Source organism: Pseudomonas sp. GZD-209, assembly GCF_049310485.1.
Lineage (GTDB): Bacteria > Pseudomonadota > Gammaproteobacteria > Pseudomonadales > Pseudomonadaceae > Aquipseudomonas > Aquipseudomonas sichuanensis.
This window is the reverse complement of record NZ_JBMOWQ010000221.1, coordinates 1-43,468: the sequence shown is the minus strand read 5'-3', so window position 1 is coordinate 43,468 and position 43,468 is coordinate 1. Positions and strand designations below refer to the sequence as shown.

General features: G+C 63.8%; 41 protein-coding genes and 4 tRNA genes. 36 read left to right on the top strand and 9 right to left on the bottom strand.

What is annotated here, in order from left to right; genetic code table 11:
* Positions 1–84: 84 nt before the first annotated feature.
* The 3 genes from ACO6VM_RS22535 (at position 85) to ACO6VM_RS22525 (ending at position 2,552) form a co-directional block, all read left to right on the top strand.
* On the top strand, positions 85–708 hold the full coding sequence (locus ACO6VM_RS22535; protein ID WP_401057836.1) for a glutathione S-transferase: 624 nt from the start codon (positions 85–87) through the stop codon (positions 706–708).
* A 135-nt stretch (positions 709–843) separates the two neighbouring features.
* Complete coding sequence (locus tag ACO6VM_RS22530; protein WP_125463213.1) at positions 844–1,776, top strand: ABC transporter ATP-binding protein; 933 nt, start codon at positions 844–846, stop codon at positions 1,774–1,776.
* Positions 1,773–2,552, top strand: coding sequence for an ABC transporter permease (locus tag ACO6VM_RS22525; RefSeq protein WP_125463214.1), 780 nt, complete (start codon positions 1,773–1,775; stop codon positions 2,550–2,552). The genes ACO6VM_RS22530 and ACO6VM_RS22525 overlap by 4 nt, the downstream gene beginning before the upstream one ends.
* On the opposite strand, the gene ACO6VM_RS22520 is transcribed toward ACO6VM_RS22525, so the two are convergent.
* Positions 2,436–3,062 (bottom strand): DUF2062 domain-containing protein, encoded by a 627-nt coding sequence (locus ACO6VM_RS22520; protein ID WP_157966878.1) that lies wholly within the window; start codon positions 3,060–3,062, stop codon positions 2,436–2,438. The two genes, ACO6VM_RS22525 and ACO6VM_RS22520, sit on opposite strands and share 117 nt — an antisense overlap.
* A gap of 144 nt (positions 3,063–3,206) precedes the next feature.
* On the opposite strand from ACO6VM_RS22520, the gene ACO6VM_RS22515 reads away from it, so the two are divergent.
* The 8 genes from ACO6VM_RS22515 to murB all read left to right on the top strand — a co-directional run bounded on the left by ACO6VM_RS22515 (position 3,207) and on the right by murB (position 10,380).
* Positions 3,207–5,426: a DNA internalization-related competence protein ComEC/Rec2 gene (locus ACO6VM_RS22515; protein WP_401057839.1), complete on the top strand. Its 2,220-nt coding sequence runs from the start codon at positions 3,207–3,209 to the stop codon at positions 5,424–5,426.
* Between the two features lie 416 nt (positions 5,427–5,842).
* Positions 5,843–6,478, top strand: coding sequence for a MotA/TolQ/ExbB proton channel family protein (locus ACO6VM_RS22510; protein WP_390967753.1), 636 nt, complete (start codon positions 5,843–5,845; stop codon positions 6,476–6,478).
* Positions 6,475–6,909, top strand: a complete 435-nt coding sequence (locus ACO6VM_RS22505; protein WP_125463217.1) for an ExbD/TolR family protein — start codon at positions 6,475–6,477, stop codon at positions 6,907–6,909. The genes ACO6VM_RS22510 and ACO6VM_RS22505 overlap by 4 nt, the downstream gene beginning before the upstream one ends.
* On the top strand, positions 6,909–7,913 hold the full coding sequence (gene lpxK, locus ACO6VM_RS22500) for a tetraacyldisaccharide 4'-kinase (protein ID WP_401057842.1): 1,005 nt from the start codon (positions 6,909–6,911) through the stop codon (positions 7,911–7,913). The genes ACO6VM_RS22505 and lpxK overlap by 1 nt, the downstream gene beginning before the upstream one ends.
* Before the next feature lie 40 nt (positions 7,914–7,953).
* A complete protein-coding gene (locus ACO6VM_RS22495; RefSeq protein ID WP_125463219.1) occupies positions 7,954–8,139 on the top strand; it encodes a Trm112 family protein in 186 nt (61 codons plus the stop codon).
* On the top strand, positions 8,136–8,900 hold the full coding sequence (kdsB, locus tag ACO6VM_RS22490; RefSeq protein WP_422403568.1) for a 3-deoxy-manno-octulosonate cytidylyltransferase: 765 nt from the start codon (positions 8,136–8,138) through the stop codon (positions 8,898–8,900). Before ACO6VM_RS22495 ends, kdsB begins: the two co-directional genes overlap by 4 nt.
* A complete protein-coding gene (locus tag ACO6VM_RS22485) occupies positions 8,900–9,364 on the top strand; it encodes a low molecular weight protein-tyrosine-phosphatase (protein WP_401057846.1) in 465 nt (154 codons plus the stop codon). The genes kdsB and ACO6VM_RS22485 overlap by 1 nt, the downstream gene beginning before the upstream one ends.
* Complete coding sequence (murB, locus tag ACO6VM_RS22480) at positions 9,361–10,380, top strand: UDP-N-acetylmuramate dehydrogenase (protein ID WP_401057848.1); 1,020 nt, start codon at positions 9,361–9,363, stop codon at positions 10,378–10,380. Before ACO6VM_RS22485 ends, murB begins: the two co-directional genes overlap by 4 nt.
* 151 nt (positions 10,381–10,531) lie before the next feature.
* Here murB and rne read toward each other — a convergent pair whose 3' ends face one another.
* Entirely contained in the window at positions 10,532–13,762 is a 3,231-nt protein-coding gene (rne, locus tag ACO6VM_RS22475) for a ribonuclease E (RefSeq protein WP_422403567.1), read from the bottom strand.
* Between the two features lie 808 nt (positions 13,763–14,570).
* Between rne and rluC the strand changes: the two genes are divergently transcribed.
* The 3 genes from rluC to sppA are packed head-to-tail and all read left to right on the top strand — an operon-like array spanning position 14,571 to position 17,197.
* Complete coding sequence (rluC, locus tag ACO6VM_RS22470; RefSeq protein ID WP_390967757.1) at positions 14,571–15,527, top strand: 23S rRNA pseudouridine(955/2504/2580) synthase RluC; 957 nt, start codon at positions 14,571–14,573, stop codon at positions 15,525–15,527.
* Between the two features lie 3 nt (positions 15,528–15,530).
* On the top strand, positions 15,531–16,211 hold the full coding sequence (locus ACO6VM_RS22465; RefSeq protein ID WP_401057852.1) for an HAD family hydrolase: 681 nt from the start codon (positions 15,531–15,533) through the stop codon (positions 16,209–16,211).
* 2 nt (positions 16,212–16,213) lie between these two features.
* Positions 16,214–17,197 (top strand): signal peptide peptidase SppA, encoded by a 984-nt coding sequence (gene sppA, locus ACO6VM_RS22460; RefSeq protein ID WP_125857894.1) that lies wholly within the window; start codon positions 16,214–16,216, stop codon positions 17,195–17,197.
* 93 nt (positions 17,198–17,290) lie between these two features.
* Here the strand turns inward: sppA and ACO6VM_RS22455 are convergent, their stop codons facing one another.
* Positions 17,291–17,869 carry a Maf family protein gene (locus ACO6VM_RS22455; protein ID WP_401057854.1) on the bottom strand — a complete coding sequence of 193 codons (579 nt, stop codon included), beginning with the start codon at positions 17,867–17,869 and terminating at the stop codon, positions 17,291–17,293.
* Positions 17,870–17,964: 95 nt separating this feature from the next.
* Between ACO6VM_RS22455 and ACO6VM_RS22450 the strand changes: the two genes are divergently transcribed.
* The 12 genes from ACO6VM_RS22450 to ACO6VM_RS22395 all read left to right on the top strand — a co-directional run bounded on the left by ACO6VM_RS22450 (position 17,965) and on the right by ACO6VM_RS22395 (position 27,866).
* The gene (locus ACO6VM_RS22450) at positions 17,965–18,492 is read left to right on the top strand and encodes a YceD family protein (protein ID WP_401057856.1); all 528 of its coding nucleotides are present in this window, start codon (positions 17,965–17,967) and stop codon (positions 18,490–18,492) included.
* Between the two features lie 13 nt (positions 18,493–18,505).
* Positions 18,506–18,688 (top strand): 50S ribosomal protein L32, encoded by a 183-nt coding sequence (rpmF, locus tag ACO6VM_RS22445; protein ID WP_008096416.1) that lies wholly within the window; start codon positions 18,506–18,508, stop codon positions 18,686–18,688.
* A gap of 3 nt (positions 18,689–18,691) precedes the next feature.
* A complete protein-coding gene (gene plsX, locus ACO6VM_RS22440) occupies positions 18,692–19,702 on the top strand; it encodes a phosphate acyltransferase PlsX (protein WP_125463228.1) in 1,011 nt (336 codons plus the stop codon).
* Positions 19,703–19,888: 186 nt separating this feature from the next.
* On the top strand, positions 19,889–20,827 hold the full coding sequence (fabD, locus tag ACO6VM_RS22435) for an ACP S-malonyltransferase (RefSeq protein WP_401057858.1): 939 nt from the start codon (positions 19,889–19,891) through the stop codon (positions 20,825–20,827).
* 16 nt (positions 20,828–20,843) lie between these two features.
* Positions 20,844–21,584: a 3-oxoacyl-ACP reductase FabG gene (gene fabG, locus ACO6VM_RS22430; RefSeq protein WP_390967760.1), complete on the top strand. Its 741-nt coding sequence runs from the start codon at positions 20,844–20,846 to the stop codon at positions 21,582–21,584.
* 204 nt (positions 21,585–21,788) lie between these two features.
* Positions 21,789–22,025, top strand: coding sequence for an acyl carrier protein (gene acpP, locus ACO6VM_RS22425; RefSeq protein ID WP_010223225.1), 237 nt, complete (start codon positions 21,789–21,791; stop codon positions 22,023–22,025).
* A gap of 174 nt (positions 22,026–22,199) precedes the next feature.
* Positions 22,200–23,444, top strand: coding sequence for a beta-ketoacyl-ACP synthase II (gene fabF, locus ACO6VM_RS22420; RefSeq protein ID WP_110995679.1), 1,245 nt, complete (start codon positions 22,200–22,202; stop codon positions 23,442–23,444).
* Positions 23,444–24,259, top strand: a complete 816-nt coding sequence (pabC, locus tag ACO6VM_RS22415) for an aminodeoxychorismate lyase (protein ID WP_390967761.1) — start codon at positions 23,444–23,446, stop codon at positions 24,257–24,259. Before fabF ends, pabC begins: the two co-directional genes overlap by 1 nt.
* Before the next feature lie 3 nt (positions 24,260–24,262).
* A complete protein-coding gene (mltG, locus tag ACO6VM_RS22410) occupies positions 24,263–25,432 on the top strand; it encodes an endolytic transglycosylase MltG (protein ID WP_401057861.1) in 1,170 nt (389 codons plus the stop codon).
* Positions 25,433–25,441: 9 nt separating this feature from the next.
* On the top strand, positions 25,442–26,074 hold the full coding sequence (gene tmk, locus ACO6VM_RS22405; protein ID WP_125857902.1) for a dTMP kinase: 633 nt from the start codon (positions 25,442–25,444) through the stop codon (positions 26,072–26,074).
* Positions 26,067–27,053: a DNA polymerase III subunit delta' gene (locus tag ACO6VM_RS22400; RefSeq protein WP_401057863.1), complete on the top strand. Its 987-nt coding sequence runs from the start codon at positions 26,067–26,069 to the stop codon at positions 27,051–27,053. The genes tmk and ACO6VM_RS22400 overlap by 8 nt, the downstream gene beginning before the upstream one ends.
* A 30-nt stretch (positions 27,054–27,083) precedes the next feature.
* Positions 27,084–27,866 (top strand): TatD family hydrolase, encoded by a 783-nt coding sequence (locus ACO6VM_RS22395; protein ID WP_110995674.1) that lies wholly within the window; start codon positions 27,084–27,086, stop codon positions 27,864–27,866.
* Between the two features lie 238 nt (positions 27,867–28,104).
* Here ACO6VM_RS22395 and ACO6VM_RS22390 read toward each other — a convergent pair whose 3' ends face one another.
* A complete protein-coding gene (locus tag ACO6VM_RS22390) occupies positions 28,105–29,238 on the bottom strand; it encodes an aminotransferase class V-fold PLP-dependent enzyme (RefSeq protein ID WP_401057865.1) in 1,134 nt (377 codons plus the stop codon).
* 73 nt (positions 29,239–29,311) lie between these two features.
* Here ACO6VM_RS22390 and ACO6VM_RS22385 point away from each other — a divergent pair, with 73 nt between their 5' ends.
* The 5 genes from ACO6VM_RS22385 (at position 29,312) to ACO6VM_RS22365 (ending at position 32,813) form a co-directional block, all read left to right on the top strand.
* Positions 29,312–29,947 carry a TetR/AcrR family transcriptional regulator gene (locus ACO6VM_RS22385; RefSeq protein WP_110995672.1) on the top strand — a complete coding sequence of 212 codons (636 nt, stop codon included), beginning with the start codon at positions 29,312–29,314 and terminating at the stop codon, positions 29,945–29,947.
* Positions 29,948–30,076: 129 nt separating this feature from the next.
* Positions 30,077–31,045: a GTP 3',8-cyclase MoaA gene (locus ACO6VM_RS22380; protein WP_401057867.1), complete on the top strand. Its 969-nt coding sequence runs from the start codon at positions 30,077–30,079 to the stop codon at positions 31,043–31,045.
* Between the two features lie 66 nt (positions 31,046–31,111).
* Positions 31,112–31,717, top strand: coding sequence for a DUF4823 domain-containing protein (locus tag ACO6VM_RS22375; RefSeq protein WP_401057868.1), 606 nt, complete (start codon positions 31,112–31,114; stop codon positions 31,715–31,717).
* 11 nt (positions 31,718–31,728) lie between these two features.
* Complete coding sequence (locus ACO6VM_RS22370) at positions 31,729–32,289, top strand: DUF1285 domain-containing protein (protein WP_125857906.1); 561 nt, start codon at positions 31,729–31,731, stop codon at positions 32,287–32,289.
* Between the two features lie 98 nt (positions 32,290–32,387).
* The gene (locus ACO6VM_RS22365; protein ID WP_401057869.1) at positions 32,388–32,813 is read left to right on the top strand and encodes a cupin domain-containing protein; all 426 of its coding nucleotides are present in this window, start codon (positions 32,388–32,390) and stop codon (positions 32,811–32,813) included.
* A gap of 55 nt (positions 32,814–32,868) precedes the next feature.
* Here ACO6VM_RS22365 and ACO6VM_RS22360 read toward each other — a convergent pair.
* Together ACO6VM_RS22360 and ACO6VM_RS22355 are read right to left on the bottom strand one after the other, a co-directional pair.
* Positions 32,869–32,944 (bottom strand) — tRNA-Asn (locus ACO6VM_RS22360).
* Positions 32,945–33,005: 61 nt separating this feature from the next.
* On the bottom strand, positions 33,006–34,202 hold the full coding sequence (locus tag ACO6VM_RS22355) for an amino acid aminotransferase (protein ID WP_401057871.1): 1,197 nt from the start codon (positions 34,200–34,202) through the stop codon (positions 33,006–33,008).
* Between the two features lie 289 nt (positions 34,203–34,491).
* On the opposite strand from ACO6VM_RS22355, the gene uvrB reads away from it, so the two are divergent.
* On the top strand, positions 34,492–36,507 hold the full coding sequence (gene uvrB, locus ACO6VM_RS22350) for an excinuclease ABC subunit UvrB (RefSeq protein WP_401057873.1): 2,016 nt from the start codon (positions 34,492–34,494) through the stop codon (positions 36,505–36,507).
* A 689-nt stretch (positions 36,508–37,196) separates the two neighbouring features.
* Here uvrB and ACO6VM_RS22345 read toward each other — a convergent pair.
* The 3 genes from ACO6VM_RS22345 to ACO6VM_RS22335 all read right to left on the bottom strand — a co-directional run bounded on the left by ACO6VM_RS22345 (position 37,197) and on the right by ACO6VM_RS22335 (position 41,201).
* Positions 37,197–37,892 carry an outer membrane protein gene (locus ACO6VM_RS22345; protein WP_401057875.1) on the bottom strand — a complete coding sequence of 232 codons (696 nt, stop codon included), beginning with the start codon at positions 37,890–37,892 and terminating at the stop codon, positions 37,197–37,199.
* Between the two features lie 713 nt (positions 37,893–38,605).
* On the bottom strand, positions 38,606–40,096 hold the full coding sequence (locus ACO6VM_RS22340; protein WP_322360288.1) for an MDR family MFS transporter: 1,491 nt from the start codon (positions 40,094–40,096) through the stop codon (positions 38,606–38,608).
* 49 nt (positions 40,097–40,145) lie between these two features.
* Positions 40,146–41,201 carry an HlyD family secretion protein gene (locus ACO6VM_RS22335; protein ID WP_401057877.1) on the bottom strand — a complete coding sequence of 352 codons (1,056 nt, stop codon included), beginning with the start codon at positions 41,199–41,201 and terminating at the stop codon, positions 40,146–40,148.
* 143 nt (positions 41,202–41,344) lie between these two features.
* On the opposite strand from ACO6VM_RS22335, the gene gltX reads away from it, so the two are divergent.
* From gltX to ACO6VM_RS22315, 4 genes are all read left to right on the top strand, one after another.
* Positions 41,345–42,826 carry a glutamate--tRNA ligase gene (gene gltX / locus ACO6VM_RS22330; protein WP_125857910.1) on the top strand — a complete coding sequence of 494 codons (1,482 nt, stop codon included), beginning with the start codon at positions 41,345–41,347 and terminating at the stop codon, positions 42,824–42,826.
* A gap of 279 nt (positions 42,827–43,105) precedes the next feature.
* Positions 43,106–43,181, top strand: a tRNA-Ala gene (locus ACO6VM_RS22325).
* A 71-nt stretch (positions 43,182–43,252) separates the two neighbouring features.
* Positions 43,253–43,328: transfer RNA gene (locus ACO6VM_RS22320), tRNA-Glu, on the top strand.
* Positions 43,329–43,381: 53 nt separating this feature from the next.
* A tRNA-Ala gene (locus ACO6VM_RS22315) sits at positions 43,382–43,457 on the top strand.
* The last annotated feature ends 11 nt before the right edge of the window (positions 43,458–43,468 follow it).

Sequence of the window (43,468 nt, the reverse complement as noted above, 5' to 3'; positions counted from 1 at the left end):
CCCCGCGATAGGGCCCTCACACCCCCACACAACGCCCAAGCCTGGAGTAGACTGTCCCCCTCCCGCATTCATAAGGACATCGCCATGCTGAAGATCTGGGGCCGCAAGAATTCGAGCAATGTGCGCAAGGCGCTGTGGATCGCCCACGAACTGGGCCTGAACTTTGAATCCATCGACGCTGGCGGCGCCTTCGGCGTGGTCAACGAACCGCACTACCGGGCCCTCAACCCCAACGGCCTGGTACCAATGCTCGAAGACGGCGACCTGGTGCTGTGGGAGTCCAACGCCATCGTCCGCTACTTGTGCGCCGAGTACGGCGAGGAGCAGGGCTGGTACCTCGATGACCCACGCCAGCGAGCCCTGGCGGACAAGTGGATGGACTGGACCACCTCGTCCTTCGCCACCCCGTTCCGCCCGCTGTTCTGGGGCCTGCTGCGCACCCCCGAAGATCAGCGCGACTGGGTGGCGATCAACGCCGCGCACAAGCAGTGCGCCCAGTTGCTGGCCATCGCCGACGAAACCCTGGCCAAACAGCCCTACCTGTCCGGTGAGCAGATCGGCATGGGCGACATCCCCCTGGGCAGCTTCATCTACGCCTGGTTCGAAATGCCCATCGAACGCCCGGCCATGTACCACCTCGAAGCCTGGTACGAGCGCCTGAAACAGCGCCCGGCCTACCAGGCGGCGGTGATGACCGCCCTGACGTGACGCCACTTCGATAGTCATTATCAATAGATGTGACTGTACTTGTGCGGCCGGCCCTTGCACCATGGCCGCACTCACTGCGCCAGTGACTTTGCCTGGCGTGTCCTGAACCATTCTTTATCCGGTACGTGACCCGCTATGAGTTCCGCCCTGTCCATCCGACAGCTGACCAAGACCTACGGCAACGGCTTCCAGGCCCTCAAGGGCATCGACCTGGACGTCGCCGAAGGCGACTTCTTCGCCTTGCTGGGCCCCAACGGCGCCGGCAAGTCCACCACCATCGGCATCCTCTCCACCCTGGTGAACAAGACCAGTGGCACGGTCAACGTGTTCGGCCACGACCTGGACCGCGAGCCGGCTGCGCTCAAGCGCTGCCTGGGCGTGGTGCCCCAGGAGTTCAACTTCAACCAGTTCGAGAAGACCTTCGACATCGTCGTCACGCAAGCGGGCTACTACGGCATCCCGCCGAAGCTGGCCAAGGAGCGTGCCGAGCAGTATCTGACCCAACTGGGGCTGTGGGACAAGCGTGACGTGCAGTCACGCTCGCTGTCCGGGGGCATGAAGCGCCGCCTGATGATTGCCCGGGCGCTGATCCACGAACCGCGCCTGCTGATCCTCGACGAGCCGACCGCGGGGGTGGACATCGAGCTGCGCCGTTCGATGTGGAGCTTCCTCACCGAGCTCAACCAGAAGGGCATCACCATCATCCTCACCACCCACTACCTCGAAGAGGCCGAGCAGCTGTGCCGCAACATCGGCATCATCGACCACGGCACCATCGTCGAGAACACCAGCATGCGCCAGCTGCTGGGCAAGCTGCATGTCGAGACCTTCGTGCTCGACCTCAAGCACGACCTGCCCGCTGCGCCTGAGCTGCAGGGCTACCCGTGCCGGCTGATCACCCCGCACACCCTGGAAGTGCAGGTGGAGAAGGAGATCGGCATCACCGCGCTGTTCGGCCAGCTGGCGCTGAAGAACATCGAGGTGCAGAGCCTGCGCAACAAGACCAACCGACTCGAGGAGTTGTTCGTGTCCCTGGTGGAAAAAAATCTGTCGAAGGTGGCCGTATGAGTGTGGAGCTGCGCACCAACTGGGTGGCCCTGAACACCATCGTCTACCGCGAAGTGCGGCGCTTCTTGCGCATCTGGCCGCAGACCCTGCTGCCGCCGGCGATCACCATGGTGTTGTACTTCGTGATCTTCGGTAACCTGATTGGCCGGCAGATCGGCGACATGGGTGGCTTCACCTACATGGAGTACATCGTGCCGGGGCTGATCATGATGTCGGTGATCACCAACTCGTACGGCAACGTGGTGTCGAGCTTCTTCGGCAGCAAGTTCCAGCGCTCCATCGAAGAGCTGATGGTGTCGCCGGTGTCGCCGCACATCATCCTGGTCGGCTACGTATTGGGCGGTGTGCTGCGTGGCTTGGCGGTGGGGGTGATCGTCACGATCCTGTCGCTGTTCTTCACCCACTTGCAGGTGCATCACCTGGGCGTGACCGTGGTGGTGGTGTTGCTGACCGCGACCATCTTCTCGCTGCTGGGCTTCGTCAACGCGGTGTTCGCGCGCAATTTCGATGATATCTCGATCATCCCGACCTTCGTGTTGACGCCGCTGACCTACCTGGGCGGGGTGTTCTACTCGATCACCCTGCTGCCGCCGTTCTGGCAGACCGTGTCGTTGGCCAACCCGGTGCTGCACATGGTCAACTCGTTCCGCTACGGCATCCTAGGGGTGTCGGACATCAGCATTGGCACCGCGATCACCTTCATGCTGGTGGCTACCGCGCTGCTCTACCTGCTGTGCATCCGCCTGCTGGTCAGCGGCCGCGGCATGCGGGCGTAGGCAGCGGCACTGGCGCCGGCGCCATTGCCGGCCCACCCACCAGCGCCAGTAGAACTGGGTGGTGAAGTAGGCGAGCACGCCAAGCACCACCCCGCACACCACCGAGCCCAGCAGGAAGGGTTGCCAGAGCGTTGCCAGCTGGTCGGTGACCCAGTCGACGGTGATCTCTTCGGGCAGCGTGCGCGGCGGTACCTGCATCAGCCAGGCGCCGGTCATGTAGGTGACGAAGAACACCGGTGGCATGGTCAGCGGGTTGGTCAGCCACACCAGGCTCACCGCGATGGGCAGGTTGCCGCGTACCGGGATCGCCAGGGCGGCGGCCAGCAGCATCTGCATGGGGATGGGGATCAACGCCGCGAACAGCCCGACGCCCATGGCCCGCGCCACCGAGTGACGGTTGAGGTGCCAGAGGTTGGGGTCGTGGAGCAGCTTGCCGAAAAAGCGTAACGACTTGTGCTCCCTGATGCTGGTCGGGTCCGGCATGTAGCGTTTGAACAGACGGCGCGGCATGTGGGCTCCCGGCGGGGTTGAAGGGCGTCAGTATGCCTTGATTGAATCGCAGCCTCGTTCAGAGTTTGTGACAATTGTTTAGCAAGATTTCCCTCTTGATCAGCTAAGCCTCAGGGGCGTTTTTCGCTTCTGGAGCTCTATCTCATGCGCACAGGGATGCTTGCGCTCGTGCTCGGGCTGTTGAGCCTGCGCTTTCTGCCTGCTCTGCCACCGGTCGGGTGGTTGCTTGCACTGCTATTGCTGGGGCTGGCCTGCCTGCGTACGCGGGGCTGGCCGCTTGGCTGTTACCTGTTGGGGCTGTGCTGGGCGTGCTGGTCGGCGCAGCAGGCACTGGATGATCGGCTGGCCGTGGCACTGGACGGGCGCACCTTGTGGCTGGAGGGGCGGGTGGTCGGCCTGCCGGCGCGCACCGAGCACGGTGTGCGCTTCGAGCTGGAGCAGGCCAGTTCGCGTCGGGCCGAGTTGTCGCAGCGGTTACAACTGAGCTGGTTCGATGGCCCGGAGTTGCGCGCCGGGGAGCGCTGGCGGCTGGCGGTCAACTTGCGGCGCCCGCATGGGTTGCTCAACCCCCATGGCCCGGACCGCGAGGCTACCTTGCTGGCGCGCCGGATCGGCGCGACCGGCACGGTCAAGGCGGGTGAGCGGCTGGGCGCTCCCGCCCACGACTGGCGCGACGGCATCCGCCAACGCTTGCTGGCGGTGGATGCCCATGGGCGTGAAGCGGCCCTGGCGGCGCTGGTGCTGGGCGATGGCGCGGGGCTGGCGCGCCAGGACTGGCAGGCGCTGCAAGCCACCGGCACGGTCCATCTGCTGGTGATCTCCGGGCAGCATATCGGGCTGCTGGCCGGGTTGGTCTATGGCGGGGTGGCCGGGCTGGCCCGCTTGGGCGTGTGGCCGCGACGCCTGCCTTGGTTGCCCTGGGCCTGCGGTCTGGCCATGGGGGCGGCGCTGCTGTATGGCTGGCTGGCGGGTTTTGGCGTGCCGGTACAGCGTGCCTGCCTGATGCTGGCGGTGGTGCTGCTGTGGCGCCTGCGCTTTCGCCAGTTGGGCGTGGGGCTGCCCTTGTTGCTGGCGCTGCTGGGGGTGTTGCTGGTCGAGCCGCTGGCCAGCCTGCTGCCGGGCTTCTGGCTATCGTTCGCCGCCGTGGCGGTGCTGGCGCTGTGTTTTTCCGCCCGGCTGGGCGCCTGGCGGCCTTGGCAGGCCTGGACGCGGGCGCAATGGGTGATCGCCGTGGGCCTGCTGCCGGTGCTGCTGGCGCTGGGCCTGCCGATCAGCCTTACGGCGCCGCTGGCCAACCTGCTGGCGGTGCCGTGGCTGAGCCTGGCTGTGCTGCCCTTGGCCTTGCTCGGTACCGCGCTGTTGCCGCTGCCCTGGTTGGGGGAGGGGCTGTTGTGGCTGGCGGGCGCTTCGCTGCACGGCCTGTTTGGCTGGCTTGCCCTGGTGGCAGGGCTTGTGCCGGCGTGGATCGCCGAGCCACTGCCGCTGTGGGCTGGGCTGCTGGTGGGACTTGGTGCGTTGCTGGTGCTGTTGCCTCGGGGCGTGCCCTTGCGTGTGCCGGGTGCGGTCCTGATGCTGGCCCTGTGGGCGCCACGTGAGCAGGTGCCGCATGGCCAGGTCGAAGTCTGGCAGCTGGACGTTGGCCAAGGGCTGGCGGTGTTGCTGCGCACTCGCCAGCACAGCCTGTTGTATGACGCCGGCCCCGCGATGGGGGCAAGCGACCTGGGCGAAAGCGTGGTGCTGCCGACCTTGCGCAAGCTCGGGGTGCGGCAGCTGGACCTGATGCTGATCAGCCATGCCCATGCCGACCATGCCGGGGGCGCCGTAGCCGTTCATCGTGGGCTGCCGGTGAAACGGGTGCTGGCCGGTGAAGCGACGGCGTTGGCGGCAGGCTTGCACGGCCAGCCCTGCAAGAGTGGCGAGCGCTGGCAGTGGGATGGTGTCGACTTTGAACTCTGGCATTGGCCGGCCGGGCCCAACAGCAACGAGCGGTCCTGTGTGCTGCGGGTCGAGGCCAATGGCGAGCGGCTGCTGCTGGCAGGCGACATGGAGGCCGGGGCCGAGCGGGCCTGGCTGGCTGCGACGGAGGATCCGCGTATCGACTGGCTGCAGTCGCCGCACCATGGCAGCCGCACGTCGTCCAGCGAGGCGCTCATCAGGGCCATGGCCCCGCGCGGGGTGTTGATATCGCGTGGGCGGCACAATGGGTTCGGGCATCCTCATCCGCAGGTGATCGAGCGCTATCGGCGGCAGGGTATGAGCATTCATGACACGGCCTTGGAGGGCGCACTGCGGTTGCTGTTAGGGGACCATGGTGGGGTGGAGGGCGCGCGGGGGCGGCGGCGGTTCTGGCGCGATCAGGAATGAATATTTGCTGGATGTTTGGAGTGCATGCCTTGGGTGTTGTGGTGGGGCACAAATCGAGCGCCGCCCGCGCGGCGCATCGCGGGGCAAGCCCGCTCCCACATCTGTTTCGGGCCAATGAGTCCTGTGAAAGTACCGCTGCCCGCCTTGGCGCATGTCTTGAGTCATGTGAAGCAGCGTTAGCGACCACGCCAGAACCGCGCCGTGCCAACAAGGCGGACCAGGTTATGGCACAGAAGAGACTGGCCCGAAACAAATGTGGGAGCGGGCTTGCCCCGCGATGCGCCGCGCGGGCGGCGCTCGATTTGCGCCACCCCGCAACTCCCAAGTCGAACCCTACGATTTCCCTGACCTCCGGCAGATGAGCCCCCCGCGTGCGTATGGTAGAGTGGCGGCCTTTTTCCGAGGGGATGCTTACTGTGTGGGAATTGGTCAAGTCCGGTGGCTGGATGATGGTGCCGATCATCCTGAGTTCCATCGTTGCCATGGCAATCGTCGTCGAGCGCCTGTGGACCCTGCGCGCCAGCCGTGTCACCCCGCCGCACCTGCTGGGCCAGGTGTGGATGTGGATCAAGGACAAGCAACTCACCAGTGACAAGCTCAAGGCCCTGCGCGCCGACTCGCCGCTGGGCGAGATCCTCGCCGCCGGCCTGGCCAACTCGCGCCATGGCCGCGAGATCATGAAAGAGTGCATCGAGGAAGCCGCTTCGCGGGTCATCCACGAGCTGGAACGCTATATCAGCACCCTCGGCACCATTGCCGCCATGGCCCCGTTGCTCGGCCTGCTGGGCACGGTGCTGGGCATGATCGACATCTTCAGCGCCTTCATGGGCTCGCAGATGACCGCCAACGCCGCAGTACTCGCCGGGGGTATTTCCAAGGCGCTGGTGACCACGGCCGCCGGCCTGATGGTCGGTATCCCGGCGGTGTTCTTCCACCGTTTCCTGCTGCGCCGCATCGATGAGCTGGTGGTGGGCATGGAGCAGGAAGCGATCAAACTGGTGGAGGTGTTGCAGGGCGACCGTGAAGTGGAAGTGGCCGGAGGCAAGGCGTGAAGTTCCGGCGCAACCGTCAGCGCGAGAACGTCGACATCAACCTGGCGTCGTTGATCGACGTGGTGTTCGTGCTGCTGCTGTTCTTCGTGGTCACCACCACCTTCACCCGTGAGACGCAACTGCGCGTCGAACTACCCGAGGCCGCCAGTGCCGAGCAGGCGCCGGCCGACCAGGGCAAACTGGTGGAAATCTCCATCAGCGCCGAGGGTGTGTATTCGGTGAACAATCACCTGCTGCCCAAGAGCGACCTGGACACCCTGACCGAGGCGATCGAGAAGGAATCCGGCGGTGACATCACCCTGCCGCTGGCGATCAGCGCCGACGGCAAGACCCCGCACCAGGCTGTGATCACCGCAATGGATGCGGCCGGCAAGCTCGGCTTCAGCAAGTTGCGCATGACCACCGTCGAGGCTGCGCAGGGTAAACCCTGATGGCCTTCGCCGATCGCCTGCTCGCCGCCTGGTACAACGGTCATCCAGCCCTGGCCCTGCTACGCCCGCTGGAGGCGCTGTACCGCCGGGTGGTGATGCGCAAGCGCGCGCGCTTCCTCAGTGGTGAGAGCGCCAGCTACCGGGCTCCGGTGCCAGTGATAGTAGTGGGCAACATTACCGTTGGCGGCACCGGCAAGACCCCGATGATCCTCTGGCTGATCGAGCACTGCCGAAAGCGTGGGCTCAAGGTGGGCGTGGTCAGCCGTGGTTATGGCGCCAAGCCGCCTGAATACCCCTGGCGCGTCGCCGCCGAGCAGAGCGCCGAACAGGCCGGCGACGAGCCGTTGCTGATCGTCCAGCGTACCGGCGTGCCGCTGATGATCGACCCCGACCGTTCCCGCGCCGTGCAGGCGCTGCTGGCCAGCGATGCGCCCGACCTGATCCTCTGCGATGACGGTATGCAGCACTATCGCCTGGCCCGTGACCTGGAGCTGGTGCTGATCGACGCCGCCCGTGGCCTGGGCAACCGCCGCTGCCTGCCCGCCGGGCCGCTGCGCGAGCCGGCCGAGCGCCTGCACGAGGCCGACGCGGTGTTGTTCAATGGCGCCGCGGCCGACCGTGACCAAGGCTTCGCGTTTCGCCTGCAACCCACCGCGCTGATCAACCTGCGCAGCGGCGAGCGCCGTGACCTTGACTTGTTTCCTGCGGGCCAGGCGCTGCATGCCGTGGCCGGCATCGGCAACCCGCAACGTTTCTTCAATACCCTGCAGGGGCTAAACTGGCAGCCGCTGCCGCACCCGTTCGCCGACCATGCGCCGTACAGCCGTGAGCTGCTGTCGTTCAGCCCGCCGCTGCCGCTGGTGATGACCGAGAAGGATGCGGTGAAGTGCCGGCCCTTCGCCGCCGACGACTGGTGGTACCTGGCGGTCGATGCGCTGCCTTCGGCGGCCTTTGCCGCCTGGTTCGACGCACAGCTGGACCGCCTGCTGCCCGGTCGCCCCTGAGCCTTTTTCATTTTCCGGCCACTGGCCTCAAGGAAACCCCATGGACACCAAACTGCTCGATATCCTGGCTTGCCCGATCACCAAGGGCCCGCTCAAGCTCAGCGCCGACAAGACCGAGCTGATCAGCAAGGGCGCGGGCCTGGCCTACCCGATCCGCGACGGCATCCCGGTGATGCTGGAAACCGAAGCGCGCACCCTGACCGATGAAGAGCGCCTGGACAAATGAGCCTGGATTTCACCGTGGTGATCCCCGCCCGGCTGCGCTCCACGCGCCTGCCGGGCAAGCCGCTGCTGGCGATTGCCGGCAAGCCGATGGTCCAGCATGTGTGGGAGCAGGCGCGCAAGAGTGGCGCCAAGCGCGTGGTCATCGCCACCGACGATGCCAGCATCGTCGAGGCCTGCCAGGCGTTCGGCGCCGAGGTGCTGCTGACCCGCGCCGACCATGAGTCGGGCACCGATCGCCTGGCCGAAGTTGCCGCCCAGCTCGGGCTGGCGGCCGATGCCATCGTGGTCAACGTGCAAGGTGACGAGCCGCTGATCCCGCCGGTGATCATCGACCAGGTGGCGGCCAACCTCGCCGCGCACCCCGAAGCTGGCATCGCGACGCTGGCCGAGCCGATCCACGAGCCGGAAACCCTGTTCAACCCCAACGCGGTCAAGGTTGCCAGCGACAAGAACGGCCTGGCGCTGACCTTCAGCCGTGCACCTTTGCCCTGGGCCCGCGATGCCTTTGCCAAGGCGCGTGACGTGCTGCCCGAGGGTGTGCCGTACCGTCGCCATATCGGCATGTATGCCTACCGCGTCGGTTTCCTCCAGGACTTCGTCGGCTGGGGCCCATGCTGGCTCGAGCAGACCGAGGCGTTGGAGCAGCTGCGCGCGCTGTGGCATGGCGTGCGTATTCACGTGGCCGATGCCATCGAAGCCCCGGCCGTGGGCGTCGACACCCCTGAAGACCTGGAGCGCGTGCGGCGCTTGCTGGAGGCCTGATGCGCGTTCTGTTCGTCTGCCTCGGCAATATCTGCCGTTCGCCCACTGCCGAAGGCGTATTGCGCCACCAGCTGGAGGCCGCAGGCCTGGCTGACCAGGTGCAGGTGGCGTCTGCCGGCACCGGTGACTGGCATGTGGGCAAGGCCCCCGACAGCCGTACCTGCAAGGCCGCGCTGGCGCGTGGCTACGACCTGTCGCGCCAGCGCGCTCAGCAGGTCAAGGCGGCGCATTTCGCTGAATACGACCTGATCCTGGCCATGGACAACAGCAACCTGGCCAACCTCAAGGCGCTGCGCCCGCACAACGCCAAGGGCGAGCTGGACCTGTTCCTGCGCCGCTACGGCGCGGCGCTGGATGAAGTGCCCGACCCCTATTACGGCGGTGCCGAAGGTTTCGAGCAGGTCCTGGACCTGATCGAGGCGGCCTGCCGCGAGCTGGTAGTGGAAATCAAGGGGCGGTTATGACGGTGGCGTGGCAGCAACAGGTATCGCTCAAGCCCTACAACACCTTCGGCATCGATGTGCGTGCGCGTTACTTCACCCAGGCCCATGACGATGACGAAGCCCGTCAGGCCCTGGCCGAGGCCGCCGAGCGGCAGGTGCCGGTGCTGGTGATCGGCGGTGGCAGCAACCTGCTGCTGACCCGCGACATCGACGCCTTGGTGCTGCACATGGCCAGCCGTGGCCGGCGCCTGCTCAGCGATGACGGCGAGCGGGTGGTGGTGGAGGCCGAGGCCGGTGAGCCCTGGCATCCCTTCGTGCAGTGGACCCTGGCTCAAGGCCTGAGCGGGCTGGAGAATCTCAGCCTGATCCCTGGCACCGTGGGGGCCGCGCCGATGCAGAACGTCGGTGCCTATGGGGTCGAGATCAAGGACGTGTTCGCCGGCCTGACCGCGCTCGACCGAGAGACCGGCGAGCTGCGCGATTTCACGCTGCAGGAGTGCGCGTTCGGCTACCGGGACAGCCTGTTCAAGCGCAACCCCGGGCGTTGGTTGATCCTGCGCGTACGTTTTGCCCTGGACCGGACGTTGCGGGCGCACCTGGATTACGGCCCGGTGCGTCAGCGTTTGACCGAGCAGGGCGTCGGGCAGCCGACTGCCCAGGCCATCAGTGATGCGATCTGCAGCATTCGCCAGGAGAAGCTGCCGGACCCGGCCGAGCTGGGCAATGCCGGGAGCTTCTTCAAGAACCCGGTGGTGACGGTGGAGCTGGCAGACAAGATTCGTAGCGCTTACCCGACCGTGGTGGCTTATCCGCAGGCCGGTGGCCAGGTGAAACTGGCGGCGGGTTGGTTGATCGAGCAGGCGGGGTGGAAGGGCCACCGTGATGGCGACGCCGGCGTACACCGCTTGCAGTCGTTGGTATTGGTGAACTATGGCCAGGCGAGCGGGGCGCAGATGTATGCGCTGGCGCAGAGGATCCAGGCGGATATCCTTGAACGGTTCGGCGTGGAGTTGGAGATGGAGCCGAACCTGTACTGACGCAATCGCGGGGCAAGCCCGCTCCCACGGGCGGCGGTGCGCCGCTGCGACTTGCCCCGCGATCACCGGCGAAGCCGGTGCCAAGTTTTCCCGGCAATGAAAAAGCCCCGCCAGTTCGCACTGGCGGGGCTTTTTCATTCAGCGACCGGAATCAACCGTGATGAGGCTTGTGCTCGTCTTCGGTGGTTTCCAGGGCTGGAGCGGCCTGGGCGGCAGCCAGGGCAGCAGCGGCTGCTTCGGCTTCGCGCTTGCGGCGGCGTACTTCACGCGGGTCGTTCGGCGCGCGGCCGTTCGCCAGCATGACAGGGGCCGGCTCGACAACAGCTTCGACTTCGGCAGGTGCCTGCTCGGCAACCACTGGAGCCGGTTCGGCAGCTGGTGCTTCGACCACTTCAGCTTGTGCTTCAACAGCCTGGGCCTCGACGGCCGGAGCCGCTTCGAAGGCAACCGGAGCCTGAACTTCAGCCGCTTCGGCGACCGGCGCTGGTTCGATCTCGGCGGCTGCCACTGCTGGAGCCTCCACGACCGGTTCAGCTTCGATCACGACAGCCACCTGCTCGGCAACCGCTTCTTCGATCACTGGCTGTGGTGCCAACTCAACAGCAGGCTCGAAGCTCGGCTCGGCGGCAACTACGGGCTCGCTGACCGGCTGCTCGACCACTGGAGCGATCGCGATGGCCTCGGCTTGCTCGGCAACCTGGACCACTTCGCTGTTTTCAGCCTGGGCTTCGGCGACAACGGCGCTGGCGCGTTCGGCCTGCTCGTTGGCCTGGGCTTCGGCGTCGGCGCTGATGTTGCTGGTGGCGACGGCGGCGGTGACAGCGATGCCGGCGGCCAGTTCGGCACCCAGGGCGGTGGCCTGGTGCTGTTGTGGCTGCTGCTCTTCGCCGGCTTCGTCGTCGCCGCCTTCGATCAGCTCGCCATCGGCATTGCGCTGACGTTCACGGCGGTTGCTGCGACGGCGCTGGCCGCGGGAGCGACGGCGCGGACGCTCGCCATCGGCGCCTTCCTGCTCGTCCTGCAGCAGCTCTTCGTTCGGCAGTTGCTCCTCGTTCAGCTCGGCAGCCTGTTCGGCAACCTGCTCGTCAGGGCGCGGCTGGCGCTCTTCACGCGGCGGACGTGGTTGGCGCTCTTCGCGTGGTGCACGTTCTTCACGTGGTGCGCGTTCTTCACGCGGTGCACGCTCTTCACGTGGTGCGCGTTCTTCACGCGGAGCACGCTCTTCACGTGGTGCACGTTCTTCGCGTGGAGCGCGCTCTTCACGGGCTACGCGTTCTTCACGCGGTGCACGCTCTTCACGCGGCTGGCGCTCATCGCGGGCAGCCGGTGCGGCGTCCAGCGGGTCGCGCAGTTCGCGTACACGTTCTTCACGGTTGCCACGGCGGTCATCACGCGGCTGGCGTGGTGCGCGTTCTTCACGCGGCGCACGCTCTTCACGTGGGGCGCGCTCCTCGCGAGGGGCACGCTCTTCGCGTGGCTGGCGCTCTTCACGCGGGGCACGCTCGGCGCGTTCCTCACGCGGCTTGCGCTCCTCGTCGCGACGGCCATTGCGGTTGCGGCTCTGCTGGCGACCGTTGCGGCGCTCCTCGTTGCGCGGCGTGCGCTCGGCGGCCGGCTTCTCGGTGGTGGCGACCGGGGCGGCGACAGGCTCTTCCTTGCCGGCAAACAGGCTGACCAGCGACTTCACCAGGCCTTTGAACAGGCTTGGCTCTGGCACGCTAGGGGCGGCTGCGGCTACCGGTGCTGCGGCAGGCTGTGCTTCTTCTGTGCTCGGTACGGGAGCGTTGGCGCGGGCCGGAGCAGTCTTGACCGCGGCTTCCTGGCGAACCAGGGTGCGGGTGGCGGTCGGCTGCGGCGCTTCTTCGGTTTCGGTGGCTGCGATCTCGTAGCTGGACTGGTTGTTCAGCACTTCCGGGTTGTCGTCGCGCAGGCGCTGGACTTCGAAGTGCGGCGTTTCCAGGTGATCGTTCGGCAGGATGATGATGCGCGCGCGAGTGCGCAGTTCGATCTTGGTGATCGAGTTGCGTTTCTCGTTGAGCAGGAAGGCAGCGACCGGGATCGGGACCTGGGCACGTACCTCGGCGGTACGGTCTTTCAGCGCTTCTTCTTCGATCAGGCGCAGGATGGCCAGCGACAGCGACTCGACGTCACGGATGATGCCGGTGCCGGAGCAGCGTGGGCAGACGATGCCGCTGCTTTCACCCAGCGATGGGCGCAGACGCTGACGGGACATTTCCAGCAGGCCGAAACGCGAGATGCGGCCAACCTGCACGCGGGCGCGGTCGGCCTCCAGGCATTCACGCACGCGCTCTTCGACGGCGCGCTGGTTCTTGGCCGGGGTCATGTCGATGAAGTCGATGACGATCAGGCCGCCGATGTCACGCAGGCGCAGCTGGCGGGCGATTTCTTCGGCCGCTTCCAGGTTGGTCTGCAGGGCGGTTTCTTCGATGTCGCTGCCTTTGGTGGCGCGCGCCGAGTTGATGTCGATGGACACCAGGGCTTCGGTCGGGTCGATGACGATCGAGCCGCCGGACGGCAGGTCGACAACGCGCTGGAAGGCGGTTTCGATCTGGCTTTCGATCTGGAAGCGGTTGAACAGCGGGACGCTGTCTTCGTACAGCTTGACCTTGCTGGCGTACTGCGGCATCACCTGGCGGATAAAGGTCAGGGCTTCTTCCTGGGCGTCGATGCTGTCGATCAGCACTTCGCCGATGTCCTGGCGCAGGTAGTCGCGGATCGCGCGGATGATGACGTTGCTTTCCTGGTAGATCAGGAACGGCGCGGTGCGGTCCAGCGAGGCTTCCTTGATGGCGGTCCACAGCTGCAGCAGGTAGTCGAGGTCCCACTGCATTTCTTCGCTGCTGCGGCCAAGGCCGGCGGTGCGCACGATCAGGCCCATGTCGCCTGGAACGGTCAGGCCGTTGAGGGCTTCACGCAGTTCGTTGCGCTCTTCGCCTTCGATGCGGCGGGAGATGCCGCCGGCACGCGGGTTGTTTGGCATCAGCACCAGGTAACGGCCAGCCAGGCTGATGAAGGTGGTCAGGGCGGCGCCTTTGTTGCCGCGCTCTTCCTTCTCGACCTGGACGATGACTTCCTGGCCTTCGCTCAGTACTTCCTTGATGTTGACCCGGCCTTCGGGGGTCTTCTTGAAGTATTCGCGGGAAATTTCCTTGAGTGGCAGGAAGCCGTGACGTTCGGAACCGAAGTCTACGAAGGCGGCTTCGAGGCTTGGCTCGATGCGGGTGATCTTGCCTTTGTAGATGTTGGCCTTTTTCTGCTCGCGCGCGCCGGACTCGATGTCCAGGTCGTAGAGGCGTTGGCCGTCTACCAGGGCTACACGCAACTCTTCGGGTTGAGTTGCGTTAATCAGCATTCTTTTCATGTTGTACCGTCGGTTTCCGGGCTGCCGGAAACGGCGTTCGGCACACACGACGTATCGGGGTCGGTGCCAAGGTGCGCAAAGGGTGGCGGGCCACCCCCGTGTCGAGCAACGTTCGGCACCAGCCGGTTGCCCAGCCTGCCGTTGTCGCGACGACGCGTCCTGTTCGCTGTGGTGTCAACGAGCCCCTTAGGTGTTCGAATCGACGTTCATCGATAGCCGAATCAGCCAGACAGGCCTCGTGCACTCATGACAGGAGGAGGAATCAACCGTCAGCCGTGGACGCCGCTAGAGCGTCTGTTCAGGACCTTATCCGCTCATCGCCCGTTCAGTGGGGCGGTGGCCGGACGCGGTGCTACACGGTCCGAGGGCTGTGCATCTCCACCCTGCACGTATCCCTGATAATTCGGGTGCTGCCGCGCGCTGAATCCGCAACGGGTTGCATTTTTCGTCAGCGCGGGTACCGCGCTGGCGCCATTTATGTCCAAGGCAGGTATTTCCGAAGCATTCGCCGGGCGTTACGTGGAAGCGACTGGCGGGCAGAGGTGCGGCGAAAAAGGTTCGGTAAGCAGGTGGAACACCGCGCTTGTCGTTTTTCTTCGGTCTTCTCTACACAGCGCTGGTGGCGATTCCAGGCATTTGTTTAAACTGGCGAAAACCCCGTAGGACGGCCTCGCGTCCTGGAGAATTGCGAAGGTCAGGAACCGGCGTAGAGCCTGGTATCACTGGCCTGCCGCTTTTGGCGGCGTTCGCGACTATAGCAGTTATGATTAAGTGCTTCAATTCCATAAAAAATTGTTATGATCCCGCCATGACGACCAATACCCCTCCGACTTCCGGCGTACAGCTGATCGAAGTCGCGCCGGAGCTTGCCGGCCAACGCATCGACAATTTCCTCATCACGGCCCTCAAGGGCGTGCCCAAAACCTTGGTCTACCGCATCCTGCGCAAGGGTGAGGTGCGGGTCAACAAAGGGCGGATCAAACCGGAATACAAGCTGCAGGCTGGCGATATCGTCCGCGTGCCGCCTGTGCGCCTGCCTGAACGCGACGAGCCAGCGCCTGTGGCCCAGGGGCTGCTGCAGCGCCTGGAAGCCGCCATCGTCTATGAAGACAAGGCGCTGATCGTGATGAACAAGCCATCCGGCATTGCCGTGCATGGCGGCAGTGGTTTGAGTTTCGGGGTGATCGAGGCGCTGCGTCAGTTGCGCCCTGATGCCAAGGAACTGGAGCTGGTGCATCGCCTGGATCGCGACACTTCCGGCCTGCTGATGATCGCCAAGAAGCGCAGCATGCTGCGCCACCTGCATGCCGCCCTGCGCGGCGATGGCGTGGACAAGCGCTACATGGCGCTGGTGCGCGGCCATTGGCCGACCGCGAAGAAGCAGGTCAACGCGCCGTTGCTCAAGAGCAACCTGCGCTCGGGCGAGCGCATGGTCGAGGTGAATGACGAAGGCAAGGAGGCGTTGACGATGTTCCGCGTGCTGCGCCGTTTCGGCGAGTTCGCCACCATCGTCGAGGCCCGGCCGATTACCGGCCGCACCCACCAGATTCGTGTGCACGCCCTGCATGCCGGGCACATGATCGCCGGTGACAGCAAATACGGTGATGAAGATTTCAGCCGCGAGATTCGCGAGCTGGGCGGCAAGCGCCTGTTCCTGCATGCCTATCAGCTCACGGTGCCGCTGCCTGACGGCGGCGAGCTCAAGCTCGAGGCGCCGGTGGATGAAGTGTGGGCCAAGACCGTGGAGCGCCTGAGCGCGACCTGACCTATGAACAAGCGTTACGAGTTGCTGATCTTCGACTGGGACGGCACCTTGGCCGACTCCATCGGGCGTATCGTCGAGGCCATGAATGTGGCGGCCGGCCGTGCCGGTGAGGCGCCAAGCAGCGATGAGGCCATCAAAGGCATCATCGGCCTGGCATTGGATGAGGCGATCGCCACGCTGTACCCGCACCTGGATACCGTGCAGGTGCAAGCTTTCCGTCAGCATTACGCCGATGTCTACACGGCGCTGGATCAGCAGCCTTCGCCGCTGTTCGAGGGGGTGGTCGAATCCCTCGAGGCTTTCCGTGCCGAGGGCTATCGCCTGGCGGTGGCCACCGGCAAGGCGCGTCGCGGGCTGGATCGGGTGCTCAAGGCCAATGGCTGGGAAGGCTACTTCGATATCACTCGCGGCGCCGACGAGACCCGTGGCAAGCCGCACCCGTTGATGCTCGAAGAAATCCTCGCCCATTGCCGGGTCGAACCCGGGCGGGCGCTGATGGTCGGCGATTCGGCATTCGACCTGCAGATGGCCAGCAATGCAGGCATGCACTCGGTGGCGGTCGGCTATGGCGCGATGCCGCTGCAGGCCTTGGCCGAGTTCGGGCCGCAAGTGTGCATCGAGCATTTCTCTCAATTGCGCGAATGGCTGGCGAGTGGCGCGCAACTCAATTTCCAGGGTAGGTGAGCATGGCTGACGAGTGGAAAGCACCCGAGTCTGAAGACAACGAAGAGCGCAAGAGCTGGAAGCTGCTGGAAAAGACGCTGCTGGCAGGCGTCCAGGAGCAGCGTCGGGCGCGGCGTTGGGGCATCTTTTTCAAGTTGCTGACCTTCGTCTACCTGTTCGGCATGCTGGTCCTGTTCACGCCGCTGATGGACGTGGACAAGGCTGCGTCACGCAGTGCCAGCCACACGGCGCTGGTCGAAGTGCGCGGGGTGATCGCCGATCAGGAGCCGGCTGGCGCCGACAATATCGTCAAGAGCTTGCGTGAAGCATTCAAGGACTCGAAAACCAAGGGTGTGGTGCTGCGTATCAACAGTCCGGGCGGCAGCCCGGTGCAGTCGGGCTATATCTATGACGAAATTCGCCGCCTGCGCGCCGAATACCCAGCCATCAAGCTGTATGCGGTGATTACCGATCTGGGTGCCTCCGGCGCTTATTACATCGCCAGTGCCGCCGATGAGATCTATGCCGACAAGGCCAGTCTGGTCGGCTCTATTGGCGTGACGGCCGCCGGTTATGGCTTCGTCGGCACCATGGACAAGCTGGGCGTCGAGCGTCGCACCTACACCGCGGGTGAGCACAAGGCCTTCCTCGACCCGTTCTCGCCGCAGAAGCCGGAAGAGACCGCGTTCTGGCAGGGGGTGCTGGATACCACGCATCGCCAGTTCATCGCCATGGTCAAGCAGGGAAGGGGCGAGCGCCTGAAGGACAAGGATCATCCTGAGTTGTTCAGTGGTTTGATCTGGTCTGGCGAGCAGGCCAAGGAGCTGGGCCTGGTGGATGGCCTGGGCAGTGCCAGCTATGTGGCTCGCGAGATCATCGGTGAGAAGGAGCTGGTGGATTTCACCGTGCAGGAGTCGCCGTTCGATCGTTTCTCCAAGCGTATCGGTGCCAGTGTGGCCGAGCGGCTGGCCATGTACATGGGCTTCCAGGGGCCTTCGTTGCGTTGATCTGAAATCGGCGTGACATTCATCGCGGGGCAAGCCCGCTCCCACAGGTCGCATATCGATCTCGTGGGAGCGGGCTTGCTCCGCGATGCGTTCTCAAGGCACCTGCACGCCTTCCTTGTGCAGCATGTCCACCAAGCGAATCAGCGGCAGCCCGATCAGGCTCGTGGCATCGCAGCCATGGGTGCTCTGGAACAGGCTCACCCCCAGCCCCTCCGCTTTGAAGCTGCCTGCGCAATCCAGCGGCTGCTCGGCCTGCACGTAACGCTCCACACGCTCCCGATCCAGTTCGCGCATGGTCACCGTGAATGGCACGCAATCGACCTGGCACTGGCCGCTGGCGCTGTTGAGCAGTGCCAGGCCGGTGAGGAAGGTGACCTGCTGGCCGCTCGCTTCCAGCAGTTGCTCGCAGGCGCGCTCGAAGGTGTGAGGTTTGCCGAGGATCTGCTCGCCGAGCACCGCTACCTGGTCAGAGCCGATGATCAGGTGCCCCGGATAGCGGCCTGCGAGCGCTTCGGCTTTTTGCCGGGCCAGGCGGCGAACCAGTTCGACGGCGGGCTCATCGGCCAGCCGCTGCTCGTCTAGATCGGGGCTTGCCCAGCTGAAGGGCAGGCGCAGGCGGGCGAGCAGTTCACGCCGGTAGGGGGAGCTCGAAGCCAGTAACAGAGGAAGCATGATAGACTCCTGGTCAATTGCCTCGAATTCTAACATGCGAGATGTGCCGAATTTCCTTTGACAGGGAGGGGGTGCATCCCTAGAATGCTGCGCCTATGTTGAATGACCCGATTCCACCTCACGTTGACCCGCGCAAATTAGCCGATCGAGGCGTAACCCTTAGTGGTTCGCTGCAACTCGCTGATTTGGAAAGACTCTGCGACCCGCTTTCCGACACTGTCGGTATGGTGCAGGCGAAGTTCGATTTTGAACGAGACGAACAGAAAGTTGTGGTTATCCACAGCGAGCTGGATGTCGAAGTCAAAATGGTTTGCCAGCGTTGTCTTGAGCTGGTCACCCTTCCAATCCACAGCGAATCTACTTACGCCGTGGTGAAGGAGGGTGCGAATACCCAGTCGTTGCCGAAAGGCTATGACGTGCTGGAACTGGGCGAAGATCCTTTGGATCTGCAGGCCCTGGTCGAGGAAGAGCTGCTGCTTGCCCTGCCGATCGTGCCTGCTCATCATCCGGAAGAATGCCAGCAGCCGGCGGGCGCAGATGAGCCCGAACCGAGCAAGGACGAGGTATCGCGGTCCAACCCGTTCAGTGTATTGGCGCAGTTAAAGCGTGACCCAAACGTTTAGGAGTTAATCAATTATGGCTGTTCAGCAGAACAAAAAATCCCGCTCTGCCCGTGACATGCGCCGTTCGCACGACGCCCTGTCGGAAAACGCCCTGTCGGTAGAGAAGAGCACCGGTGAAGTACACCTGCGTCACCACGTTTCGCCAGAAGGCGTATACCGTGGTCGCAAAGTGATCGACAAGGGCGCTGACGAGTAATCCTTGTCCGCTCAGATCATCGCGATCGACGCAATGGGCGGGGACTTCGGTCCCCGCAGCATTGTCCAGGCTAGCCTAGCCTGCCTTTCGGCTACTCCCTCGCTGCACCTGACCCTCGTCGGTCAACCCTCCCTTCTTGAAGAGCTTGTCAGCGGCCAATCGGCTGCGGATCGCGCGCGCCTGCAAATTGTTGCGGCCAGTGAAGTGGTGGGCATGGACGAGCGGCCGTCGCAGGCGTTGCGCGGCAAGCCCGACTCGTCGATGCGCATCGCCCTCGAACTGGTGCGAGACGGCAAGGCCCAGGCCTGCGTCAGTGCCGGCAATACCGGCGCGCTCATGGCGTTGTCGCGTTTCGTGCTCAAGACCTTGCCCGGTATCGATCGCCCGGCGATGGTGGCGGCGATCCCGACCCAGGCAGGCTACTGCCAGTTGCTCGACCTGGGCGCCAATGTCGACTGCAGTGCCGAAAACCTCTACCAGTTTGCGGTGATGGGTTCGGTGGCTGCCCAGGCGCTTGGGGTTCATCGCCCGCGGGTGGCGCTGCTCAATATCGGCACCGAAGACATCAAGGGCAATCAGCAGGTCAAGCTGGCCGCCAGCTTGTTGCAGAACGCACGTGGCCTGAACTACATCGGTTTTGTCGAGGGTGACGGGCTGTACCGCGGCGAGGCGGACGTAGTGGTGTGCGACGGTTTTGTCGGCAACATCCTGCTCAAGTCCAGCGAAGGCCTGGCGACCATGATCGCCGCGCGCATCGAAGCGTTGTTCCGTGGCGGTGTGCTGGCGCGGGCTGCCGGGGCCATGGCCATGCCACTGCTCAAGCGCCTGCAGGCCGACCTGGCGCCGGCGCGACACAATGGCGCAAGCTTCCTCGGGCTCCAGGGTATCGTCATCAAGAGCCATGGTTCGGCAGGCGTGCAGGGTTTCCAGAGCGCCATCCAGCGTGCGCTGATCGAGATCCAGGAAAACCTGCCGCAGCGCCTGCACGGGCGCCTCGAAGACCTGTTGCCCTGAATGTCGTGGGGCGGGCTTGCCCTGCGATGAGGCGGGTGCTGGAAAAACAAAGACTTTGGGCATATCGCCCATGAAGTGCTTAAATGTGACCGCTTGGTCCGCCGTTCCATCCAAGCTTTCAGATTTCGCGCTCGGCCTGTGGCCCGGCGCACCCTATCCGACGACAAGATCATAAGGGCTTGTTCAATGTCTGCATCCCTCGCATTCGTCTTTCCCGGTCAAGGTTCCCAGTCGCTGGGCATGCTCGCCGAGCTCGGCGCTGAAAAGCCGGTAATCGTCGAAACCTTCAAGGAAGCTTCCGAGGCTCTGGGCTACGACCTGTGGAAACTGGTCCAGGAAGGTCCGGAAGAACAACTCAATCAAACCGACAAGACGCAGCCGGCCATCCTGACCGCCTCCATCGCCCTGTGGCGCCTGTGGCTGGATGAGGGTGGTGCACACCCGGCATTCGTTTCGGGTCACAGCCTGGGTGAGTACAGTGCCCTGGTCGCTGCCGGCAGCCTGTCGCTCAAGGACGCCGTTCGCCTGGTCGAGCGCCGTGGCCAGCTGATGCAGGAAGCCGTGCCGGCCGGCCATGGTGCCATGGCTGCCATCCTGGGCCTGGACGATGCTGTTGTGGTCGAGCTCTGCGCCAAGGCCGCTGAAGATGAAGTGGTCAGTGCGGTGAACTTCAACTCGCCTGGCCAGGTGGTGATTGCCGGTAACAAGGCTGCGGTCGATCGCGCCATGGCACTGTGCAAAGAGGCCGGCGCCAAGCGTGCCCTGCCGCTGGCGGTCAGCGTGCCGTCGCACTGTGCGCTGATGAAGCCCGCTGCCGAGCGCTTCGCCGAATTCGTCAACGCCATCGAGTGGAAGGCCCCGCAGATTCCGGTGGTGCAGAACGTCACCGCCGCCATCGCCGCCGACCTCGATGCGCTCAAGCAGGATCTGCTGGCACAGCTGTACCAGCCTGTGCGCTGGGTCGAATGCGTGCAGGCCCTGGCCGAGCGCGGCGCGGTGAACCTGGTCGAGTGCGGCCCGGGCAAGGTGCTGGCTGGCCTGAACAAGCGTTGCGCCGACGGCGTGACCACTTACAACCTCAATACCCCTGACGCCGTCGCCGCCACCCGTGCGGCGCTGGCCTGAATCTGGAGACGCTTGCATGAGCCTGCAAGGTAAAGTTGCACTGGTTACCGGCGCCAGCCGTGGCATTGGCCAGGCCATCGCCCTTGAGCTTGGCCGCCAGGGCGCCATCGTCATCGGCACCGCCACTTCGGCCTCCGGTGCCGAGCGCATCGCCGCCACGCTCAAAGAGCACGGCGTCGCCGGTACCGGCATGGAATTGAACGTGACCAGCGCAGAGTCCGTGAATGCGGTGCTGAGCGCCATCGGTGAGCAGTTCGGCGCCCCAACCATCCTGGTCAACAACGCTGGCATCACCCGCGACAACCTCATGCTGCGCATGAAGGATGACGAGTGGTTCGATGTAATCGACACCAACCTCAACAGCCTCTACCGTCTGTCCAAGGGCGTGCTGCGCGGCATGACCAAGGCCCGCTGGGGTCGTATCATCAGCATCGGCTCGGTCGTCGGTGCCATGGGTAACGCAGGGCAGGCCAACTACGCGGCCGCCAAGGCTGGCCTGGAAGGCTTCAGCCGCGCGCTGGCCCGTGAAGTGGGTTCGCGTGGCATCACCGTCAACTCGGTCACCCCGGGCTTCATCGACACCGACATGACTCGTGAGCTGCCGGAAGCGCAGCGCGAAGCCCTGCAGAAAGAAATTCCGCTGGGCCGCCTGGGCCAGGCCGACGAAATCGCCAAAGTGGTTTCGTTCCTGGCCTCCGATGGCGCCGCCTATGTCACTGGCGCCACCGTGCCGGTGAACGGCGGGATGTACATGTAAAAACCGCAATGCGATGTGACGGATTGCTTCAAAAAAGAGTCATACTCCGAGCTTAAAATCCGTTATAAAGCTGCAACCAGATTCCGGGCAGGGGGTTGGGCGACTTAGCTGAAGACGTGTTCCGCTTGAAAAGCAGGCGTCTTTCTATAAACTTGGTCACCGGCCAGCTGCCTGACATATGTCCATTAGGAGTGAAAACTAGGTATGAGCACCATCGAAGAACGCGTCAAGAAAATCGTCGCCGAGCAACTGGGCGTCAAGGAAGAAGAAGTCAAAAACGAATCTTCCTTCGTTGAAGACCTGGGTGCCGACTCGCTTGACACCGTTGAGCTGGTGATGGCTCTGGAAGAGGAATTCGAGACCGAAATCCCTGACGAAGAAGCCGAGAAGATCACTACCGTTCAAGCTGCCATCGACTACGTCAACAGCCACCAGGCCTAAGACGCTGTAGTCGACGCTTCTTGTCGGGGAAAACCGCACTGCCTTCGCCGGCGTGCGGTTTTTTCTTTGCGAGGCACCAGCGTCGTGTTGCGAGCCTTTAGAGCTTGTTGCCATTTCATTCCATTGCCTTGAATGCAATGGCAAGAAACTCTGTTATTGGAAAAGGAGAGTACTGTGTCGCGTAGACGCGTCGTGGTCACTGGTATGGGTATGCTGTCGCCACTGGGTACTGATGTACCGAGCACCTGGCAGGGCATTCTGGCTGGCCGCAGTGGCATTGGTCCGATCGAACACACGGATCTGTCTGCCTACTCCACCCGTTTTGGCGGCTCGGTGAAGGGCTTCGAGGTCGAGCAGTACCTGTCGGCCAAGGAAGCTCGCAAACTCGACCTGTTCATTCAATACGGCCTGGCAGCCGGTTTCCAGGCGGTACGCAATGCCGGTTTGGAAGTCACCGACGCCAACCGTGAGCGCATTGGCGTGGCCATGGGCTCGGGGATCGGCGGCCTGACCAACATCGAAGAAACCAGCCGGACCCTGCACGAGCAGGGCCCGCGCCGCATTTCGCCGTTCTTCGTGCCGGGCTCGATCATCAACATGATCTCGGGCTTCCTGTCGATCCACCTGGGCCTGCAGGGGCCGAACTACGCGATCGCCACCGCCTGCACCACGGGTACCCATTGCATCGGCATGGCCGCGCGCAATATCGCCTACGGTGAAGCGGACGTGATGATTGCCGGCGGTGCCGAAATGGCCGCCTGTGGCCTGGGCATGGGTGGCTTCGGGGCCTCGCGCGCGCTGTCGACCCGCAACGATGAACCGACCCGCGCCAGCCGTCCGTGGGACAAGGGCCGTGATGGTTTCGTGCTGTCCGACGGTGCCGGTGCCCTGGTGCTCGAAGAGCTGGAGCACGCCAAGGCGCGTGGCGCGACCATTTATGCCGAGCTGGTCGGTTTTGGCATGAGCGGCGACGCCTACCACATGACCTCGCCACCCGACTCGGGTGAAGGTGCTGCGCGCTGCATGGCCAACGCCCTGCGCGATGCCGGTATCGAGCCGCAAGCGGTCAGCTACATCAATGCCCACGGCACTTCGACCCCAGCTGGCGATATCGCCGAAGTGGCGGCGATCAAGCGCGTGTTCGGCGAGCATGCCTACAAGCTGGCAGTCAGCTCGACCAAGTCGATGACCGGCCACCTGCTGGGTGCCGCTGGCGCGGTGGAAGCGATCTTCAGCGTGCTGGCGATCAACAGCCAGATGGCGCCGCCGACCATCAACCTGGACGAGCCGGACGAAGGTTGCGACCTGGACTTCGTACCGCACCAGGCGCGCAGCATGCCTATCGACGTGGTGCTGTCCAACTCGTTCGGCTTCGGCGGGACCAACGGTTCGCTGGTGTTCCGCCGGTTCGCCGACTGATGCACTGCTGGATCGATGGCCAGGACGCGACTGCGGTCAATTTGCAGAATCGCGGCCTGGCCTACGGTGATGGTCTGTTCGAGACCATTGCCGTGCGTGGCGGCAAGCCCAGCCTGCTAACCCGGCATCTCGACCGCCTGGCACTGGGTTGCCAGCGCCTGGCGATCGACGTTGATCTGGTGCTGGTTCGCAATGAGCTGTTGCAATTCGCTCAGTTGCTGGGGGAGGGCGTCGCCAAGCTGATCCTGACCCGCGGCGACAGCCAGCGCGGTTATGCCCCGGCGCCCGGCGCCCAGGCGCGGCGTATTCTTCAGGGCAGCCCCTTGCCCGTCTATCCTGCACAACACGCCGAGCTGGGGGTGCGCCTGTTCCCCTGTCAGACACGGCTGGCGGAACAACCGCTGCTGGCCGGACTCAAACACCTCAACCGCCTGGAGCAGGTGCTGGCCCGTGCCGAATGGCAGGACAGTGCGTATGCCGAAGGCTTGATGCGCGACAGCCAAGGGCGAGTGATCGAAGGGGTGTACAGCAACCTGTTTCTGGTGCGTGGCGAGGTGCTGCTGACCGCCGACCTGAGCCGTTGTGGCGTGGCTGGCGTGATGCGTGGCGCATTGCTCGAGCAGGCGTCGTTGTCGGGTCTTGCCGTCGAGGTGCGTGACCTGACACTGGAGGACCTGCAGCAGGCCGACGAAGTGTTTGTCTGCAACAGTGTCTACGGTATCTGGCCCGTACGTGAATTCGCTGCACTGAACTGGCCGGCAGGCCCGCTCACCCTTAAACTGCAGGCCGTTGCCCGTACGTTACTGGATACCTGATTCGTGAGACGCAAATTCCTGCTGCTGCTGGAAATGGGTTTGATCCTCGCCGGCCTGGCATTGGGCTGGGCTGCCTGGAAGGTCAACTCGGTTCTGGAGCAGCCCCTGCAAGTGGCGCAGGAGCGCCTGCTCGATGTGCCCGGCGGCACCACGCCCAATCGCATGTTCTACCGCATGGAAGGCGAGGGGCTGCTCGACGATGCGCTCTGGCTGCGCCTTTACTGGCGCTTCAACATGGCCGGCACCCCGCTGCATACCGGTGAATACCGCCTGACCCCCGGCATGACCGTGGGGCAGTTGTTCGATGCCTGGCAGCGCGGCGATGTGGTGCAGTACAACCTCACCCTGGTCGAGGGCTGGACCTTCCGCCAGGTGCGTGCCGCAGTGGCCAGGCACGACAAGATCAAGCACACCCTCGACGACCTGAGCGACGCGCAGGTGATGGACAAGCTCGGTCACACCGGCGTGTTCCCCGAGGGCCGTTTCTTCCCTGATACCTACCGCTTCGTGCGCGGTATGAGCGACGTCGAACTGTTGCAGCAGGCCTACATGCGCCTGGACGAAGTGCTGGCCAAGGAGTGGGCCGAGCGCAGCACCGGCTTGCCGTATCGCGACCCTTACCAGGCGTTGATCATGGCCTCGCTGGTGGAGAAGGAGACAGGCATTCCGCAGGAGCGTAACCAGATCGCCGGTGTGTTCGTGCGCCGGCTGCGCCTGGGGATGATGCTGCAGACCGACCCGACCGTGATCTACGGCATGGGCGAGCGCTACAACGGCAAGATCACCCGGGCCGACCTGCGTGAACCGACGCCCTACAACACCTACACCATCAGTGGCCTGCCGCCGACGCCGATCGCCATGGTCGGCCGCGAGGCGATCCATGCCGCGCTCAACCCCAGCGATGGCAGCAGCCTGTATTTCGTCGCCCGTGGCGATGGCAGCCATGTGTTCTCCGATGACCTGGACGACCACAACAGCGCTGTGCGTGAGTTCCAGCTCAAGCGGCGGGCAGACTATCGCTCCAGCCCGGCACCTGCGGCGCAGCCGGGAGCAGGCGAGCAGCCGGCGCCCGACCAGGAGGCCCCTGCCGAGGCAGCTCCGCCTGAGAGTGACGCTGGCGCGCCTACCGATGAATCCGTGCCGGCCGAGGCGCCGGTACCCGAAAAACAGTAAGGAACACCCGTGAGCGGTTTGTTTATCACCCTGGAAGGCCCCGAAGGCGCGGGCAAGAGCACCAACCGCGACTACCTGGCGGCGCGCCTGCGTGAGCAGGGTGTCGATGTGGTGATGACCCGCGAGCCCGGTGGCACGCCACTGGCCGAGCGCATCCGCGAGCTGCTGTTGGCCCCCAGCGACGAGCCCATGGCGGCCGATACCGAGTTGCTGCTGATGTTCGCTGCCCGTGCCCAGCACCTGGCAGAAGTGATCCGCCCGGCCCTGGCGCGTGGCGCCGTGGTGCTCTGCGATCGCTTCACCGATGCTACTTACGCCTATCAGGGTGGCGGCCGTGGCTTGTCGGTGGAGCGCATCGCCATCCTCGAATCCTTCGTCCAGGGCGAACTGCGCCCGGACCTGACCCTGGTCTTCGACCTGCCCGTCGAGGTCGGCCTGGCCCGTGCTGCGGCCCGTGGCCGGCTGGACCGCTTCGAGCAGGAGGGCCAGGCCTTCTTCGAGGCGGTGCGCCAGGCCTACCTGCAACGCGCCGCCCAGCAGCCGCAACGCTACAGCCTGCTGGATGCCGCTCAGCCGCTGGATGCGGTGCAACGGGCGATCGATGCGCTGCTGCCGGGCCTTGTGGAGCGTTGCCGTGGCTGAAGCCTACCCCTGGCAACAGGCGCTCTGGCAGCAACTGGCCGGGCGCAGTCAGCATGCCCACGCCTACCTGCTGCATGGGCCCCAGGGGATCGGCAAGCGTGCCCTGGCCGAGCGGCTCATGGCGCGGCTGCTGTGCCAGGCGCCCCAGGGGCTGGATGCCTGCGGGCAGTGCAAGGCGTGCCTGCTGCTCAAGGCCGGCAGCCATCCGGACAACTTCGTGCTGGAGCCAGAAGAAGCCGACAAGCCGATCAAGGTCGACCAGGTTCGCGAACTGGTGTCGTTCATCGTGCAGACGGCCCAGCAGGGCGGGCGCAAGGTGGTGCTGATCGAGCCGGTGGAGGCGATGAACATCAACGCCTCCAATGCCTTGCTCAAGAGCCTTGAGGAGCCTTCCGGCGATACCGTGCTGCTGTTGGTCAGCCACCAGCCCAGCCGCTTGCTGCCCACCATCAAGAGCCGTTGCCAGCAGGTCACCTGCCCGCAGCCGAGCCTGGCCCAGAGCCGTGCGTGGCTGGCTGATGCCCTTGCCGACAGCGCCGAAGACGAGCGCGAGGAGCTGCTGACACTGGCCGCCGGCTCGCCGCTGATGGCCGTCAGCCTGCAGGCGAAGGGCGTGCGCGAGCAGCGCGCGCTGGTCACCGAGGGTGTGAAGAAGCTGCTCAAGCAGCAGCAGTCGCCCAGCCAACTGGCCGAAGCCTGGAACAACGTGCCGTTACTGTTGTTGTTCGACTGGTTCTGCGACTGGTCGCACCTGATCCTGCGCTATCAGCTGACCCAGGACGAGGACGGGCTAGGCCTGGCCGACATGCGCAAGGTGCTGCAGTACCTGGCGCAGAAGAGCCGTCAGGCCAAGGTGCTGGAGGTCCAGGCGTGGATCCTCGAGCAGCGCCAGAAAGTGCTGGGCAAGGCCAACCTCAACCGTGTGCTGCTGCTCGAAGCCTTGCTCGCCCATTGGGTGCAGCTGCCGGGCATGCGCTGATCTCCATCGTTCATTCATGTGTGTGTTCCCATGCTCGTAGATTCCCATTGCCACCTCGACCGTCTTGACCTCAGCGCCCATCAGGGTTCCCTCGATGCTGCCCTGCAGGCCGCGCGTGAGCGCGGCGTCGGGCATTTCCTGTGCATCGGCGTCAGCGCCGAGAACGCCGGCGCGGTCAAGGCGCTCAGCGAGCAGTACGCCGACGTCGATTGCTCGGTGGGGGTGCATCCGCTGGACCTGGCACCGGGTGAAACCCCGGCCCTGGAGTGGCTGCTGCGCGAGCTGGCCCATCCGCATGTGGTGGCCATCGGCGAGACCGGCCTGGATTACCACTACGAGCCCGAAGCCGCCGAGCTGCAGCAGGCCTCCTTCCGCCTGCACCTGGAAGCCTCGCGGCAGACCGGCAAGCCGGTGATCGTGCATACCCGTGCGGCCCGCGAAGACACCCTGGCCCTGCTGCGTGAAGCCAACCTGCCCCAGGCCGGGGTGCTGCACTGCTTCACCGAAGATTGGCCGATGGCCAAGGCTGCGCTGGACCTGGGTTATTACATTTCGTTGTCCGGCATCGTGACTTTCCGCAACGCCGATGCCTTGCGCGAGGTGGCCCGGCAGGTGCCGGTCGATCGGCTGCTGGTGGAGACCGACTCGCCGTACCTGGCGCCGATCCCGCACCGCGGCAAGCCGAACCTGCCGCAGTACGTGCGGGAAGTGGCCGAATATGTCGCCTCGCTGCGCGGGGCCAGCTATGAGCAGCTGGCCGAGCAGACCACCGCCAACTTCAAGCGCCTGTTCCCGCTGGCACGGGTGGCCTGATCCGCAGTTCGTCGCTGGCGCCCGGGCAAAAAAAACCCGGGTTCTGGGGGGGGAATCCGGGTTAAGACCATTAGGAGTAAAACAAAGGTACGCGGTCCCTGGGCACCTTTATCGGCGCGCCACTTGGGGGGGATGCGCCGCGCCAACACTTCAAGTATTGGCCAGGATTGGCGCCCTGCCAGCGCTTGCTGATCGTTTTTTAAACAGATTTGGAATACGTCGGCGGTCCCTTGGGCGATCAATGCATGGCGATTTGCCTGACCAGCCGCAGTGCTTCGTCGATCAGGTGCTCATCGGTATAGAAGTGTGGGGAAAAACGCACGCCGGGCCCGCGCAGGGCGCAGATGACCTGCTGCTTGCTTAGCGCTCGATAAATCTCGGCATTGGCGCGGCCAGCCACAGTGAAATTGACGATGCCTGCGCGGCGCCTTGGGTCTGCCGGGCTGTGCAGCTGCACACCCGGGATCGCCGCCAGCCCCTGGTGCAGTTGCTCGACGCGATGCCCGAGTTGCTCAGCAACCACATGCATGCCGACATCTTCCAGCAATGACAGGCTGGCCTCCAGCGCACAGGCGCCGAGCATGTTCGGGCTGCCCGGCTCGAAACGTCGTGCACTGCGTGCCGGTTGCCAGCTGCGGCGCTCGAAATCGCCCAGCTGTTCGAGCATGTGCCAGCCGTAGGCGTGCAGTTTCAGCTGCCTGCGCAGGGCGCTGCGGCAGTAGAACACCCCCAGGCCCTCGGGGCCGAGCATCCACTTGTGGCCGTCGGCCATGGCGAAATCGCACTGGTAGTGCTGCACGTCGAAGGGCAGGGCGCCAATCTGCTGGATGGCATCGACGCAGAACAGCACGCCCCGTTCGCGACAGCCCTGGCCCAGGCGGGCAAGGTCCAGGCGCAGGCCGCTGGCGAACTGCACGGCACTGACCGCCAGCAGCCGGGCGCGTGGGCCGCAGGCCTTAAGCAGTGCGGCCTCTGGGTCATCCCCGGCCAGGCTGGTCTCGATCACGTCGACGCCTTGATCGGCCAGTGCCTGCCAGACCACGCGATTGGAAGGGAACTCTTCGTCGCTGATGATCACCTGGTCGCCGCGTTGCCAGTCGAGGCCGAAGGCCACCAATGACAAGGCTTGCGAGGTATTGCCCAGCAAGGCGATGTCGCCTGTGGACGGCGCGTTGAGCAGGCGCGCCAGGCGTTCGCGCAGGCGCCGCTCGGTGGCCAGCCAGGCCGGGTAGTCGCTGGCGCCGCGCTGCAGGTTGTCACGGGCGAAGCGCGCCACGGCATCAGTGGCCCGGCGCGGCCACGGAGCGATGGCCGCGTGGTTCAGGTAGCACAGGCCCGGAGCCTGCTCGAACTCATCAAGAAACACAGACATGCTTGGAAGATCCGTGCAATTTACCGCCAGTTAGGCATAATAATCCGCTTCGATTGTCATCCTAGTCCTACCTATGCACAAAGAACCTCGTAAGGTCCGTGAATTTCGCCGCCGCGAGCAGGAAATCCTCGATACGGCGCTCAAGCTGTTTCTCGAACAGGGTGAAGACAGCGTCACCGTCGAGATGATCGCCGACGCCGTCGGCATCGGCAAAGGCACGATCTACAAGCACTTCAAGTCCAAGGCGGAGATCTACCTGCGCCTGATGCTCGACTATGAGCGTGACCTGAACGAGCTGCTGCATTCCGCTGACGTCGACCGTGACAAAGAGGCGCTGTCGCGCGCCTACTTCGAGTTCCGCATGCGCGACCCGCAGCGCTACCGGCTGTTCGACCGCCTGGAAGAAAAGGTGGTCAAGGGCAACCAGGTGCCGGAAATGGTCGAGCAGTTGCACAGCATCCGTGCCTCCAACTTCGACCGCCTGACGCAACTGATCAAGGGCCGCATCAGCGAAGGCAAGCTCGAGGACGTGCCGCCGTACTTCCACTATTGCGCGGCGTGGGCGCTGGTCCACGGTGCGGTGGCGCTGTATCACTCGCCATTCTGGAGCAACGTGCTGGAAGATCAGGAAGGCTTCTTCCAGTTCCTCATGGACATCGGCGTGCGCATGGGCAACAAGCGCAAGCGCGACCCAGAAACCGCGAACTGAAGCGGCTCGGGCGGTGCTTGCCGGCTTTTGGTGAGCATCGTGTGATTCAGCCTTCGACAGGAAGACTTGCAAAAACCTGATTTATGAGTCAGGTTTTGCCGGTCCGATTCTTCCATGCCGGAGTCACCCATGATCGTCGATCGTCAAGGCAGGCGCTTTCGCAACCTGCGCGTCAGCCTGACTGCTGCCTGCAACTACGCCTGCACCTACTGCGTGCCCGATGGCAAGCGCCTGGTGGCGGCGCAGGACGAGCTGGGGGCCGAGGCGCTGGGACGTGGCGTGGCCTATCTGGTCGAGGCCGCAGGTGTCGAGCGCTTGCGCATCACTGGCGGCGAGCCGCTGATCAGCCCGCGGCTCGAGGGCTTCCTGACGGCGGTGGCCGGGCTCGGGCTGGAGGACATCAGCCTCACCACCAATGGCCAACTGCTTGCCCGCAAACTGCCGTTGCTGCGTGCTGCCGGCATCCGCAGGCTGAATGTCTCGCTCGATACCCTCGACCCCCTGGCGTTTCGCCGCATCGCCCGTGGTGGCGATCTGGCCAGCGTGCTCGACGGCATGGCCCAGGCCAGCGCTGCCGGCATGGCGATCAAGGTCAACATGGTGCCCATGCGTGGGCAAAACCTCGATCAGGTACTGCCGCTGCTCGACTACTGTCTGCAGAGGGGTTACGAACTGCGCTTCATCGAGCTGATGCGCATGGGCCACCTGGCCCGAGACAGCAATGCCTTCGGGCAGCAGTTCGTGGGGCTGGAGCAATTGCTTGCGCTGATCGGCGAAGCCCATGAGTTCGAGCAGGCGCAGCGCCCGGTGGATGCTACCGCGCTGCGTTATCGCATACCCGGCAAAGGGCACTTCGGGGTAATCGCCAACGAGAGCGTACCGTTTTGCCGCGCCTGCTCGCGACTGCGCTTGTCATCCACCGGCTGGTTGCATGGTTGCCTCTCTTCAGGCAACCGTCACTTTGTCGGCGACCTGCTGGACAAGCCGCGCCACCAGGCGCTGCCGGCGTTGCAGCGGTTGCTGGTGAAGGCGCTGGCGGACAAGCAGGACCTGGCGTTCTCCGGCGATGTGATGGTGATGAAGGTGATCGGCGGCTGACTCTGGCGCAAAAGCTGCATCTGGCGGCTATTCGCCGGTTTTTCGTCACCGGCCTCTGGAGGAAAGATGCGTAGCCTGGTCTTGCTGCTGGCGCTGATGGCGTTGGGCGGCTGCATGAAAGTCAGCGACATGGGGGAAGAGGTCCGTGACCAGATGAGCGACGTGGGCCTGCTGGACCACAGCAACACCACCCGTACCCTGTCCATCCGCCTGCAGCCTGATTCGTTCATCTTCATTGGCCAGGGCGCGTTCATCCCGCCGGGCAAAGGGCCGCAGCCGCTGCAGAACGTGGTGGCAGAGGAAGCGTTCAAGAGCTTCATCGAGTACTTCCCGCTGGTGCGCCGAGCCCAAGGCCCGCTGGGCCTGGAGGATGCGATTGCCGAAGCGCGTTCAGTCGGTGCCGATTACGTGCTCTATACCCGGTTCGCGCGTACCGACGACCGTATCGGCAACAGCGACAACTGGTATGACGAACAGGCGCTCGATCGCCTGGGGCTGGACAGCGGCGTCGTACAGATGATGCTGATCGAGACCAGCACCCGCTACCTGATCGACACCGCGCGCATCAAGAGCCGTGGCGGTTTGTTGACGTTCTATGACAACAGCCCGCAGGATTTGCTTGCCGCGCCTATGCGCGAGTACGCTCGTAGCCTCCTGGGCATGAGCAAGTAAGCGAGCGTGATATGACCGACACCGGCAAAGCCAACGATCTCCTGGCGCAGATCCCTGCACACAAGGGGCTGCCACCGGTGCATCTGTGGAACCCGGATTTCTGCGGCGACATCGACATGCGCATCGCCCGTGACGGCACCTGGTACTACCTGGGTACGCCGATCGGGCGCAAACCGATGGTCCGGCTGTTTTCCACCATCATCCGCCGCGATGGCGACGACTACTTCCTGGTCACGCCGGTGGAAAAAGTCGGTATTCGCGTTGATGACGCGCCCTTCGTTGCGGTGCTGCTGGATGTGCAGGGGAGTGGCGAGCAGCAGGTGCTGCGCTTCACCAGCAACGTCGACGATCAGGTCGAGGCTGGCCCAGCCAACCCACTGCGGGTAGTGATCGACCCTATCACCCAGGAGCCTGCGCCCTATGTGCTCATGCGTGGCAACCTCGAGGCGCTGATTCACCGCAACGTGTTCTACCAGTTGGTGGAGTTGGCGGTGCCGCAGACCATCGAGGGTGAGCAGTGGCTCGGGGTTTGGAGCCATGGCCAGTTCTACCCGATCGGGCGCGACGCCTGAGCGAAGATCGGCCTCCCGCTTTTTCCGCGGATTGGCCGTTTCCCCTGTATCGGGCGGGGCATAACCTGAGGGCCACAGCCAATCAGGAGATCCCCTTCATGAGCATTCCCCGTCTTTCCCTCAGTGTGTTTGTCGCCCTCGGCGTTTTGGGCGCCAACGCGCCTGCCTGGGCGCATGGCGACGCGCAGCATCCCGACCAGGTGAAGATTCTCCAGGAGCAGTTGCCCAGCAATGCCCCGGGCAAGAAAGCGGTGATGCTCACCGTCAGCTACGCACCGGGCCAGGCATCGCCCGCCCATCAGCACCCAGGCGCGGTCATGGCTTATGTATTGGAAGGTGCGGTCGTCTCGAAGCTCAACGACGAGCCGCAGAAAACCTACAAGGCCGGCGAGTTCTGGTACGAAGCGCCCGGCACCGTGCACAGCGTATCGAGCAACGCCAGCAAGACCGCGCCGGCCAAGCTGCTGGTGTGGAGCCTGGTGGATGAGGGCAAGCCGGTGACCGAGCCGCTGGCCAAACCCTGAAACACAGGCAATAAAAAACCTCCAGTGCTTGCGCAACTGGAGGTTTTTCGCTGTTTGGCTCCGCGACCTGGACTCGAACCAGGGACCCAATGATTAACAGTCATTTGCTCTACCGACTGAGCTATCGCGGAATCTCGGCGTATCTTACCGGCTGCCAGGGGGAAGTCAAGCTTCCCCTTGGCAATCAAGGGGTTACAGCACTTCTACGATGGCCTTGGTGACCACGTGGATGTTGCTCTGGTTCAGGGCTGCGACAGCGATGCGGCCGGTGTCCAGGGCATAGATGCCGAACTCGTTCTTCAGGCGTGCCACTTGCTCCACGGTCAGGCCGGAGTAGGAGAACATGCCAGCCTGGCGACCAACGAAGCTGAAGTCGCGCTTGGCACCGTACTCGGCCAGCAACTCGACCATCTGCTTGCGCATGCCATGGATGCGGGTGCGCATCTCGGCCAGTTCGGCTTCCCACATCTGGCACAGCTCAGGGCTGTTCAGCACGGTGGCGACGATGGTCGCGCCGTGGGTCGGCGGGTTGGAGTAGGTGGTGCGGATCACGCGTTTGACCTGCGACAGCACGCGAGTGCTTTCGTCTTTCGAGGCGGTGACGATCGACAGCGCGCCGACGCGCTCGCCGTACAGCGAGAACGACTTGGAGAACGAGCTGGACACGAAGAACTCCAGGCCCGACTCGGCGAACAGGCGCACGGCGAAGGCGTCTTCGGCGATGCCGTCACCAAAGCCCTGGTAGGCCATGTCGAGGAACGGCACATGGCCTTTGGCCTTGACCACTTCCAGCACGTTCTTCCAGTCGTCCAGCGACAGGTCGACGCCGGTCGGGTTGTGGCAGCAGGCGTGCAGCACGATGATCGAGCCGGAGGGCAGGTTGTTCAGGTCTTCGAGCATGCCGGCACGGTTGACGTCGTGGCTGGCGGCGTCGTAGTAACGGTAGTTCTGTACCGGGAAGCCTGCGGTTTCGAACAGTGCGCGGTGGTTTTCCCAGCTCGGGTCGCTGATGGCAACCACGGCGCCCGGCGCCAGGCGCTTGAGGAAGTCGGCACCGATCTTGAGCGCGCCGGTACCGCCGACAGCTTGCACGGTCACTACACGGCCGTCGGCCAGCAGTGGCGATTGGGCGCCGAAAATCAGCTTTTGCACGGCCTGGTCGTACTGCGCGATGCCATCGATCGGCAGGTAGCCGCGGGAGGCGTGCTGGGCGGCACGCTGGGTCTCGGCTTCGATCACTGCGCGCAGCAGTGGAATGCGGCCTTCCTCATTGCAGTAGACGCCTACGCCCAGGTTGACCTTGTCGGTACGTGGGTCGGCGTTGAATGCTTCGTTGAGGCCCAGGATGGGGTCGCGGGGTGCCAGCTCGACAGCGGAAAACAGGCTCATTGTTACCTTGGCTCGGATAGGAGAGTGATAGGGGTTGCCACGCTCCAGCCGAATGCACTGAAGCGGTGCACAAACGGGGAGTCAGTATAGTGATACCGCCCGGTCACTGCGACAGTCTGGCGCAGCTTTTCCGGCTGTTTGCGCAAATATTTTTCGACCATTGGTCGAATTGCCTGGTCCATTGCCGTGGGGGCTGCCGGGCCAGGCTTGAAAGCCGCGCCCGGAGGGCGCATTTGCGTATAGACTACTGGCTAAATTTACAGTTGCCGCGACATTCACGAGGTCCGTCATGTCCGAGTTCCAGCTCGTCACCCGATTCCAGCCGGCCGGCGACCAGCCCGAGGCCATCCGCCAGATGGTCGAAGGCATCGAAGCCGGGCTTTCGCACCAGACGCTGCTGGGCGTGACCGGCTCGGGCAAGACCTTCAGCATCGCCAACGTCATCCAGCAGGTGCAGCGCCCGACCTTGGTGCTGGCGCCGAACAAGACCCTCGCAGCGCAGCTTTACGGCGAGTTCAAGGCGTTCTTCCCGAACAACGCGGTCGAGTACTTCGTCTCCTACTACGACTACTACCAGCCCGAAGCCTACGTGCCGTCGTCGGACACCTTCATCGAGAAGGACGCCTCGATCAACGACCATATCGAGCAGATGCGCCTGTCGGCGACCAAGGCGCTGCTGGAGCGGCGCGACGCGATCATCGTCACCACCGTGTCGTGCATCTATGGCTTGGGCAGCCCCGAGGCGTACCTGAAGATGGTCCTGCACGTCGACCGTGGCGACCAGCTCGACCAGCGTGCGTTGCTGCGCCGTCTGACCGAGCTGCAGTACACCCGCAACGAGATGGACTTCGCCCGCGCCACCTTCCGCGTGCGCGGCGATGTGATCGACGTGTTCCCGGCCGAATCGGACCTGGAGGCCATCCGCATCGAACTGTTCGATGACGAGGTGGAGAACATCGCCGCCTTCGACCCGCTGACCGGCGAGGTGATTCGCAAGCTGCCGCGTTTCACCTTCTACCCCAAGTCGCACTACGTCACGCCGCGCGAAACGCTGCTCGAAGCGGTGGAGGGCATCAAGGAAGAGCTCAAGGAGCGCCTGGAGTACCTGCACAAGCACAACAAGCTGGTCGAGGCCCAGCGCCTGGAGCAGCGCACCCGCTTCGACCTGGAGATGATCCTCGAACTGGGCTACTGCAACGGCATCGAAAACTACTCGCGCTACCTTTCCGGGCGCCCGGCCGGCGCGCCGCCACCCACGCTGTACGACTACCTGCCGGCGGATGCACTGCTGGTGATCGACGAATCCCACGTTTCCGTGCCTCAGGTCGGCGCCATGTACAAAGGCGACCGCTCGCGCAAGGAAACGCTGGTGGAGTACGGCTTCCGCATGCCATCGGCATTGGACAACCGCCCCATGCGCTTCGACGAGTGGGAGTCGGTCAGCCCGCAGACCATCTTCGTGTCCGCAACGCCCGGCCCTTACGAAGCCGAGCACGCCGGGCGCGTGGTCGAGCAGGTGGTGCGCCCCACCGGCCTGGTCGACCCGCAGGTCGAAGTGCGCCCCGCGCTTACCCAGGTCGACGACCTGCTGTCGGAAATCGGCAAGCGCGTAGCCCTGGGCGAGCGGGTGCTGGCCACCACCCTGACCAAGCGCATGGCCGAAGACCTCACCGACTACCTGGCCGATCACGATGTGCGGGTGCGCTACCTGCACTCGGACATCGACACCGTCGAGCGGGTGGAGATCATCCGCGACCTGCGCCTGGGCACCTTCGATGTATTGGTGGGCATCAACCTGCTGCGCGAAGGCCTGGACATGCCGGAAGTGTCGCTGGTGGCCATCCTCGATGCCGACAAGGAAGGCTTCCTGCGTTCCGAGCGCTCGCTGATCCAGACCATTGGCCGTGCGGCGCGCAACCTCAACGGCAAGGCAATCCTTTACGCCGACAACATCACCGGCTCCATGCAGCGCGCCATCGACGAGACCGAGCGGCGCCGGGACAAGCAGGTGGCGTTCAACGCCGCCAACGGCATCGTGCCCAAGGGTGTGGTCAAGGACATCACCGACATTATGGAAGGTGCCACCGTGCCCGGTGCGCGCAGCAAGAAGCGCAAGGGCATGGCCAAGGCGGCGGAGGAGGCCGGGCGTTACGAAGTCGAGTTGCAGACCCCGGCCGAGATCACCAAGCGCATCAAGCAGTTGGAAGAGAAGATGTTCCAGTTCGCCCGCGACCTGGAGTTCGAGGCCGCCGCGCAATTGCGCGACGAGATCGGCAAGCTGCGCGAGCGCCTGATCGCCAGTTGAAGGCCAGGGTTTGTATGAAAAGGCGCCGAGCGGCGATCAGGCAAGGCGAAAACAGGCGAGGAACGGTCGGAGTCGCGCTCGACTTTACGGGTTGTAAATGAGCATTCCGAGCCTGTTTTCAACGCAGCATGATCGTCGCGCAGGCACTTTTCGTACAAAGCCTAGTGTCGGCACGCTCTCTGTAGGATCGGCCTTGTGTCGCGAAAGGGCTGCGTAGCGCTGGATGACGACAAGTAGACCGGCCAAACGGCCGGTTACTACAACATGCTGACCACACGCCTCACAAATCTGGCCGCGAGGTTGATGCGAGAAATACGCGAACAAACATCGCCCTTAAAGCTGAGTTCGAAAGGTGAGTTCGTCGGACGCTTACCGTAAAGGAACGACGCTAATTGGTCATCGGACACCTCTCTATGGCGAGCATTCTCGCCTAAATGGGTGTCAAGTTTTATTCGACCACTACAAGCATTCCTGGCTGGTAAGCGCTGTGTAAAAGGGTAGCGGTTCCACGCAACTAGGCTCTGTACGAAAAGTTTTGTGGGAGCGGGCTTGCCCCGCGATGGAGTGCGAAGCGCTTCTGTGCCCGATATCAAATACGCCGTGAATTCGGGCTTTGCTGCCGCGTTGCGGCAGATCGCGGGGCAAGCCCGCTACCACAACGATGGATAACCATACTTTTCGTACAAAACCTAGAACGCCCAGCGAGCACCCAGCACGAACTCACTGGACACCAGATTGGCCTTCATTTTTTCGTCCTGCAGGCGTCGGGCGTTGTTGAAGCTGTTCCAACCGCTTTCGGTATCGCCCATATCGATGTAGCGATAGCCCAAGTCCAGGGCCAGGCGGTCGGTAACGTCATATGCCACACCCGCACCCAGCGACCACGCCAGATTGGTCTGCTTTTGCGACTCATACTGGCGAGCCTCGTTGCCCTGCCAGCCCGAAGACTTCAAATGAGCCAAGCCCAACCCGGCCGAACCGTACAGCGAGATTTTGTCGCTGATACGGAAATCCCGGTAAGCATTGAGCATTACACGACGGGACTCGATGTGATGAACATTGAGGCTGCTGGGGAAATTGCTCGAGCCGCTGGTGAATCTGTCTTTTTGCGGCAGCGACAGCTCCCCTTCCAAACGCCAGGCATTGCCAAACCGATAACCCATCCCGATAGAGCCGCTCATGTCGTTGGTGCTGTTGTCGCCCGCAACGAACGAACCGATACCGGGACGTGCGCTCGAGGACATATTGCGAGCCTTGTGCTCGGCGCTGATCACTCGGGCGACACCGTAATAGCCCTCTTGTTCAACAGGCGCGGCTGATGCCAACGAAGTTTGAGCCGCCAACGTCGCCAGCAGCGAGAGAGACAGTTTCTCAGTCGTTTTCATTTCTATTATTTCTCTTGAGGATCTTTAGTGCGTTGTTTCTGTCGCTCGGCCAACTAACTCCCCAGCGGAAGTGGGCATTCATTTAGCAGGTCAGAAACCCAGGGCAAGACCATGCCGGCTTCGTGGCCGACAGAGACTGGATTGAGCACCACATCGAAACTACGGGTGCGTAGGGCCTGGCAAGCGGCCTCGAGAGTAGGAATTACCGTGGGGATTTCCCAAAGATTGCAAGCGGTGCAGTCAGTGCACTTTTCCCCCACAAGCAGTACTTGTGGGGGTTTCAATCCGTTGTAGCGCTGGCATCCCTTTCATGATGTCTCTCTCGTTTGTCTCTGTGGCGACATGGCGACCACTGTACGGAGCGAAACAAAGAGGGAATGTAGGACAAAGACTAAAAAACGTTTAGGCAGTGAAAAAAGTGCTGCTTCGCTACCCCTGATTCATGCATGCATAAATCCTGGGGCCGCTTTGCGCGCCTTTCCGAGCGGTCCGGCGCCTAGGCACTGTACGAAAAGTTTTGTGGGAGCGGGCTTGCCCCGCGATGGAGTGCGAAGCGCTCCTATACCCGATATCAAATAGTGTCAAAGACGCCGCGAATCCAGGTTTTGCTGCCGCGTTGCGGCAGATCGCGGGGCAAGCCCGCTCCCACAACGATGGATGACCATACTTTTCGTACAGAGCCTAGGCAAGGCCGCTCCTGCAGGCCGGCTACCTCAATGAGCTTCCCCGGCCTTCAACCCCTGCGGCAACTTGCGCGTCAACAACACCGCCAGCATGCTCACCGCCAGCCCGATCCCGACGAAGTGGAAGGCATCGTTGTAGGCCATGATCATCGCCTGCTGGTGGGTGATCTCACTGAGCTTGCCCAGCGCCGCGGTGTCGTTGCCCAACCGCTCGGTGAGTTGCGCCAGGCGTTCGGCCACTTGCGGGTTGCTCGGCACCAGTGCTTCACGCAGGTAGTCGAAGTACACCTTGGCCCGCGCATCCAGCAAGGTCGCCAGCAAGGCGATGCCAATTGCGCCGCCGAGGTTGCGCAGGATGTTGAACAGGCTCGACGCCGACCCCGCATCCTGGGGTTGGATGTAGGCCGTGGCGATCAGCGAGATGGTCACCATGATCATCGGCTGGCCAAGGGCGCGGATCACCTGGATCTGGTTGAACTGCGGCCCGGCGAAGTCCGGGTTGAGCACCCCCGAACTGAAACTGGCCACGCCAAACAGGCAAAAGCCCAAGGCGCACAGCAGCTTTGGCGAGATCACCTTCATCAGCAGCGGCACCAGCGGAATCAGGAACAGCTGCGGCACCCCCATCCACATGATCACCTCGCCGATCTGCAGGGCGTTGTAGCCCTGGATCTGTGCCAGATACAGCGGCAGCAGGTAGATCGAGCCGTACAGCCCCACACCCATGCCCAGGCTGGCGATGCTGGATAAACCGAAGTTGCGGTTGCCGAGGATGCGCAGGTTGATCAGCGGGTGCGGGCGGGACAGCTGCAGGATCACGAACAGGATCAGGCTGACCAGGGCGACACTGCCCAGGCCGACGATCAGGCTGGATTCCAGCCAGTCCTTGCGGTGGCCTTCTTCAAGGAACACCTGCAGGCAGCCCAGGCCCAGGCCGAGGCTCACGATGCCGGCGTAGTCGGTGCTCTTCAGCAGCTCCCAATGGGCTTCCTTCTTTTCCAGCCCGTACATCAGCCCGGCAATCATCAGCAGCCCTGGCGGGATGTTGATGTAGAAGATGTACTCCCAACCCCAGTTCTCGGTCAGCCAGCCCCCCAGGGTCGGGCCGATCGACGGGGCGAAGGTGGCGGTCATGGCGAACATGGCCATGCCCTTGGCGCGATGATGTTCCGGCAGTTTGATCAACGTCAGGGTGAACGCCAGCGGGATCAGTGCGCCGCCGGTGAAGCCCTGCAGGGCGCGGAACACGATCATGCTTTCCAGGTTCCAGGCCATCGAGCACAGCAGCGACGAGGCCAGGAAACCCAGCGACACCCACACCGCCAGGCGCCGGGCCGACAGCAACTGCACCAGCCAGGCGGTCAGCGGGATCATGATGATCTCGGCCACCAGGTAGGAGGTGGAAATCCACGAGCCTTCCTCAAGGGTGGCTGACAGCGCGCCCTGGATGTCCTTGAGCGAAGAGTTGGTGATCTGGATGTCCAGCACCGCCATGAAGGCGCCGAGCATCACGCTCATCACTGCGATCCAGTCGCGCCGGGTGGGCTCTGCGCTGGGCCGCAGCAGTTGGTCACCGGCCATCGCGGCTGTCGCCCTGGCTGCGCAGGTCGACGGTGGCCGTCACCGACATGCCTGGGCGGATGCGGCCATGCAGCGGGTTGTCGGCGGCGAAGGTCAGTTTGACCGGGATGCGCTGCACCACCTTGGTGAAGTTGCCGGTGGCGTTGTCTGGCGGCAGCAGGCTGAACTGTGCCCCGGACGCGGCGAACAGGCTGTCGACGCGGCCTTCGATCGGGGTGTCGGGGTAGCTGTCGAACAGCAGTTCGGCGCGCTGGCCGGGGTGCATCTTGCCGATCTGGGTTTCCTTGAAGTTGGCCTGCACCCAGATGTCCTGGTCCGGAACGATCGACAGCAGGTAGGCGCCGGCCTGCACCACCTGGCCGTTGCGCGCGCTGCGCTGGCCGATGGTGCCGCTGATCGGCGCGTGGATCTCGCAGCGGGTCAGGTTTATTTCGGCCTGCGCCAGGTCGGCGCGGGCATTGGCAATCTGTGCATCGAGGCGCTTGAGTTCGGCGCTCAGGGCATCGACCTGCTGGCGCTGGCCTTTGAGATCGGCCTGGGCCTTGTCCACCTGGGAGCGGGCCACATGGCTTTCCGCCGAGAGGGTGGTGACCCGCTCTTCGGAAACGAAGCCTGGCTTGCGCAGGGCCTGGGCGCGGTTGAGGTCGAGCTGCGAGCGGTCGAGGGTGGCCTGGTTGGCGGCCACCTGGGCCTGGCCGGCGGCAATCAGGCTGCCTTGCTGGGCCAGCCGGCTCTGCGCCTGCAGCCGTTCCGCTTCGCGGGTGGCCAGCGCGGCGCGGGCGCGGGCCACGGCCAGTTCGAAATCGGCGACTTCCAGGCGCACCAGCAAGTCACCCTTGCTGACATGCTGGTTGTCTTCCACCCTCACTTCATCGATGCGCGCGCCGAGCTGGCTGGAAACGCGGGTGATCTCGCCTTGTACATAGGCGTTGTCGGTGCTCTCGAAGAAGCGCCCCTTGAAGTACCAATGGGCGAGGAAGGAGAGGGCGATCAGCGCGACCAGGGTGATGAAGATCAGCAAGCGACGTTTGAGTTGGGCGGGCATGAGGACTATGGTTCCAGAAGTGTAAGCAAATTTAACAGGCGCAACCGGCACCGTCACAAGTGACGAAAGCGCCATTGCTGGAGCCCAGTGCCCGCTCCCTGCTAACATCCCGCCTTTGTTTGAATCTTCGTTCGAGACTCTCCATGACCACCGTTCGCACGCGTATCGCGCCATCGCCCACTGGCGACCCCCATGTCGGCACTGCCTACATCGCCCTGTTCAACTACTGCTTTGCCAAGCAGCACGGCGGTGAGTTCATCCTGCGTATCGAAGACACCGACCAGCTGCGCTCCACCCGCGAGTCGGAACAGCAGATCTTCGACGCCCTGCGCTGGCTCGGCATCGAATGGAACGAAGGCCCGGACGTCGGCGGCCCGCACGGCCCGTACCGGCAAAGCGAGCGTGGCGAGATCTACGCCAAGTACGCCAAGGAGCTGGTCGATGCAGGCCACGCCTTCTACTGCTTCTGCACCGCCGAAGAGCTGGAGCAGATGCGTGCCGAGCAGATGGCCCGCGGCGAGACCCCGCGCTACGACGGCCGCGCCCTGCTGCTGAGCGATGAGGAAGTGCAGCGCCGCCTGGCGGCCGGCGAGCCTCACGTGATCCGCATGAAGGTGCCGAGCGAAGGCATCTGCGTGGTGCCGGACATGCTGCGTGGCGATGTCGAGATCCCGTGGGACCGCATGGACATGCAGGTACTGATGAAGAACGACGGCCTGCCGACGTACTTCCTGGCCAACGTGGTCGACGATCACCTGATGGGCATCACCCATGTACTGCGTGGCGAAGAGTGGCTGCCCTCGGCGCCCAAGCTGATCAAGCTGTACGAGTACTTCGGCTGGGAGCAGCCCAAGCTGTGCTACATGCCGCTGCTGCGCAACCCGGACAAGTCCAAGCTGTCCAAGCGCAAGAACCCGACCTCGGTCACCTTCTACGAGCGCATGGGCTTCATGCCCGAAGCGATGCTCAACTACCTGGGCCGCATGGGCTGGTCGATGCCGGACGAGCGCGAGAAGTTCTCGCTGGCAGAGATGGTCGAGCACTTCGACCTGTCGCGCATCTCGCTGGGCGGCCCGATCTTCGACATCGAGAAGCTGTCCTGGCTCAACGGCCAGTGGCTGCGTGAGCTGCCGGTTGAAGAATTTGCCGCGCGCCTGCAGAAGTGGGCCTTCAACAGCGACTACATGATGAAGATCGCCCCGCACGTGCAGGGCCGGGTTGAAACCTTCAGCCAGGTTGCCCCGCTGGGTGGCTTCTTCTTCGAAGGCGCGTTGAAGCTTGACGCCAAGCTGTTCGAGAGCAAGAAACTGTCGTCCGACCAGGTGCGCCAGGTAATGCAGCTGATCCTGTGGAAACTGGAAAGCCTGCGCCAGTGGGAGAAGGACCGCATCACCGCCTGCATCCAGGCGGTGGTCGAGTCGTTGGAACTCAAGTTGCGCGATGCCATGCCACTGATGTTCGCCGCCATTACTGGCCAGGCCAGCTCGGTTTCGGTGCTCGACGCCATGGAAATCCTCGGCCCAGACCTGACTCGTTACCGCCTGCGCCAGGCCCTGGACCTGCTGGGCGGCGTGTCGAAGAAAGAAAACAAAGAGTGGGAAAAGCTGCTGGCGAATATCGCCTGATAGCGGCTTTTGCTTTCGTGGGAGCGGGCTTGCCCCGCGATTGCGATGTTGCATTGACCATCGCGATCGCGGGGCAAGCCCGCTGCCACGGGACTTTGTTTGCATTGAAGAGCAGGGCAGGGCGGTAAGTGATTGTTATCTGTGAAAAATTTTTTGATTAATTTCAAAAATTCGTTTGACAGCCCTGCAATCGGAACTTAATATGCGCCCCGTCCACAGCGATGAACGAAAACGAAACGCCAGGCACCCAGCCAGCGATTCGGTTCAAAGCGACATTGTGGGGCTATAGCTCAGCTGGGAGAGCGCCTGCATGGCATGCAGGAGGTCAGCGGTTCGATCCCGCTTAGCTCCACCAAATTCCGCTTAACGGCAATGCCGGTAAGCAAGACCGGGTCCAGCAACCGGGTCTTGAAGGTAAGAAGGTTCGTCCCCTTCGTCTAGTGGCCTAGGACACCGCCCTTTCACGGCGGTAACAGGGGTTCGAGTCCCCTAGGGGACGCCAGTTTTGCACAAGCGATGTTTAATCATGTCGCTGGGCCGAGAGGCTAGAAATCCGGGGCTATAGCTCAGCTGGGAGAGCGCCTGCATGGCATGCAGGAGGTCAGCGGTTCGATCCCGCTTAGCTCCACCAATTTTGCCGCG

Excerpts from the sequence above, each read along its gene's own strand:
- gltX (WP_125857910.1), top strand. The coding sequence starts at position 41,345 with ATGACCACCGTTCGCACGCGTATCGCGCCATCGCCCACTGGCGACCCC.
- ACO6VM_RS22370 (WP_125857906.1), top strand. The coding sequence starts at position 31,729 with ATGACCGACACCGGCAAAGCCAACGATCTCCTGGCGCAGATCCCTGCA.
- ACO6VM_RS22530 (WP_125463213.1), top strand. The coding sequence starts at position 844 with ATGAGTTCCGCCCTGTCCATCCGACAGCTGACCAAGACCTACGGCAAC.
- ACO6VM_RS22535 (WP_401057836.1), top strand. The coding sequence starts at position 85 with ATGCTGAAGATCTGGGGCCGCAAGAATTCGAGCAATGTGCGCAAGGCG.
- rluC (WP_390967757.1), top strand. The coding sequence starts at position 14,571 with ATGACGACCAATACCCCTCCGACTTCCGGCGTACAGCTGATCGAAGTC.
- fabG (WP_390967760.1), top strand. The coding sequence starts at position 20,844 with ATGAGCCTGCAAGGTAAAGTTGCACTGGTTACCGGCGCCAGCCGTGGC.
- rne (WP_422403567.1), bottom strand. The coding sequence starts at position 13,762 with ATGAAAAGAATGCTGATTAACGCAACTCAACCCGAAGAGTTGCGTGTA.
- ACO6VM_RS22390 (WP_401057865.1), bottom strand. The coding sequence starts at position 29,238 with ATGTCTGTGTTTCTTGATGAGTTCGAGCAGGCTCCGGGCCTGTGCTAC.
- rpmF (WP_008096416.1), top strand. The coding sequence starts at position 18,506 with ATGGCTGTTCAGCAGAACAAAAAATCCCGCTCTGCCCGTGACATGCGC.
- ACO6VM_RS22345 (WP_401057875.1), bottom strand. The coding sequence starts at position 37,892 with ATGAAAACGACTGAGAAACTGTCTCTCTCGCTGCTGGCGACGTTGGCG.
- ACO6VM_RS22395 (WP_110995674.1), top strand. The coding sequence starts at position 27,084 with ATGCTCGTAGATTCCCATTGCCACCTCGACCGTCTTGACCTCAGCGCC.
- ACO6VM_RS22515 (WP_401057839.1), top strand. The coding sequence starts at position 3,207 with ATGCGCACAGGGATGCTTGCGCTCGTGCTCGGGCTGTTGAGCCTGCGC.
- lpxK (WP_401057842.1), top strand. The coding sequence starts at position 6,909 with ATGGCCTTCGCCGATCGCCTGCTCGCCGCCTGGTACAACGGTCATCCA.
- ACO6VM_RS22385 (WP_110995672.1), top strand. The coding sequence starts at position 29,312 with ATGCACAAAGAACCTCGTAAGGTCCGTGAATTTCGCCGCCGCGAGCAG.
- acpP (WP_010223225.1), top strand. The coding sequence starts at position 21,789 with ATGAGCACCATCGAAGAACGCGTCAAGAAAATCGTCGCCGAGCAACTG.
- sppA (WP_125857894.1), top strand. The coding sequence starts at position 16,214 with ATGGCTGACGAGTGGAAAGCACCCGAGTCTGAAGACAACGAAGAGCGC.
- ACO6VM_RS22485 (WP_401057846.1), top strand. The coding sequence starts at position 8,900 with ATGCGCGTTCTGTTCGTCTGCCTCGGCAATATCTGCCGTTCGCCCACT.
- pabC (WP_390967761.1), top strand. The coding sequence starts at position 23,444 with ATGCACTGCTGGATCGATGGCCAGGACGCGACTGCGGTCAATTTGCAG.
- fabD (WP_401057858.1), top strand. The coding sequence starts at position 19,889 with ATGTCTGCATCCCTCGCATTCGTCTTTCCCGGTCAAGGTTCCCAGTCG.
- ACO6VM_RS22355 (WP_401057871.1), bottom strand. The coding sequence starts at position 34,202 with ATGAGCCTGTTTTCCGCTGTCGAGCTGGCACCCCGCGACCCCATCCTG.
- ACO6VM_RS22520 (WP_157966878.1), bottom strand. The coding sequence starts at position 3,062 with ATGCCGCGCCGTCTGTTCAAACGCTACATGCCGGACCCGACCAGCATC.
- ACO6VM_RS22525 (WP_125463214.1), top strand. The coding sequence starts at position 1,773 with ATGAGTGTGGAGCTGCGCACCAACTGGGTGGCCCTGAACACCATCGTC.
- ACO6VM_RS22375 (WP_401057868.1), top strand. The coding sequence starts at position 31,112 with ATGCGTAGCCTGGTCTTGCTGCTGGCGCTGATGGCGTTGGGCGGCTGC.
- ACO6VM_RS22365 (WP_401057869.1), top strand. The coding sequence starts at position 32,388 with ATGAGCATTCCCCGTCTTTCCCTCAGTGTGTTTGTCGCCCTCGGCGTT.
- ACO6VM_RS22335 (WP_401057877.1), bottom strand. The coding sequence starts at position 41,201 with ATGCCCGCCCAACTCAAACGTCGCTTGCTGATCTTCATCACCCTGGTC.
- ACO6VM_RS22380 (WP_401057867.1), top strand. The coding sequence starts at position 30,077 with ATGATCGTCGATCGTCAAGGCAGGCGCTTTCGCAACCTGCGCGTCAGC.
- ACO6VM_RS22465 (WP_401057852.1), top strand. The coding sequence starts at position 15,531 with ATGAACAAGCGTTACGAGTTGCTGATCTTCGACTGGGACGGCACCTTG.
- kdsB (WP_422403568.1), top strand. The coding sequence starts at position 8,136 with ATGAGCCTGGATTTCACCGTGGTGATCCCCGCCCGGCTGCGCTCCACG.
- ACO6VM_RS22495 (WP_125463219.1), top strand. The coding sequence starts at position 7,954 with ATGGACACCAAACTGCTCGATATCCTGGCTTGCCCGATCACCAAGGGC.
- murB (WP_401057848.1), top strand. The coding sequence starts at position 9,361 with ATGACGGTGGCGTGGCAGCAACAGGTATCGCTCAAGCCCTACAACACC.
- uvrB (WP_401057873.1), top strand. The coding sequence starts at position 34,492 with ATGTCCGAGTTCCAGCTCGTCACCCGATTCCAGCCGGCCGGCGACCAG.
- ACO6VM_RS22455 (WP_401057854.1), bottom strand. The coding sequence starts at position 17,869 with ATGCTTCCTCTGTTACTGGCTTCGAGCTCCCCCTACCGGCGTGAACTG.
- ACO6VM_RS22450 (WP_401057856.1), top strand. The coding sequence starts at position 17,965 with ATGTTGAATGACCCGATTCCACCTCACGTTGACCCGCGCAAATTAGCC.